Annotated in this window: 50 protein-coding genes, 1 tRNA gene and 1 pseudogene (1 of these 52 running past the window's edge); 34 read left to right on the top strand and 18 right to left on the bottom strand. The window is 71.4% G+C overall.

Annotated elements, in window-relative coordinates; all coding sequences use genetic code 11:
- On the bottom strand, positions 1-3,496 hold the 5' portion of the coding sequence (locus ACIQOE_RS31205; protein ID WP_401414982.1) for a Pls/PosA family non-ribosomal peptide synthetase. The gene continues 374 nt to the left of window position 1, outside the view; 3,496 of the gene's 3,870 nt are visible here — the first part of the coding sequence; the start codon lies at positions 3,494-3,496; its stop codon lies beyond the left edge, outside the window.
- A 378-nt stretch (positions 3,497-3,874) separates the two neighbouring features.
- Complete coding sequence (locus tag ACIQOE_RS31200) at positions 3,875-4,318, bottom strand: ATP-binding protein (protein WP_365573494.1); 444 nt, start codon at positions 4,316-4,318, stop codon at positions 3,875-3,877.
- A gap of 242 nt (positions 4,319-4,560) precedes the next feature.
- Between ACIQOE_RS31200 and ACIQOE_RS31195 the strand changes: the two genes are divergently transcribed.
- The gene (locus tag ACIQOE_RS31195; RefSeq protein WP_351320505.1) at positions 4,561-5,427 is read left to right on the top strand and encodes a helix-turn-helix transcriptional regulator; all 867 of its coding nucleotides are present in this window, start codon (positions 4,561-4,563) and stop codon (positions 5,425-5,427) included.
- Positions 5,428-5,430: 3 nt separating this feature from the next.
- Positions 5,431-5,667: a DUF397 domain-containing protein gene (locus ACIQOE_RS31190; RefSeq protein WP_351320503.1), complete on the top strand. Its 237-nt coding sequence runs from the start codon at positions 5,431-5,433 to the stop codon at positions 5,665-5,667.
- A 53-nt stretch (positions 5,668-5,720) separates the two neighbouring features.
- On the opposite strand, the gene ACIQOE_RS31185 is transcribed toward ACIQOE_RS31190, so the two are convergent.
- Positions 5,721-5,808 (bottom strand) — tRNA-Leu (locus ACIQOE_RS31185).
- A 211-nt stretch (positions 5,809-6,019) separates the two neighbouring features.
- Here ACIQOE_RS31185 and ACIQOE_RS31180 point away from each other — a divergent pair.
- The 3 genes from ACIQOE_RS31180 to ACIQOE_RS31170 all read left to right on the top strand — a co-directional run bounded on the left by ACIQOE_RS31180 (position 6,020) and on the right by ACIQOE_RS31170 (position 8,871).
- Positions 6,020-7,345: a M20/M25/M40 family metallo-hydrolase gene (locus ACIQOE_RS31180; protein ID WP_401414979.1), complete on the top strand. Its 1,326-nt coding sequence runs from the start codon at positions 6,020-6,022 to the stop codon at positions 7,343-7,345.
- Positions 7,346-7,507: 162 nt separating this feature from the next.
- Complete coding sequence (gene chpH, locus ACIQOE_RS31175) at positions 7,508-7,741, top strand: chaplin ChpH (RefSeq protein ID WP_351320499.1); 234 nt, start codon at positions 7,508-7,510, stop codon at positions 7,739-7,741.
- A 134-nt stretch (positions 7,742-7,875) separates the two neighbouring features.
- The gene (locus ACIQOE_RS31170) at positions 7,876-8,871 is read left to right on the top strand and encodes a chaplin (protein ID WP_401414977.1); all 996 of its coding nucleotides are present in this window, start codon (positions 7,876-7,878) and stop codon (positions 8,869-8,871) included.
- Positions 8,872-8,958: 87 nt separating this feature from the next.
- On the opposite strand, the gene ACIQOE_RS31165 is transcribed toward ACIQOE_RS31170, so the two are convergent.
- The gene (locus ACIQOE_RS31165) at positions 8,959-9,147 is read right to left on the bottom strand and encodes a DUF5703 family protein (RefSeq protein ID WP_046732800.1); all 189 of its coding nucleotides are present in this window, start codon (positions 9,145-9,147) and stop codon (positions 8,959-8,961) included.
- Positions 9,148-9,194: 47 nt separating this feature from the next.
- On the opposite strand from ACIQOE_RS31165, the gene ACIQOE_RS31160 reads away from it, so the two are divergent.
- Positions 9,195-9,914 (top strand): hypothetical protein, encoded by a 720-nt coding sequence (locus ACIQOE_RS31160; RefSeq protein WP_351320495.1) that lies wholly within the window; start codon positions 9,195-9,197, stop codon positions 9,912-9,914.
- 113 nt (positions 9,915-10,027) lie between these two features.
- Here the strand turns inward: ACIQOE_RS31160 and ACIQOE_RS31155 are convergent, their stop codons facing one another.
- A complete protein-coding gene (locus ACIQOE_RS31155) occupies positions 10,028-12,280 on the bottom strand; it encodes a helix-hairpin-helix domain-containing protein (RefSeq protein ID WP_401414975.1) in 2,253 nt (750 codons plus the stop codon).
- A complete protein-coding gene (locus ACIQOE_RS31150) occupies positions 12,277-13,260 on the bottom strand; it encodes an aldo/keto reductase (protein ID WP_365562475.1) in 984 nt (327 codons plus the stop codon). The genes ACIQOE_RS31155 and ACIQOE_RS31150 overlap by 4 nt, the downstream gene beginning before the upstream one ends.
- 182 nt (positions 13,261-13,442) lie before the next feature.
- On the opposite strand from ACIQOE_RS31150, the gene ACIQOE_RS31145 reads away from it, so the two are divergent.
- Complete coding sequence (locus tag ACIQOE_RS31145; protein ID WP_351320489.1) at positions 13,443-14,498, top strand: LLM class F420-dependent oxidoreductase; 1,056 nt, start codon at positions 13,443-13,445, stop codon at positions 14,496-14,498.
- A gap of 229 nt (positions 14,499-14,727) precedes the next feature.
- Positions 14,728-15,516, top strand: coding sequence for a ferritin-like domain-containing protein (locus ACIQOE_RS31140; protein ID WP_365562472.1), 789 nt, complete (start codon positions 14,728-14,730; stop codon positions 15,514-15,516).
- A 28-nt stretch (positions 15,517-15,544) separates the two neighbouring features.
- On the opposite strand, the gene corA is transcribed toward ACIQOE_RS31140, so the two are convergent.
- A complete protein-coding gene (corA, locus tag ACIQOE_RS31135; RefSeq protein ID WP_351320485.1) occupies positions 15,545-16,549 on the bottom strand; it encodes a magnesium/cobalt transporter CorA in 1,005 nt (334 codons plus the stop codon).
- A 62-nt stretch (positions 16,550-16,611) separates the two neighbouring features.
- Here corA and ACIQOE_RS31130 point away from each other — a divergent pair, with 62 nt between their 5' ends.
- From ACIQOE_RS31130 to mshC, 4 genes are all read left to right on the top strand, one after another.
- Positions 16,612-17,298, top strand: coding sequence for a histidine phosphatase family protein (locus ACIQOE_RS31130; protein WP_351320483.1), 687 nt, complete (start codon positions 16,612-16,614; stop codon positions 17,296-17,298).
- Positions 17,299-17,406: 108 nt separating this feature from the next.
- Complete coding sequence (locus tag ACIQOE_RS31125) at positions 17,407-17,997, top strand: DUF3090 domain-containing protein (protein WP_351320481.1); 591 nt, start codon at positions 17,407-17,409, stop codon at positions 17,995-17,997.
- The gene (locus tag ACIQOE_RS31120; protein WP_362643610.1) at positions 17,961-18,776 is read left to right on the top strand and encodes an SCO1664 family protein; all 816 of its coding nucleotides are present in this window, start codon (positions 17,961-17,963) and stop codon (positions 18,774-18,776) included. Before ACIQOE_RS31125 ends, ACIQOE_RS31120 begins: the two co-directional genes overlap by 37 nt.
- Before the next feature lie 103 nt (positions 18,777-18,879).
- A complete protein-coding gene (gene mshC / locus ACIQOE_RS31115; RefSeq protein WP_365562467.1) occupies positions 18,880-20,109 on the top strand; it encodes a cysteine--1-D-myo-inosityl 2-amino-2-deoxy-alpha-D-glucopyranoside ligase in 1,230 nt (409 codons plus the stop codon).
- Positions 20,110-20,254: 145 nt separating this feature from the next.
- On the opposite strand, the gene ACIQOE_RS31110 is transcribed toward mshC, so the two are convergent.
- The 7 genes from ACIQOE_RS31110 to ACIQOE_RS31080 form a co-directional block, all read right to left on the bottom strand.
- On the bottom strand, positions 20,255-21,274 hold the full coding sequence (locus tag ACIQOE_RS31110) for a PAC2 family protein (RefSeq protein ID WP_351320475.1): 1,020 nt from the start codon (positions 21,272-21,274) through the stop codon (positions 20,255-20,257).
- A 163-nt stretch (positions 21,275-21,437) separates the two neighbouring features.
- Positions 21,438-22,109, bottom strand: a complete 672-nt coding sequence (locus tag ACIQOE_RS31105) for a FadR/GntR family transcriptional regulator (protein WP_401414970.1) — start codon at positions 22,107-22,109, stop codon at positions 21,438-21,440.
- A gap of 125 nt (positions 22,110-22,234) precedes the next feature.
- On the bottom strand, positions 22,235-22,777 hold the full coding sequence (locus tag ACIQOE_RS31100) for an SMI1/KNR4 family protein (RefSeq protein WP_351320471.1): 543 nt from the start codon (positions 22,775-22,777) through the stop codon (positions 22,235-22,237).
- A 177-nt stretch (positions 22,778-22,954) separates the two neighbouring features.
- A complete protein-coding gene (locus ACIQOE_RS31095) occupies positions 22,955-24,571 on the bottom strand; it encodes a glycerol-3-phosphate dehydrogenase/oxidase (RefSeq protein WP_351320469.1) in 1,617 nt (538 codons plus the stop codon).
- 53 nt (positions 24,572-24,624) lie between these two features.
- Positions 24,625-26,163: a glycerol kinase GlpK gene (gene glpK, locus ACIQOE_RS31090; protein ID WP_351940269.1), complete on the bottom strand. Its 1,539-nt coding sequence runs from the start codon at positions 26,161-26,163 to the stop codon at positions 24,625-24,627.
- A gap of 72 nt (positions 26,164-26,235) precedes the next feature.
- Entirely contained in the window at positions 26,236-27,030 is a 795-nt protein-coding gene (locus tag ACIQOE_RS31085; protein ID WP_351320465.1) for an MIP/aquaporin family protein, read from the bottom strand.
- Positions 27,031-27,350: 320 nt separating this feature from the next.
- Positions 27,351-28,115 carry an IclR family transcriptional regulator gene (locus ACIQOE_RS31080; protein ID WP_351320463.1) on the bottom strand — a complete coding sequence of 255 codons (765 nt, stop codon included), beginning with the start codon at positions 28,113-28,115 and terminating at the stop codon, positions 27,351-27,353.
- 376 nt (positions 28,116-28,491) lie between these two features.
- Here ACIQOE_RS31080 and metH point away from each other — a divergent pair, with 376 nt between their 5' ends.
- The 3 genes from metH to ACIQOE_RS31065 all read left to right on the top strand — a co-directional run bounded on the left by metH (position 28,492) and on the right by ACIQOE_RS31065 (position 34,895).
- Positions 28,492-32,007, top strand: a complete 3,516-nt coding sequence (metH, locus tag ACIQOE_RS31075) for a methionine synthase (protein WP_401414966.1) — start codon at positions 28,492-28,494, stop codon at positions 32,005-32,007.
- A 158-nt stretch (positions 32,008-32,165) separates the two neighbouring features.
- A complete protein-coding gene (locus tag ACIQOE_RS31070; RefSeq protein WP_401414964.1) occupies positions 32,166-32,867 on the top strand; it encodes an HAD family hydrolase in 702 nt (233 codons plus the stop codon).
- A 423-nt stretch (positions 32,868-33,290) separates the two neighbouring features.
- Positions 33,291-34,895 carry an ABC transporter substrate-binding protein gene (locus ACIQOE_RS31065; RefSeq protein WP_351320457.1) on the top strand — a complete coding sequence of 535 codons (1,605 nt, stop codon included), beginning with the start codon at positions 33,291-33,293 and terminating at the stop codon, positions 34,893-34,895.
- Positions 34,896-34,994: 99 nt separating this feature from the next.
- Here ACIQOE_RS31065 and ACIQOE_RS31060 read toward each other — a convergent pair whose 3' ends face one another.
- Together ACIQOE_RS31060 and ACIQOE_RS31055 are read right to left on the bottom strand one after the other, a co-directional pair.
- Positions 34,995-35,666, bottom strand: a complete 672-nt coding sequence (locus tag ACIQOE_RS31060; protein WP_020939010.1) for a response regulator transcription factor — start codon at positions 35,664-35,666, stop codon at positions 34,995-34,997.
- 142 nt (positions 35,667-35,808) lie between these two features.
- Positions 35,809-36,750 carry a RecB family exonuclease gene (locus ACIQOE_RS31055; protein WP_365562457.1) on the bottom strand — a complete coding sequence of 314 codons (942 nt, stop codon included), beginning with the start codon at positions 36,748-36,750 and terminating at the stop codon, positions 35,809-35,811.
- Between the two features lie 140 nt (positions 36,751-36,890).
- On the opposite strand from ACIQOE_RS31055, the gene ACIQOE_RS31050 reads away from it, so the two are divergent.
- From ACIQOE_RS31050 to ACIQOE_RS31040, 3 genes are all read left to right on the top strand, one after another.
- Complete coding sequence (locus ACIQOE_RS31050; RefSeq protein ID WP_401414961.1) at positions 36,891-38,372, top strand: site-2 protease family protein; 1,482 nt, start codon at positions 36,891-36,893, stop codon at positions 38,370-38,372.
- Positions 38,373-38,410: 38 nt separating this feature from the next.
- A complete protein-coding gene (locus ACIQOE_RS31045; protein WP_351320450.1) occupies positions 38,411-39,313 on the top strand; it encodes a tRNA (adenine-N1)-methyltransferase in 903 nt (300 codons plus the stop codon).
- Positions 39,314-39,755: 442 nt separating this feature from the next.
- A complete protein-coding gene (locus tag ACIQOE_RS31040) occupies positions 39,756-40,337 on the top strand; it encodes a hypothetical protein (RefSeq protein WP_401414959.1) in 582 nt (193 codons plus the stop codon).
- 45 nt (positions 40,338-40,382) lie between these two features.
- Here ACIQOE_RS31040 and ACIQOE_RS31035 read toward each other — a convergent pair whose 3' ends face one another.
- Positions 40,383-40,688: a ferredoxin gene (locus tag ACIQOE_RS31035; protein ID WP_351320446.1), complete on the bottom strand. Its 306-nt coding sequence runs from the start codon at positions 40,686-40,688 to the stop codon at positions 40,383-40,385.
- 571 nt (positions 40,689-41,259) lie between these two features.
- Here ACIQOE_RS31035 and arc point away from each other — a divergent pair.
- The 6 genes and pseudogenes from arc (at position 41,260) to prcA (ending at position 47,175) form a co-directional block, all read left to right on the top strand.
- A complete protein-coding gene (arc, locus tag ACIQOE_RS31030) occupies positions 41,260-43,026 on the top strand; it encodes a proteasome ATPase (protein ID WP_351320444.1) in 1,767 nt (588 codons plus the stop codon).
- A gap of 244 nt (positions 43,027-43,270) precedes the next feature.
- Positions 43,271-44,782 carry a depupylase/deamidase Dop gene (gene dop, locus ACIQOE_RS31025; protein WP_351320442.1) on the top strand — a complete coding sequence of 504 codons (1,512 nt, stop codon included), beginning with the start codon at positions 43,271-43,273 and terminating at the stop codon, positions 44,780-44,782.
- Positions 44,783-44,977: 195 nt separating this feature from the next.
- A complete protein-coding gene (locus ACIQOE_RS31020; protein WP_351320440.1) occupies positions 44,978-45,196 on the top strand; it encodes a ubiquitin-like protein Pup in 219 nt (72 codons plus the stop codon).
- A 160-nt stretch (positions 45,197-45,356) separates the two neighbouring features.
- Positions 45,357-45,548, top strand: a pseudogene (locus ACIQOE_RS31015) (endonuclease domain-containing protein); the annotation flags it as partial.
- Complete coding sequence (gene prcB, locus ACIQOE_RS31010) at positions 45,500-46,345, top strand: proteasome subunit beta (protein ID WP_351320438.1); 846 nt, start codon at positions 45,500-45,502, stop codon at positions 46,343-46,345. The pseudogene ACIQOE_RS31015 and the gene prcB, both read left to right, overlap by 49 nt.
- Before the next feature lie 71 nt (positions 46,346-46,416).
- Positions 46,417-47,175, top strand: coding sequence for a proteasome subunit alpha (gene prcA / locus ACIQOE_RS31005; protein ID WP_351320436.1), 759 nt, complete (start codon positions 46,417-46,419; stop codon positions 47,173-47,175).
- A 16-nt stretch (positions 47,176-47,191) separates the two neighbouring features.
- Here prcA and ACIQOE_RS31000 read toward each other — a convergent pair whose 3' ends face one another.
- A complete protein-coding gene (locus tag ACIQOE_RS31000; RefSeq protein WP_362643597.1) occupies positions 47,192-48,268 on the bottom strand; it encodes a LacI family DNA-binding transcriptional regulator in 1,077 nt (358 codons plus the stop codon).
- 88 nt (positions 48,269-48,356) lie between these two features.
- On the opposite strand from ACIQOE_RS31000, the gene ACIQOE_RS30995 reads away from it, so the two are divergent.
- From ACIQOE_RS30995 to tatC, 10 genes are all read left to right on the top strand, one after another.
- A complete protein-coding gene (locus tag ACIQOE_RS30995; RefSeq protein ID WP_401414954.1) occupies positions 48,357-49,616 on the top strand; it encodes an MFS transporter in 1,260 nt (419 codons plus the stop codon).
- Positions 49,617-49,625: 9 nt separating this feature from the next.
- Positions 49,626-50,987, top strand: coding sequence for a Pup--protein ligase (pafA, locus tag ACIQOE_RS30990; protein ID WP_020117715.1), 1,362 nt, complete (start codon positions 49,626-49,628; stop codon positions 50,985-50,987).
- 104 nt (positions 50,988-51,091) lie between these two features.
- Positions 51,092-52,093 (top strand): FKBP-type peptidyl-prolyl cis-trans isomerase, encoded by a 1,002-nt coding sequence (locus ACIQOE_RS30985; protein WP_351320430.1) that lies wholly within the window; start codon positions 51,092-51,094, stop codon positions 52,091-52,093.
- A gap of 75 nt (positions 52,094-52,168) precedes the next feature.
- Positions 52,169-52,540 carry an FKBP-type peptidyl-prolyl cis-trans isomerase gene (locus tag ACIQOE_RS30980; protein WP_351320428.1) on the top strand — a complete coding sequence of 124 codons (372 nt, stop codon included), beginning with the start codon at positions 52,169-52,171 and terminating at the stop codon, positions 52,538-52,540.
- Positions 52,541-52,746: 206 nt separating this feature from the next.
- On the top strand, positions 52,747-53,724 hold the full coding sequence (locus tag ACIQOE_RS30975; RefSeq protein ID WP_362643595.1) for a WYL domain-containing protein: 978 nt from the start codon (positions 52,747-52,749) through the stop codon (positions 53,722-53,724).
- Positions 53,725-53,743: 19 nt separating this feature from the next.
- Positions 53,744-54,724 carry a WYL domain-containing protein gene (locus tag ACIQOE_RS30970; protein ID WP_365562443.1) on the top strand — a complete coding sequence of 327 codons (981 nt, stop codon included), beginning with the start codon at positions 53,744-53,746 and terminating at the stop codon, positions 54,722-54,724.
- Positions 54,725-54,766: 42 nt separating this feature from the next.
- On the top strand, positions 54,767-55,069 hold the full coding sequence (locus ACIQOE_RS30965) for a hypothetical protein (RefSeq protein WP_390634090.1): 303 nt from the start codon (positions 54,767-54,769) through the stop codon (positions 55,067-55,069).
- Between the two features lie 10 nt (positions 55,070-55,079).
- Positions 55,080-55,274: a hypothetical protein gene (locus ACIQOE_RS30960; protein ID WP_351320422.1), complete on the top strand. Its 195-nt coding sequence runs from the start codon at positions 55,080-55,082 to the stop codon at positions 55,272-55,274.
- Between the two features lie 260 nt (positions 55,275-55,534).
- Positions 55,535-55,813, top strand: coding sequence for a Sec-independent protein translocase subunit TatA (tatA, locus tag ACIQOE_RS30955; protein ID WP_351320420.1), 279 nt, complete (start codon positions 55,535-55,537; stop codon positions 55,811-55,813).
- Positions 55,814-55,860: 47 nt separating this feature from the next.
- Positions 55,861-56,805 (top strand): twin-arginine translocase subunit TatC, encoded by a 945-nt coding sequence (gene tatC, locus ACIQOE_RS30950; protein WP_351320418.1) that lies wholly within the window; start codon positions 55,861-55,863, stop codon positions 56,803-56,805.
- Positions 56,806-56,936: the final 131 nt, after the last annotated feature.

Raw genomic sequence — 56,936 nt, 5'->3', positions numbered from 1 at the left:
GCACCGCCAGCACTTCGACGAAGGTGTCCGCCAGCTCGTTGCGCCACACGAACGAGCTCCACAGCGGGTGCTCCCCGCTGCGGTGCCGCCCGACCAGCAGCCACTTGGCCAGCACCGACACCAGACCCGCCGCCGCACCGGCGGCCGTCAGCACCAGCCCCGACAGCAGCGGCGCCCAGCCGCCCAGCGCACACAGCGCGGCGACCGTCAGGACGGCCAGCGCCACCGAGCACAGCACCGGGACGATCCGGCACGCCTCCACCAGACCGCGCGCCCACAGCAGCCGCGCCGGCGGCTCGTAGGTCCGGCTCTGGTCGCCGTCCGACGTGCTGCGCGGCAGCTTCACCGGCGGCAGCCCCAGGTAGGACGTGCCCTTCTTCGCCTTCTTGGGCGTCGCCGACAGCACGCCCACCAGACCGCCGTCCGGCACGCTGCGGCCCGGCGCGGTCATCCCGGAGTTCCCGAGGAATGCCCGCCGCCCGATCTCCGCGCGCCCGATCCGCACGTAGCCGCCACCCAGCTCGTACGGCGCGGTCAGCGTGTCGTCGGCCAGGAACGCGCCCTCGCCGACCGTCGTCAGGCTCGGCAGCGCGAGCACGGTCGAGACCTCGGCGCCCTTGCCGATCCGCATCCCGAGCAGCCGCAGCCACACGGGCGTGACCAGACCGGCGTAGAGCGGGAACAGGGTGTCCCGGGAGCGGTCCATCAGCTGCGAGACCGTCCAGGCCTGCCAGCCGATCCGGCTGTGCGTGGGATGCGTGCCGACCCTCAGGCCCAGGCTGAGCAGCCGTACGGAGACCAGGATCAGCAGCGCGTACGCCAGCCCGAAGGCCAGCGTGGCCGGGACCAGGGCGGCCGCGGCGCCCCGCAGCGCCTCGGCCAGGCCGTCGCCCGGGGCCACGAAACGCCCGGCGACCAGCAGCGCGACGGCGCCCGAGACCACCGGCAGCGCGCTGAGTCCGACGCCCGTCAGGCCGTACATCACCCGCCAGTAGGTGCCGCGCTGCGGCCGCTGCTTGGGCCAGTTGCGCTTGGCCTTGCCCAGCTTGACCGCCGGGGCGCCGGCCCAGCGCTGGCCGGTCGGGACCTGGCCGGTGACCGCCGAGCCCGGTGCCACCTCGGCGCGCTTGCCGACCCGGGCGCCCGGGAAGAGCATGCTGCGCGTGCCGACGACCGCGTGGGCGCCGATCCGGACCGGGCCGATCACCAGCCGGTCACCGTCCAGCCAGTGACCCGACAGGTCCACCTCGGACTCCACGGCCGCACCGCGACCCACCTTGAGCAGGCCGGTGACCGGCGGCAGCGAGTGCAGGTCCGCCTCGGGACCGATCTTGGCACCGAGCGCCCGCGCGTACCGCTCCAGCCAGGAGCCGGTCAGCGCGGTCGCACCGGTGAACTCGGCCAGCCGCTCGGCCGTCCACAGCCGCAGGTGCACGGAGCCGCCGCGCGGGTGGCGGCCGGGCTTCACGCCCCGCAGCAGCAGCCGCGCGCCACCGGCGGCGATCGCGATCCGGCCGGGCGGGGTGTACAGGACCAGGGCGCCGGCGGCGACCAGCCACCAGGGCGCGGTGGGCAGCCAGCCGTAACCGCCCAGGACGTTGCCGAGCGCGGCCAGGACCACCGTCCAGCGCAGCCCCAGCAGGGTGAACAGCGGCAGCAGCACCATCAGCTGCACCAGCTGCGCGGCGCGCGGCACGGGCGCGATCGTTCGCCGCGCGGTGTCCTCCTGCGCGGACTCCTCCAGGTGCCGGGCGAGCTTGCGCAGCACCGGCCGCTGGTAGATGTCGAGGACGGCCGCGCTCGGGTAGCGGGTGCGCAGCCGGGTGGTGAGCTGGGCGGCGGACAGGCTGCCGCCGCCGATCGCGAAGAAGTCGTCGGAGACGCTGCCCACCGGGATGCCGAGGACCTCGGTCCACTGTTCGGCGAGCCACGCCTCGGTGCCGTACAGCTGCTCGGCCCTGCCGCCCGTCTCCAGGCCCTCCAGGGGCCAGGGCAGGGCGTTGCGGTCGACCTTGCCCGAGGTGCGGGTGGGCAGCTCCGGCACGGGTGCGAGCAGCGGGACGAGGGCGGCGGGCAGCTCGGCGCGCAGCTTCTCGACGGCGGCCGCCTGGTCCCAGCCCTCCTGGGTGACGACGTAGCCGACGAGCAGCTGGTTGCCGCTGCGCGCGGTCCGCACGGCCGCCGCGGCGCCCGCGACGCCCGGCAGCGCCTGGAGGGCCGCGTCGACCTCGCCGAGCTCGATACGGCGGCCGCCGAGCTTGATCTGCTCGTCCGCGCGTCCGAGGAACACCAGCCCCTCGCGGTCGGCGCGCACCAGGTCCCCGCTGCGGTACGCCCGCTCCCAGCCCAGCGACTCCAGGGGCGCGTACTTCTCCGCGTCCTTCTCGGCGTCGAGGTAGCGGGCCAGGCCGACGCCGCCGATCACCAGCTGGCCGCTCTCGCCCAGGGACACGGGCCGGCCCGCCTCGTCCACGACGGCGAGTTCCCAGCCGTTCAGCGGCAGCCCGATGCGGATCGGCTCCTCGCCGGTCATCAGGGCCGCGCAGGCCACGACGGTGGCCTCGGTCGGCCCGTAGGTGTTCCAGACCTCGCGGCCCTCGGTGACCAGCCGCTGGGTCAGCTCGGGCGGGCAGGCCTCGCCGCCGAAGATCAGCAGACGGACGTCGTTGAGCGTCTCGGGCTCCCAGAGCGCGGCCAGGGTCGGCACGGTCGAGACGACGGTGATCTCCTGCTCCACCAGCCAGGGGCCGAGGTCGGCGCCGCTGCGGACCTGGGAGCGGGGCACGGGCACCAGGCATGCGCCGTAGCGCCAGGCCAGCCACATCTCCTCGCAGGAGGCGTCGAAGGCCACCGAGAGGCCCGCCATGACCCGGTCACCGGGACCGATCGGGTCCTCGGTCAGGAACAGGGCGGACTCGGCGTCCACGAAGGCGGCGGCGCTGCGGTGGGTGACGGCGACGCCCTTGGGCCTGCCGGTGGAGCCGGAGGTGAAGATGATCCAGGCGTCGTGCTCGACGCCGGGCCGCCGGGCGGCGGTGCGCGCCTCGGGGTCGCGGACGTCGATCGACAGCCCCGCGCCGAGGACGGCGGCGACCCGCGCCTCCCCGAACACCAGCGCGGCCCGCTCGTCCGGGTCCTCGGCGTCCACGGGCACGTAGGCGGCCCCGGCCGCGAGTACGCCGAGCACCGCGACGTACAGGTCGTTGGTCCCGGACGGCACCCGGACGCCCACCCGGTCGCCGAGGCCCACACCGGCCTCGTGGAGGCGCCGACGCAGCCGCTCGACCTCGACCGCGAGGGCGCGGTAGGTGAGCTGGGCGGCGCCGTCGTCCAGCGCGGGCTCGTCGGGGTGGGTCCGTACCGTCGCTTCGAACACGTCCACGAGCGTGCGCGGCGAGGCCGCCGCTCCCGCCGAGAAACGTGCCGTGTCCCCGAACTCCTCGCGGATCTCTTCGTCGAGCAGGCCGAGAGCACTGCTCTCGTCAGTCGCTGCCATCCGGTCCTCGCGTCTCGTTCCCGGAACCTCCGGGGGCGCCGGCGGGTCCCCAGGTCCGCCTGGGGTTGTCCGGCTCCGGCTAGGTAACAAGCCGGAAATATTAGTACGACGCTAGGACCCCGCTCGGCCGACGGCCACCGGGGAGCGGCCGTTCGGGGCGGACCCCTTGATTCTACGGCAGCCCTGACCAGGCCTTCTCCGAACGTGACGAGAGATGGGACACACAGCGTGAGGCCGGTCAACGCAGCGTGAGAACGGCCAACGCGGTGCCACCTGCGCCGAATCCGCCGGCCCGGGTCGGCGCGCGACGACGGCCGGTGCCGTGGCAGGGAGGGGAGTACGCCACGGAACCGGCCGTCGTGGTCGGGGAGGTGCGGCTCAGGCGGCCGTGACCTCGGCCCAGATGGACTTGCCCCAGGGCAGGTTGCCCACGCCCCAGCGGCCCGAGCAGAGCGCGTCCAGGATCAGCAGGCCGCGCCCGCGGTCGCGTTCGACGGAGATGGGCCGCAACCGGAGGCGGTGGTTGAGCGGATCGTGCACCTCGACCCGGGTCCGGGCGCCGTCCGTGTCGATCAGGAGGCGGACCGGGTCGTCCGGATCCGTCTCGTACCGCAGGGAGTTGGTGACCAGCTCGCAGGTGACCAGTGCGACGGCCTCGATGTGGTCACGGGAGGCGTCCGGGGTGTGGTGGTTGATGAAGTCGCTCACGAACTTCCGTGCCGCCCTGGCCGACTGGGGCTCGCTCGCCAATAACAGGACGGGCGACGGGACGACTTGCAGTGCACGGGTTTCGGTCGCGGTGCTCCGCTGGCGTTCGATCATGTAGATCCCCTCACGGGCATGTCCCAACGCAGGCACGGTGGTTCGCCATGCGAGTGCGGTCACTTTCGTATTTCCCGGATTCATGGTGCCTTCACGGCACAGTCGATAGCAATACGTCCCACAGGATGTGAAAAATTGCGCACCTCTGCGAGAGACTTGCGGCACAACCCGCCAGCCGGTGGCGAGGGTCTGGGCGGCACGGCAGACTGTCGGGCAGTTCACCGGAGAGATAGGGGGAACCCGTGAGCACGCCCACGGTGCGCCGGCGACGACTCGGTGCCAAGCTGCGCGAACTGCGCGGCGAACTCACCCTCGACGAGGTCGCGGAGCACTCCGGGGGCACGTTCGTCTCCTCGAAGCTGTCCCGGATGGAGACCGGCAAGACCGCCCCCAAGGCGGCGGACATCCAGGCACTGCTCGACCTGTACTCCGCGCTCGGCCGCGACGTGAGCGACGAGCTGGGCGCGGCCCTGATCACACTCACCAAGGAGGGCGGCCGCCGCGACTGGTGGCACTCGTACCGGGGTGTCCTCACACCGGTGTACGAGGACCTCATCAGCCTGGAGGCCGAGGCGGAGACGGTGTCCACCTGGCAGCTGGGGATGGTTCCCGGCCTGCTCCAGACCGCCGAGTACGCCCGCGAGATCATCCGGGCGACCGCCATGTCCGAGGCGGTCGAGGCACGGGTCGACGCGCTGGTCGAGGTCCGGCTGGCTCGCCAGGCCGTCCTCACCCGCGACAGCGACCCGCTGGCGCTCTGGGCGATCGTCTCCGAACAGGCGCTGCGCTGCACCACCGAGGATCCCGCCCTGATGTACGAGCAGTTGGGGCGCCTGCTTACGATGGGGCGGCGCCCGAACATCAACATCCAGGTGTTGCGCTCGGACGCCCCCCTGCACGCCGGACTGACCGGCACCTTCAGCATCCTGGGCTTCGGTCCGCACGCGGACCTGGACGTCGTCCACCAGGAAGGGCTGACCTCCGCCCTGTACATCGAGGAACGTGATCGGGTCTCCACGCACCGGGCCGCGTGGCAACGCCTCACGTCTGCCGCCGAGTCCGTCGAGGCGTCGGTGGAACTGATCACCCAGATAAGGAAGAACGAATAGCGAATGAAGCACGTTGACGACGCGTCGACTCTGCCGGTGACCTGGTGGAAGTCCTCGGCGTCCGCATCACAGTCCGACTGCGTGGAATGCGGGATCGTCGACGGGACGACGGTGGCCGTCCGCGACAGCAAGCGGCCCCACGGGCCCGCGCTGCTGCTGGGCCGGGCGGCACTCTCCGCGTTCACCTCGGCCGTGCCCCACATCGATCCCGGCAACGGCCGAATAGGCCGCCTCGGCTGACCCGCACCACTCCCGGAAAACCAAGAAACCCCTGCTCAGCAGGGGTTTCTTCGTGGTGTCCGAGGGGGGACTTGAACCCCCACGCCCGATAAAGGGCACTAGCACCTCAAGCTAGCGCGTCTGCCATTCCGCCACCCGGACAAGGTGTCTGTCGCGCGGGGTCTCCCTCGCGGCGACGAAGGAAACATTACCAGGCTTTCGGCGGTGGCCGATCACACCCCGTACCCGGCGCGGACCGGCGTGAACGGCGTGTGACGGACCGGGACCGGTCTTGGGTCCGGAGCGGTGGGAGAGAGAGGATGGCGGCAAGGATGACAGGGACCGGCCGGCAGTGACAGCGGAAGGAAGCAGCGTGAGCGAGACGGACACGGCCAGGAGCGTCACCGGCGAGGACGAGGTCGTGGACCTCTGCCGCGAGCTGATCCGCTTCGACACCAGCAACTACGGCGACCACTCCGGACCCGGCGAGCGCAAGGCCGCCGAGTGGGTGGCCGAGAAACTCGCCGAGGTCGGGCTCGAACCGGAGATCTTCGAGTCGCACCCGGGCCGCGCCTCGACGGTGGCCCGCATCGAGGGCACGGACCCGACCCGGCCCGCGCTGCTGATCCACGGCCACCTCGACGTCGTACCGGCCAACGCCGACGACTGGACCCACCACCCGTTCTCCGGCGAGGTCGCGGACGGATGCGTGTGGGGCCGCGGCGCGGTCGACATGAAGGACATGGACGCGATGACCCTGGCGGTCGTCCGCGACCGCCTGCGCAGCGGCCGCAAGCCGCCCCGCGACATCGTGCTCGCCTTCCTCGCCGACGAGGAGGCGGGCGGCACCTGGGGTGCCCGGCACCTCGTCGACCACCACCCGGACCTCTTCGAGGGCGTCACCGAGGCGATCAGCGAGGTGGGCGGCTTCTCCTTCACGGTGAGCGAGCAGCGCCGGCTCTACCTGATCCAGACGGCCGAGAAGGGCATGCACTGGATGAAGCTGAAGGTGGCCGGCACCGCCGGGCACGGCTCGATGATCCACCGGGACAACGCGATCACCGAGCTGTCCGAGGCCGTGGCCCGGCTCGGCCGGCACCGGTTCCCGGTCCGGGTCACCAAGACCACCCGGGCCTTCCTCGACGAACTCGGCGACGCGCTCGGCACCGAACTGGACCCGGAGGACATGGAGTCGACGCTGGCCCGGCTCGGCGGCATCGCCAAGCTCATCGGCGCGACCCTGAGCAACACCGCCAACCCCACCCAGCTCAACGCCGGCTACAAGGTCAACGTCATCCCGGGCGAGGCCACCGCGCACGTGGACGGCCGGTTCCTGCCGGGCCACGAGGACGAGTTCCTCGCCGACCTCGACCGGATCCTGGGCCCGCACGTGGTCCGCGAGGACGTGCACTCCGACAAGGCGGTGGAGACCTCCTTCGACGGGGCGCTGGTGGAGGCGATGCAGTCCTCGCTGCTCGCCGAGGACCCGACCGCCAAGGCGATCCCCTACATGCTCTCCGGCGGGACCGACGCGAAGTCCTTCGACGACCTCGGCATCCGCGGCTTCGGCTTCGCGCCGCTCAAGCTGCCGCCGGAGCTGGACTTCGCCGGCATGTTCCACGGCGTGGACGAAAGGGTCCCGGTGGACGGCCTGCAGTTCGGCGTACGGGTGCTCGACCGGTTCATCGACGCGTCCTGAAGACATACGCGCGGTGAAGCAGTGGCTCTGGCTAATCGGGCGGCTGTACGAGATCGACTGAGAAGAGTGAATGCGACGATAAGCTCGTATCCCCATTACTCCCTCCTCGTTACAAGTGATGCGATCCGCTACTTGGGATCGCATTGCCAACAAGGAGGAACAATGCTCAAGAAGGTCGTCGCCGCTGCGGCTGCCACTGGTGGTCTGGTTCTCGCGGGTGCGGGCCTGGCCGTCGCCGACTCGGGTGCTCAGGGCGCTGCCGTGGGCTCCCCGGGTGTCATCTCCGGCAACGTGATCCAGGTTCCGGTGCACGTCCCGGTGAACGTCTGCGGCAACACGATCTCGGTGATCGGGCTGCTGAACCCCGCCTTCGGCAACACCTGCCTCAACAAGTGACGCCGACTCCCTGAGGGGCGTCTTTCCGTCGGCCCCGGAGCGCGCGCCACGCGCTCCGGGGCCGACCGGTTTTCCCGCGGATTTTCCGCGCGGAACGCATCGGTTCAGAATCCAAGGCAGGGGGGAATTCAGAAATGCGACAGAGCACTCGCAAGGGTCTTATGACCGTGGCCGCGGCGACCGGGGTGATCGCCGCGGCGAGCGGCTACGCCCACGCCGACTCCGGGGCCGTCGGCTCCGCCACCGACTCGCCCGGCGTGCTGTCCGGCAACACGGTGCAGGCGCCGGTGCACGTTCCGGTGAACGTGTGCGGCAACACCGTGAACGTCGTCGGCGCCCTCAACCCGGCGGTGGGCAACAAGTGCGCCAACCAGGGCGGCGGGGGCGGGACGTCCGGCGGCTACGGCAACTCGGGCGGTCACGGCGGCCAGGGCGGCGCGCACGCCGGCGGTCACACCGGCGGCTCGCCCGGGGTCGGCTCCGGCAACACGGTCCAGGTGCCGATCGACGTCCCGGTCAACGTGTGCGGCAACAGCGTCAACGTGATCGGCATCGGCAACGGCGCCCTCGGCAACGACTGCGCCAACGACGGAGGCTACGGCGACCACGGTGGCAGCCACGGTGGTGGCGGCAACCATGGCGGTGGCGGTGGCCACGGTGGCGGCCACGGCGGTGGTGGCCACGGCGGTGGTGGTCATGGCGGACACGGAGGCCATGGCGGGCACGGTGGCCACGGCGGTTCCGGCGGGCACGGTGGTCATGGCGGTCACGGGGGCCATGGCGGCCACGGTGGCAACCCCGGTCACCCGGGCACTCCGGGTCACCCGGGCACTCCCGGTAACCCTGGTACCCCCGGCAACCCCGGCACGCCTGGAAACCCCGGCACTCCTGGCCACCCTGGCACTCCTGGCACTCCCGGCCACCCCGGAGGCGGGACCGTTCCGACCGGTGGGCACGGGTCGTCCGTGGTCAGCCCGGTGGGCAGCAGCTCGGTGGCCCAGCCCGGCACCGGCGCCGCGCAGCTCGCGCACACCGGCGGCGACCTGCCGCTGGGCCTCGCGCTCCCGGCGGGCGCCGGCGCGCTGCTCGCGGGAGCCGTGCTGTACCGCAAGGCGCGCGCCGCGGCCTAACGCACGGACGGTGACGCCCCGGGCAGCGGTGCGTACATACGGAGCGGGCCCCGTCGATGCGGGGCCCCTTCCGTCATGCGGAGAGTCTCACCATGTGGCACGCACCTGGCGGATGATCCGCCGGCGCAACCGCACCCTGCGGCTGCCGTCGCGCATGAGACTCAGTCGGTCCAACTCCCAGTGTCCGTACTCGGCATGGTCCGTCAGCAGACGCGTCGCCTCCTTGCGGGAGACCCCGCGAGGTACGTACACGTCGACAAATTCGTATTCCGGCATCGCATCTATTGTGCGGGCTGGTGCCCGGTACGGATAGCGTCTGCACTATGTCTGATGCTGCGCAGCCCACCGCTGCCGAGGTACGCGCCGCCGCCGAGGCGGTCAAGACCGCGCTCGACCGCCATCTGGCCGCGGTCGAACGCAGGTCGGGGGAGGACGACCCGGCTGTCTACGAGGCGTTCAACCAGCTTGCCGCGGCCGCCGAGGTCTACGACGAGCTTCTCTACGACCGTTACGACGAGGTCACACCCTTCGAGATCCCCGGTACCGAGGACTCGCTGCCACCGTACGCGGGACCCGAGGAGCCGAACGCGATCAGCGTGCTGATCCGCCGCGACTACGCCGTGGCGGAACCACAGCGGCTGCTGGCACAGGCCGAGCGGGTCGAGGCGGCGGAGTACGGCGACGGTCCGGGCGCGGACCAGGACGCCGCGGGCACCGTCCACGGGGCGCTGGGGATCCTGTTCGGCGAGTTCGAGCCGGACGAGATCGCCTCCCGGCACAAGGAGTTCGGTCTGGAGGAGGCCGACTCCACACTGTGGGTGACCGCGGCGGACGAGCCGGCCGAGCCCGGCGAGTGGCTGGAGGCCCCGTTCGAGGGCGTCGATCCGCAGCGGGTCGTGTGCCGGTTCGACGTCAGCGCGGTCTTCGACGAGGAGGACGGCGACGACGGCGAGGACACCCCGCGCGGCGAGGACTCCGACGAACTGGACGACCTCGACCTCGACGAGGACGAGGACCTGGAGCCGCTGGACGCCGAGCGCTGACCGCGCGGCTCCCGCGCGCGGACGACGGGGCCTCACGAGCCGCAGGGCCATGAGGCGCCGCCGTCCGGCGGGAGGAACGGGCGCCGCGGGCGCCCAGCGGCGTCCGGTCCTGGTCAGGCCTCGGACGCCGGCGGCACCTGGGTGCTGAGCAGGAGCGGCAGGCGGGTCGTCCGGGGCTTCGGCAGGGTCTCGGCCACCGCCCTCGGCAGGGCCTGCTCCACGCCGTGGACCACCGAGAGATGCCGCCCGGCCCGGCTGAACGCCGTGTACACCCAGGGACGGCTCAGCGCCTGGGCCGCGTCGCCGGGGAGCACCACGACCGCGGCCGGCCAGCGTGCCCCGACCGCCTGGTGGGCGGTGAGCGCCCAGCCGTGCCGTACGGCCTGCTCTACCCGCTCCCTCGGGACCACCACGGGCTCGCCCGCGCACGACAGGTGCAGTCCGTCGCCGTCCGCGTCCACCACCTGGCCGGGGACCGTACGACCCGGCGCGGGGGAGTAGGCGACCCGGTCACCGGGATCGAAGCCGCCGAAACGGCCGGGGCCCGGATTGAGCCGCTCCTTCAGGGCGGCGTTGAGGGCGCGGGTGCCGGCCGCGCCGCCGTGGCCCGGCGTGATCACCACCGTCTGCTCGGCGGGGACGCCGATGGCGCGCGGCACGGAGTCGGCGACCAGCTGCACCGTCCGGTGCACCGCCTCGCCCGCGTCCCGCACCGGCACGATCACGATCTCCTTGCCGGGCGCCTCCACCTGGCCCAGCTCACCGGCTCCGATCCCCGAGACCAGTTCGCCGAGCGGGCCGGGGTCGGGCGTGCGCGAGGCGATCTGCGGGCACACCCGGGCCGCCAGCAGGTCGGCGAAGACCCGCCCGGGCCCCGCCGACCACAGCACCGCCGGATCCCCGCTGAGCACCAGCCGGGCCCCGTCCGGCAGCGCCTCCACGATCATCGCGGCGCTCTCCACGTCCAGCTGGGGTGCGTCCAGCACGATCAGCAGGTCGAGGTCGAGGGCGCCCTCGGCGTCCCGGCCGGGCCCCTCGGCACCGGAGAGCAGACCGGCGACCGTACCGACGGGGGCCTCGCGGTCCGCGTCGCCGGCCGCCGCCCCGTCCGCCGGCCGGCGGTGTCCCTCCGGGGCGTGGACGGCGGCGAAGGCCCGCAGGCCGGCGCTCCGGGCGGCGGCCAGCAGCGCCGCCGGTTCGGCACGGGCCGCCTCGCCGCCGGTGTGCAGCACCAGGCCGTGTCCGGCGACCGCCGCCGCCAGCTCTGCCGCACCGCCGGAGGCCGTGGCGGCGGCCGCCTCCCAGGGCTCCGGGGCGTCCTTCGACAGCGAGTTGACCAGTCGGGCCAGTCCGTCGGCGAGGCTCTCCTCGGCCAGCGCGTACCGCTCCAGGCCGACCAGGACCCGGACGGGGCGCTCCTCCTCCTCGTCCTCGGGCTCGGGGGCGTGCGGGTCCAGGGCGTCCTGGAAGACCAGCGCGTCCCCCTCGGCCAGCGCGTCCTGGACGGCCGCCTCCGGGTCGGGCACCGCCCGCTGGGCCAGCGCGGCGACGAGCGCCGGCATCTCCAGCGCGGTGTGCCCGGCCAGGGCCGCCTGCTCCAGCAGCCAGCCGGTCACCGCCCGGCCGCGCCGCTCGTCGTCCGGGCCGCACTCCGCGCCGAGCAGCGCCCGCGCGAACCCGTCCGCCTGGTCCGGCCGCACACCGGAGATCCGCAGCAGCTGCCAGGGATCCTCGCGCAGCAGCGCCTCCGCGCCGTCGCCGAGGGCGGCGGCGGCCTGAGGGGCGAGCGACTCGGGCGCGCCGCCCGCGGCCAGCACCGCCCGTACCGCCGCGACCGTCTCCTCGGCGGGCGCCGCCTCGGCGGGGGCCGGCCGCGGCCGCTGCACCACCGGATCCGGCGCGGACCTCGGGCTCGGGGCGGGCTCCGGGGCCGCGAACACGGTGGCCGCGGGCCTGTCGCCGCTCTCCACCGCCCGGATCGCCGCGAGCAGGTCGGCCGCCTGGCCGCTGAGCCCGGCCCCGCTCGCGATGGGTGCCTTCTTCTCCGCCTTGCGGCGCTCGATCCGTTCCCGCTCGATCCGCTGGGCGGCCAGCTCGGCCTCGGCCTCCGACTGCTTCGCCGCCTCCGCCGCGGCGTCACCGCCGGGTGCGTCACCCGGAGCGGCCGTGCCGCCGGGCCCGCCGTCGCCGCCGTCCGTGCCGCTCGTGGCGTTCGCACGGGGACTCGCGGTCTGTGCGTCGCGCGCTTCGTCCGTGCCGGCGGTGGGGCCGTCGGCCCCCGCCGGCCCCGCGGCCGTCGTGCTTCCGTCGCCCTCGACGGCCTCGTCGGCCCCCGGCGTGGCGCCCAGCCCCGGCTCCGTGCTCACAGCGTGCTCCAGTCGTGATCGGGATAGCGGTGCACGGGCGCCGACACGTCGTCGAGCGCCCGGCAGATCTCGTCAGGAAGACTAAGGGCCTCCACTGACAATGCCGCCGTGAGCTGCTTGGCGTTGCGCGCGCCGATGATCGGCGCGGCGACGCCCGGCCGGTCCCGCACCCAGGCGAGCGCCACCTGGAGCGGCGTCACCGCGAGTCCGTCCGCCGCCGTCTGCACCGCGTCCACGATCCGGGTGGCGGTGTCGTCGAGGTACGGCGCCACGAACGGCGCCAGGTGCTCCGAGGCGCCTCGGGAGTCCGGGGGAGTGGAGTGCCGGTACTTCGCGGTCAGGACGCCCCGGCCCAGCGGGGAGGACGGCAGCAGGCCGATGCCGAGGTCGAGGGCGGCGGGCAGCACCTCGCGCTCGATGCCCCGCTGGAGCAGCGAGTACTCCAGCTGGGTGCTGGCCAGCCGGGTGCGGCTGCCGGGCGCGGCGAGCTGCCAGGTCGCCGCCTTCGCGATCTGCCAGCCGCAGAAGTTGGACACCCCGGCGTACCGCGCGCGGCCGCTGCTCACGGCCAGGTCGAGAGCCTGGAGGGTCTCCTCCAGCGGCGTGTCCGGGTCGTAGGCGTGCACGTGCCAGACGTCGACGTGGTCGGTGCCGAGGCGGGCCAGGGAGGCGTCCAGCGCGGCGAGCAGATGGCCGCGGGAGCCGTTGAAACGGCGGTCGGGGTCGGGGACGCTGCCCGCCTTCGTCGAGATGACCAGGTCCCGGCGGGGCACCAGTCCTTCCATCAGCTGCCCGAGCAGGTACTCGGCCTCCCCGTCGCCGTACACGTCCGCGGTGTCGACGAGGGTGCCGCCGGCTTCCCAGAACGCCTTCAGCATGTCCGCGGCGTCGTGCTCGTCGACGTCGCGGCCCCAGGTGAGGGTGCCGAGCCCGATCCGGGACACGCGCAGGCCGGTACGGCCGAGATGCCTCTGCTCCATGTCCGCGAGATTACTGGCCAGAGCTGGTGCGTTGGGTTGCCTGTGGACAACCGGTTCCCGCCGGAGGGCGGCGCGGCCGGCCGGCTCCGTCCACGGTCGGACCACGACCGGTGTCCCCGGCCGAAAGTCCCACGCTATGGTCTCCCGGACAGGGACGTTACTGATCGGTAAGGGGATCGGCCATGAAGCTCGGGATCAACCTCGGCTACTGGGGTGCCGGGATGGACGGGGACAACCTGGCCGTGGCGCAGGAGGCCGAGCGGCTCGGGTACGCCGTCTGCTGGGCCGCCGAGGCCTACGGCTCCGACGCCGCGACCGTGCTCAGCTGGGTCGCCGCCCAGACCGAGCGCATCGACGTCGGCTCGGCCATCTTCCAGATCCCGGCCCGGCAGCCCGCGATGACCGCGATGACCGCCGCCACGCTCGACTCGCTCTCCAAGGGCCGCTTCCGCCTCGGCCTCGGCGTCTCCGGCCCGCAGGTCTCCGAGGGCTGGTACGGCGTCAAGTTCGACAAGCCGCTCTCCCGGACCCGCGAGTACGTGGAGATCGTGCGCCGGGCGATGAGCCGCGAGCGGCTGTCGTACGAGGGCGAGCACTGGACGCTGCCGCTGCCCGGCGGTCCCGGCAAGCCGATCAAGCTGACCGTGCACCCCGAGCGCGAGCACATCCCGGTCTACATCGCCGCCATCGGTCCGAAGAACCTGGAGCAGACCGGCGAGATCGCCGACGGCGCGCTGCTGATCTTCCCCTCCGCCGACCACCTGGAGGAGACGGCCGTCAAGTACCTGCGCGCGGGGCGGGAGAAGGCCGGCCTCGGACTCGACGGCTTCGACATCTGCCCGACGCTGCCGCTCGCCCTCGGCGACGACAAGGACGTGCAGACCCTCGCCGACACCTTCCGGCCCTACACCGCGCTGTACGTCGGCGGCATGGGCAGCCGCAAGCAGAACTTCTACAACCAGCTCGCCCAGCGCATGGGATACGAGCGGGAGGCCGCCGAGATCCAGGACAAGTACCTGTCCGGGGACAAGAACGGGGCCGCGGCGGCCGTTCCGCACGACCTGATCGACCAGACCACGCTGCTGGGTTCCGTGGACCGGATCGCCGACCGGATGAAGGCCTACGCGGCGGCCGGCGTCACCACGCTGTCCCTCGCGCCCGCCGGGTTCGCCCTGGACGAGCGGCTCGCCTCGCTGCGGGCCGGCGCCGAGGCCCTGGAGCGCGCCGGTCTCGCGTAAGGGCCCCGGCGGGGCGGAAGTCCACGGCCGTGGTGGGGGCTCGGGGGGTCTTCCCCGCCACGGCCGTCACAGAGAACAACGCGCCCGCGCCCAGGCGGTTACGCCCTCGGCGCGACCCCGTCGCTCCTCCTTTCGGCCGAGTCCGTCCGCACAGCTGTTGCAGCCGTCCGGATGCGGCATTTGACTCGTTCTCTGCGGGTCCGGTGAGTCCTCCGAAGGGGTGCCCACGATGCTTTCGGCCAAGAGTCTGTTCCTGGAGATCCTGGACAACGACGAGTCCTTCCGGCTCTTCTGCTCCATCGCGGCCAGCGGAGAGGCCCAGGGCGGCTGGGAGAACGCGCGGATCGCCGCGCTGGTGCCGACGAGCGAACGCGGCCTCGCGCCGAAGATCACCCGCCACGGCGCCGACGAGGACAAGCACGGGCGCATCTTCCGCGCCCTGATGAGGAAGCGCGGGCTCACCGCCGTCCCGGTACCGCCCGACACCGACTACACGATGCTCCTGGAACGGCACGGCATCGGGCTCGCCCACGACAAGCTCAGGGACGACCGGCCGCTCACCGTTACGGACATCGTCACCTACCTCGCCCACAGCCGGGTCACCGAGCAGCGCGCCTCGGAGCAGATGGAGCTGCTGCGCAGGTACTTCGCCGACCACCCGGACCTCGGCCGCGCCGTACGGATGATCTCCGACGACGAGGACAACCACCTCGCCTACTGCCACGAGGAACTGCTGCGGTTCGCCGCCGCCGGGCACGGCCGCACGATCCAGCACACCCTGCGCGCGTGCGCGCTCGCCGAGATCCGCGTCTACCGGGACGTCAGCCTCGCCGTCATGGCCCACATGGGCCGCATCCTCGGCTGGCCGAAGGGCAGGTCCGCGCTGCTCGCCCTCGGCATCCACGCCGTCTACGCCTACGAGCGCGCCGCCGGCTGGCGCCGGATGGTCTCGCTGCGGATGCCGGAGCGCAGGAACGCCCTCGGCGGCCCCGCCACCGCCGCCCCCGAGTTCGCCTGAGCGGCGGCGGGTCCCCGCCCCGCGCGGCTCACATCCAGCCGCGGCGCTTGAACGTCCGGTACAGCACCAGCTCCAGCGCGGCCATCAGCAGGATCACCGCCGGATAGGCCCAGACCCAGTGCAGCTCGGGCATGTGGTCGAAGTTCATCCCGTAGATCCCCGCGATCAGCGTGGGCACGGCCGCCATCGCAGCCCACGCGGAGATCTTCCGCATGTCGTCGTTCTGCCGCACGCTCATCTGCGCGAGATGGGCGCTGAGGACGTCGGACACCAGCCGGTCCAGGCCCTCCACGCCCTCGTTCACGCGCAGGAGATGGTCGTTGACGTCCCGGAAGAACGGGCGGGCGTCCTCGCGCACGAAGGGCACCGCCGCGCCGGCGCCGTACTGGCCCACTCCCGCCAGCTTCGTCATGGGCATCGACAGCGGCACGGTGGCCCGGCGGAACTCCAGGATCTGCCGCTTGAAGGTGTAGATCCGCGACGCGGTGTGCCGGGAGCCGCCGCCGCTCGGCGAGAACACCTCGGCCTCCAGCTCCTCCAGGTCGTTCTGCAGCTCGGTCGAGACCTCCAGGTAGTTGTCGACGACCGCGTCGGAGATCGAGTACAGCACCCCGGTCGGACCGTGCTTGAGCAGCTCGTGCTGCTCCTCCAGGTGGCGCCGGATGTCCCCGAGCGGCGAGGGCGTCCCGTGGCGCACAGTGACCACGAAGGAGTCCCCGATGAAGATCATCAGCTCGCCGGAGGTCACCGTGTCGCTCTTCGGCTCGTACGTGACCGGCTTCAGGACGACGAACAGCGAGTCGTCGTACACCTCCAGCTTGGGCCGCTGGTGGGCGGTCAGGGCGTCCTCGACCGCCAGCGGATGCAGCCCGAACTCATCGGTGACCAGGTCGAACTCGTGCTCCGTCGGCTCGTACAGACCGATCCAGAGGAAACTGTCGCCACGCGCGCGTGCCTCCGCGAGGGCGTCGGAGAAGTCCTGCGGGGTCTCCGTCCGCTCCCCGTCCCGGTAGATGGCACAGTCCACGATCACGGAGCGTATTCTCCCGTCGCCCGGCCGCCGGCGCACGTCGGCGAGCGCCTACCCTGGGCCGCATGCCCACGCTGATCCTCGTAAGGCACGGACGGTCCACCGCCAACACCTCCGGGCTGCTCGCCGGCTGGACGCCCGGCGTCGCCCTCGACGAGCGCGGCACCGCCCAGGCCGCCGCGCTGCCCGGCCGGCTCGCCGGACTGCCGATCTCCGAGGTCGTCGCCAGCCCCCTGCAGCGCTGCCAGGAGACGATCCGCCCGCTGCTGGACGCCCGTCCCGGTCTCACCGCCCACTCCGACGAGCGGATCGGCGAGGCCCACTACGGCGACTGGTCCGGCCGCAAGCTCGCCGAACTCAAGGACGAGCCGCTCATGGACGTGGTGCAGGCGCACCCGTCGGCGGCGGCGTTCCCGGGCGGCGAGTCCATGCGCGCCATGCAGGCCCGCGCCGCCGAGGCCGTACGCGAGTGGAACGCGCGCGTGGAGCGCGACCACGGCGCCGACGCCGTCTACCTGATGTGCTCGCACGGCGACATCATCAAGTCGCTCGTCGCGGACGCGCTCGGACTGCATCTCGACCTCTTCCAGCGGATCTCCGTCGAACCGTGTTCCATCACCGCGATCCGTTACACCCGTCTGCGGCCGTTTCTCGTTCGTCTCGGGGACACCGGGGATTTCGCCTCCCTTGCCCCCCGCGAGGAACCCGCGGGCGAAGACGCACCGGTCGGTGGCGGTGCCGGCGCGCCGTGATCGTCAGCCGCAGTAGGGTGAAGCGGTCCACCCCGTCACCGACCGGCACCCCGCACGGCCGGCCGCCCTTCTGAGCCCACGCACTCTCGATTCCCATGGAGACAGGACGTGTCCCGTCAGGTGTTCCTCTACGATCCGCCGGACCGCTTCGTGGCGGGCACCGTCGGACTGCCCGGACGCCGTACGTTCTTCCTCCAGGCCACGGCCGGCCCCCGGACGACCAGCGTGGCCCTGGAGAAGACCCAGGTCGCCGCACTCGCCGAACGCATGGACGAACTCCTCGACGAGGTCGTCCGGCGCAGCGGCGGCAACGCGGCCGTCCCCGCCGTCGCACCCACCGAGATCGCCGACAGCGCCCCGCTGGACTCTCCCGTCGAGGAGGAGTTCCGCGTCGGCACCATGGCGCTCGCCTGGGACGGTGAGGAAGAGCGCATGATCGTCGAGGCGCAGGCCCTGGTGGAGCTGGACGCCGACTCCGAGGAGGACCTCGCCGAGGCCGAGGAGCGGCTCCTGCAGGACGAGGAGAACGGGCCCCCGATGCTGCGGGTCCGGTTGACCGGCGCGCAGGCCAGGGCCTTCGCCAAGCGCGCCCTGGACGTCGTCAACGCCGGGCGGCCGCCGTGCCCGCTGTGCAGCCTCCCGCTCGACCCGGAAGGACACGTATGTCCGCGCCAGAACGGATACCGCCGCGGAGCGTGACCGCCGCCGACCTGCTCGCCCACGGTGAGCTGAAGGTACGCGGACGCATCCGCGACGCCTCCAACGCGGCCCTGTTCTGCACGGTCGCGTACGACGGCGAGGAAGCGTCCTGCGTCTACAAGCCGGTCGCCGGGGAACGCCCGCTGTGGGACTTCCCCGACGGCACCCTCGCCCAGCGCGAGGTCGCCGCCTACGAGGTCGCCGCGGCCACCGGCTGGGACCTGGTCCCGCCCACCGTGCTGCGCGACGGGCCGTACGGGGAGGGCATGTGCCAGCTCTGGATCGACGTCGACCCCGAGAGCGCCGACCTGCTCGCCCTGGTCGACGCCGAGGAGCCGGAGCCGGGCTGGAAGGCGATCGGGTTCGCCGAGGTCGGCGAAGGGAAGACGGCGCTGCTGGTGCACGCCGACGACGACCGGCTGCGCCGGCTCGCCGTCCTCGACGCCGTGATCAACAACGCCGACCGCAAGGGCGGCCATCTGCTGCCCACCGCCGACGGGCGCCTGTACGGCATCGACCACGGGGTCACCTTCAACGCCGACAACAAGCTGCGCACGCTGCTGTGGGGCTGGGCGGGGGAGCCGCTCACCGCGGAGGCCGTCCAGACCCTCACAGGGCTGCGTGAGGCCCTCGGCGGGGCGCTGGGGACCCGGCTGGCCGAGCTGATCACCGCCGTCGAACTCGACGCCACGCGCGCGCGGGTCGACGCGCTGCTCGCCACCGGCGTCCACCCGGAACCGAGCGGAGAGTGGCCGGCCATCCCGTGGCCGCCCGTGTGACCGGCCCGCAGCACATCGCGAACGCAAGATCAAGAGGGCCTTCCCGGCCATCTGGCCTGGTCCGGTTCGTATACCGAACTCGGGTCCGGTTACGCTCATGTACATGCATGCCTGGCCCGCTTCCGAGGTCCCCGCCCTGCCTGGTCAGGGCCGCGACCTGAGGATCCACGACACCGCGACCGGCGGCCTCGTCACCCTCGACCCCGGTCCCGTCGCCCGAATCTACGTCTGCGGCATCACGCCGTACGACGCCACCCACATGGGGCACGCGGCCACCTACAACGCGTTCGACCTCGTGCAGCGCGTGTGGCTCGACACCAAGCGCCAGGTGCACTACGTCCAGAACGTCACGGACGTCGACGACCCGCTCCTGGAGCGCGCCGAGCGCGACGGCGTCGACTGGGTCGCCCTCGCCGAGCAGGAGACGACCCTCTTCCGCGAGGACATGACCGCCCTGCGGATGCTGCCGCCGCGGCACTACATAGGCGCCGTCGAGGCCATACCCGGCATCGTGCCGCTCGTCGAGCGGCTGCGGGACCTCGGTGCCGCCTACGAGCTCGAAGGCGACATCTACTTCTCCGTCGGGTCCGACCCGCACTTCGGTCAGGTCTCGAACCTCGACGCCGCCGCCATGCGGCTGCTGTCCGCCGAACGCGGCGGCGACCCGGACCGTCCCGGCAAGAAGAACCCGCTCGACCCGATGCTGTGGATGGCCGCCCGCGAGGGCGAACCCAGCTGGGACGGCGGCTCCCTCGGACGCGGCCGGCCGGGCTGGCACATCGAGTGCGTCGCCATCGCCCTCGACCACCTCGGCATGACCTTCGACGTCCAGGGCGGCGGCTCCGACCTCGCCTTCCCGCACCACGAGATGGGCGCCTCGCACGCCCAGGTGCTCACCGGCGAGTTCCCGATGGCCAAGGCGTACGTCCACGCCGGCATGGTCGGGCTCGACGGCGAGAAGATGTCCAAGTCCCGCGGCAACCTGGTCTTCGTCTCCCGGCTGCGCCGCGACGGCGTCGACCCGGCCGCCATCCGCCTCGCCCTGCTCTCCCACCACTACCGCGCCGACTGGGAGTGGACCGACCAGGTCCTGGCCGACGCGGTGGCCCGCCTGGACCGCTGGCGGGCCGCGGTCTCCCGCCCGGACGGCCCGCCGGCCGAGGCCCTGGTGGAGGAGGTCCGCGAGGCCCTGAGCAACGACCTGGACGCCCCTTCCGCACTGGCGGCGGTCGACCGCTGGGCAGCACTCCAGGAGGAGAGCGGCGGCACGGACACGGGCGCGCCGGGAGTCGTCTCCCGGGCGGTGGACGCGCTGCTGGGCGTGGCCCTCTAGGAAGCGCCGCCGGCTCCCCGCGCCCCGCGAGGGGCGCCGGGGGCCCCGGCCGGAGGAATCGCGGGGGGCCGCCGCCGGAGCGCGGACGGCACCCGACCGACAGCAGGGGCGGTACGCGTCACGCGTACCGCCCCTGTCCGTCGTCTCAGTCCTCGGAGGTGTCCTCGCCGTCCGGCCCCGGCTCCACGTCCCCGGAACTTCCGGTGCTCCCGGGCGTGTCGGGCTTCGGCGGCCTGGGCGGCCGGGCCCTGCCGCCCGGACTGTCCCGCAGGTAGGGCGCGCTGTCGGTGCCGTCCGCCGTGGCATGGCCACCGGTCGGCGGATTCACGTCCCGGCGCCGCAGATAGCGCTCGAACTCGCGGGCGATCGCCTCGCCCGACGCCTCCGGCAGCTCGGCGGTGTCCCGGGCCTCCTCCAGCGTCTGCACGTACTCCGCGACCTCGGTGTCCTCGGCGGCCAGCTGGTCCACGCCGACCTGCCAGGCGCGCGCGTCCTCGGGCAGCTCGCCCAGCGGGATCCGCAGGTCGAGCAGGTCCTCCAGACGGTTGAGCAGCGCCAGTGTCGCCTTCGGGTTGGGCGGCTGGGAGACGTAGTGCGGGACGGCCGCCCAGAGCGAGACCGCCGGGACGCCCGCGTGCGTGCAGGCCTCCTGGAGGACGCCGACGATGCCCGTCGGACCCTCGTACTTGGTCTCCTCCAGGTCCATCCGCTGGGCCAGGTCGGAGTCGGAGGTGACCCCGCTGACCGGCACCGGACGCGTGTGCGGCGTGTCGCCCAGCAGGGCGCCCAGGACCACCACCAGTTCCACGCCGAGTTCATGGGCGAAGCCGAGCAGCTCATTGCAGAACGAGCGCCAGCGCATGGACGGCTCGATGCCTCTCACCAGCACCAGGTCGCGCGGTTTGTCGCCGCCGACGCGGACCACCGACAGCCGTGTGGTCGGCCAGGTGATCTTGCGCACGCCCGCGTCCATCCACACCGTGGGACGGTTGACCTGGAAGTCGTAGTAGTCCTCGGCGTCAAGGGCCGCGAACACCTCTCCCTTCCATTCCCGCTCCAGATGCGCGACCGCGGTGGAGGCGGCGTCGCCGGCATCGTTCCAGCCTTCGAACGCGGCCACCATGACTGGGTCGATCAGCTCGGGAACCCCCTCCAGCTCGATCACCCAGCGCCTCCTTCCGACGTACCCTCGCCTACGCCCCAACCTTACGGCGTCCGGCGGGGGCGCCCGCAGCCCCCTTGTACGGGGGAGTGAACGGATCACTGCCCCGTTCACCACCGTCGAACACCCTGATCCGGCGAGGAACCGGTCACGCGCGGTAAGCGCTTCACAGGCTGCTGCGCAGCCACTGCTCCACGCTCGCGATGTGCACGGTCGCCCAGGAACGGGCCGCCTCCGCGTCCCGGTCCCGCAGCGCGGCCAGGATCGCCCGGTGCTCGCGCAGGGTCCGGGCCACCGCGTCCTCCTGGGTCAGCCCGCGCCAGATCCGGGCCCGGGTGGTCGGCCCCGACAGGCCGTCAAGGAGCGAGCAGAGCACCGAGTTCCCGGAGCTCTGCACGATGACCCGGTGGAACTCCAGGTCGCAGGCGACCAGTTCCTCCACCGACGGCGCGCCGCCCAGGGCGTCCAACTGGGCCGCCAGCGCGTCCAGTTGCTGCTCGCCGATCCGGGAGGCGGCCATCGCGGTGGCGGCCGGCTCCAGGATCCGGCGCACCGCCAGGAACTCCAGGACCGTGTCGTCGCGGTGGAAGTCGACGACGAAGCTCATCGCCTCCAGGAGCAGTTGCGGGTCCAGGCTGGTGACGTAGGTGCCGTCGCCCTGCCGTACGTCCAGGATCCGGATCAGCGACAGGGCCCGCACCGCCTCCCGCAGCGAGTTGCGGGACAGGCCCAGTTCCGCGGCGAGTTCGCTCTCCTTCGGCAACCGGTCTCCGGGGCGCAGCGCACCGGAGACGATCATGTCCTTGATCTTCTCGATCGCCTCGTCGGTGACCGCCATACCGGCCTCCTCGCGCCCTGGACATCCGATGACTGCGTCACATTATGCGACCTGGTCAGGCCTCGGGAACCGGGTTCCGCCGCGGATCCGCCGACGTGCGCGGCGGCGCCCCGCGGGACGCGGCCTCACTCGGCGTCGAACCACTCCCGGCCGGCCGCCCAGTGCCGTACCCAGCCGGCGAACCCCGGCGCGGCCGTGGTGGACCCGAACTCCGCGCCGAACGGCATCGCGCCCTCGCCGGTGACCAGCCAGACGTGCCCCCGGTGCGCACCGGTCACCACCAGGTGCCAGTGCATGCCGCAGCCGTCGGTGCCCAGCGATATCGAGCCGTGGTGGGCGACGCGCACGGTCGCGGCGTCCCGCTCACCGGGGTCCTCGCAGGGCTCGTCCTCCCAGATCCAGGCCCGGGTGAGCGGGAACGGCAGGCCGGGCTGCTGGTACTCGGCGGTCCTCGCCAGCTCCCACAGGCCGTACTCCGGCGGCCCCTGGTACGACCCGTCCGTCAGCTCGGCCACGCACGTGCGGTACGGCTCCGGCAGCACCACCCCGTGCCGCGCCTCGAAGGCGTGCACCCCCGCCCAGCCGAGGGCCGGCGCGGCGCCGTCGGCCACGCCGAACGCCTCGCGCAGGGCGGCCAGTTCGGCCGGATCGGCCTGTTCGGTGTTCATGCGCCCATGGAAGCACCCGGCACTGACAGCGGGTGCGCGAAGGGGGCGGCTCCCTAGGGGAGGGGAGCCGCCCCCTCGCTGACCCGGCCCCGGTACGGCGGGGACGGGATCCCGGCGGCCGCCGGACCGGTCAGGAGGTCCGGCGCGCCGCCCGTGTCCTGGCCGTCTCGCGGCGGCTCACTTCTTGTCGAGCAGGTCCTGGACCTTCGCCCTGACGTCGTCCGTGGCCAGGCCGCGGATCGTCAGCGTGGTCCGGCGGCGCAGCACGTCGTCCGTGGTCTCGGCCCACTCGTGGTCGCGGGCCCAGACGACCTGCGCCCAGATCTCCGGGGCGTCCGGGTGGACGCGCTCGGCCAGCTCCGGGTGCTCGTTGGCGATCCGGGCTATGTCGAAGGCCAGCGAACCGTAGTGCGTGGCCAGGTGCTTGGCCGTGTCGGCGGCCATCCGCGGGCCGGGGGCCGGGTTGTCCACCAGCAGGCGGTGGGCGACCGCGCGCGGGTTGGCGACACCGGGCAGCGGCAGCTTCTTCGGCAGCGAGGCGATCGGCTCGAAGTCGTCGCCCAGCGGGTGGCCCGGCAGCGCCTCCAGCTTCTCCATGACGGTGCGGCCGATGTGCCGGAAGGTGGTCCACTTGCCGCCCGCCACGGACAGCATGCCGCCCCGGCCCTCGGTCACCACGGTCTCCCGCTTGGCCTTGGCGGTGTCGCCGGGGCCGCCCGGCAGCACCCGCAGGCCCGCGAAGGCGTAGGTGATCAGGTCACGGCTGAGCTGCTGGTCGCGGACCGAGAACGCGGCCTCGTCCAGGATCTGCGCGGTGTCCTTCTCGGTGACGGAGACGTCCGCCGGGTCGCCCTCGTACTCCTCGTCGGTGGTGCCGAGCAGGAGCATGTCCTCCCAGGGGAGGGCGAAGGTGATCCGGTACTTGTCGATGGGGGTCGCCAGGGCGGCCTTCCACGGAGCCGTCCGCTTCAGGACCAGGTGCGCGCCCTTCGACAGCCGGATGGACGGGGCCGCGTTCGGGTCCTCCATGCGGCGCAGGTGGTCGACCCAGGGGCCGGTCGCGTTGAGCACCAGCCGCGCGTTGACGCCGAACTCCTCGCCGGAGACCGCGTCCTTCAGGTCGGCGCCCGTGACCCGGCCCTTGGTGAAGCGCAGACCGGTGACCTGGGCGTGGTTGAGGACGACCGCGCCCGCCTCGACGGCCGCGCGGACCGTCATCAGCGCCATGCGGGCGTCGTTCATCTGGTCGTCGCCGTACACGGCCACGGCCTTGAGGTTCTCGGTGCGCAGCTCCGGCACGTCCCGCTGGGCCCGGGAGGGCGAGAGCAGGTGGCCGACGCCGTCACCGAACGCGGAGAGCGCGGAGTAGGCGAAGACGCCCGCCCCGAGCTTCGCGGCGCCGTGCGGACCGCCCTTGTACACGGGGAGGTAGAACGTGAGCGGGTTCGCCAGGTGGGGAGCCACCTGGCGGGAGACCGCACGGCGTTCGAAGTGGTTCTCCGCCACCAGCTTCACCGCGCCGGTCTGCAGGTAGCGCAGACCGCCGTGGAGGAGCTTGGAGGAGGCGGAGGAGGTGGCGCCGGCGAAGTCGCCGGCGTCGACCAGGGCCACCCTGAGGCCGGACTGCGCGGCGTGCCAGGCGGTGGAGATGCCCAGGATGCCGCCGCCGATCACAAGAAGGTCGTACGACGCCTTGGTGAGCTGCTCCCGGGTCTCGGCCCGGCTCGGCAGCGAGCCGGAGGCCGGGTGCGTTCCCAGGGCGGGCACGGACTGCAGGGTGGACTGACTGGTCATGTCGGGTTCTTACTCCTCGTCAGAGCTCGATCGTGAGAGCGTGCGCGCTCTCGTCAGCTCTCGTCGTCGATCCAGCCCATGGTCCGGTCGACGGCCTTGAGCCAGTTCTTGTACTCACGGTCGCGGGTCTCCGCGTCCATGCGGGGGGTCCACTCGGCGGCCCGGCGCCAGTTGGCGCGCAGCTCGTCGGTGCTGGACCAGAAGCCGACGGCGAGGCCGGCGGCGTAGGCGGCGCCGAGGCAGGTGGTCTCGGCGACCATCGGGCGCACCACCGGTGCGTCGAGGACGTCGGCGAGCTGCTGCATCAGCAGGTTGTTGGCGGTCATGCCGCCGTCCACCTTCAGGGCCACCAGCTCGTCGCCGGAGTCCTTGACCATGGCGTCCGCGATCTCGCGGGTCTGCCAGGCGGTGGCCTCCAGGACGGCGCGGGCCAGGTGCGCCTTGGTGACGTACCGGGTCAGGCCGGCGATCACACCGCGGGCGTCGGAGCGCCAGTGCGGGGCGAACAGACCGGAGAAGGCCGGCACGAAGTAGGCGCCGCCGTTGTCCTCGACCGAGAGCGCGAGCGTCTCGATCTCGGCCGCGGTGGAGATCAGCCCCATCTGGTCGCGCATCCACTGCACCAGCGAGCCGGTGACGGCGATCGAGCCCTCCAGCGCGTAGACCGTCGGCTCTTCGCCGATCTTGTAGCCGACCGTGGTCAGCAGGCCCGCGTAGGAGTTGATGATCTTGTCACCGGTGTTCATCACCATGAAGGTGCCGGTGCCGTAGGTGGACTTGGTCTCGCCCTCGGAGAAGCAGGTCTGGCCGAACAGGGCCGCCTGCTGGTCGCCGAGCGCGGAGGCGACCGGGATGCCGCCGAGCAGGTCGCCGAGCGGACCGCCGGTGACCTCGCCGTAGACCTCGGCGGAGGAGCGGATCTCGGGCAGGATCCGCAGCGGCACGCCGATGGACTCGGCGATCTTCTCGTCCCACTGCATGGTGTGCAGGTTCATCAGCATGGTGCGGGAGGCGTTGGTCACGTCGGTGAAGTGCTTGCCGCCGTCGACACCGCCGGTCAGGTTCCAGATGACCCAGGTGTCCATGGTGCCGAAGAGGATGTCGCCCGCCTCGGCGCGCTCCTTGAGGCCCTCGACGTTGTCGAGCAGCCAGCGGGCCTTGGGGCCGGCGAAGTAGGAGGCCAGCGGGAGGCCGGTCTCGCGGCGGAAGCGGTCCTGGCCGACGTTGCGGCCCAGCTCGCGGCAGAGGGCGTCGGTCCGGGTGTCCTGCCAGACGATGGCGTTGTAGACCGGCTCACCGGTGTTCTTGTCCCACAGCACGGTGGTCTCGCGCTGGTTGGTGATGCCGATGGCCTTGATGTCGTCGCGGGTGATGCCGGCCTTCTGGACGGCTCCGGCGACGACTTCCTGGACGTTGGTCCAGATCTCGTTGGCGTTGTGTTCGACCCAGCCCGGCTTGGGGAAGATCTGCTCGTGCTCCTTCTGGTCGACCGAGACGATACGGCCGTCCTTGTCGAAGACGATGCAGCGGCTGGAGGTCGTGCCCTGGTCGATCGCGGCGATGAACGGGCCTGCGGTGTGGGCGTCGGTCACTGTGTGCTCCTCGAAGATCCGTGGGGTGGGGCGGTACGTCTGCTGCGTCAGCCGTGGTGCGGAGATCTGCTTCTAAGCAAAGGCGACGTTGTAGATACCCGCGGCTATCGCTCCGCCGATCAGCGGACCGACCACCGGGATCCAGGCGTAGCTCCAGTCGGAGCCGCCCTTGTTGGGCAGGGGGAGCAGTGCGTGCACGATGCGGGGGCCGAGGTCACGGGCCGGGTTGATGGCGTACCCCGTCGGACCGCCGAGCGAGAGACCGATGGAGACGACGACCAGCGCGGTGATCAGACCGCCCAGGACGCCGAGGCCGTCGCCGTTGCCGTTGAGGCCCTGGGTGAGGACCGCCAGGATCAGTACGACGGTGCCGATGATCTCGGTGGCGAGGTTCTGCACCACGTTCCGGATCTCCGGGCCGGTGGAGAAGATGCCGAGGACCGGGCCCGCGCCCTTCTCCTCGGCCTCGACGGCCTTGGCCGCGGTGGCCTGGGCGCCGGGACCGCCGACGATCTCGCGGTCGGTGAGGTGCGCGTGGAACTGGCCGTAGTAGGCGGCCCACACCAGGGCCGCGCCGATCATCGCGCCGAGCAGCTGGCCCGCGAAGTAGACCGGAACGTTGCTCCAGTCGCTGTTCTTGATCGCGAGGGCGACGGTGACGGCCGGGTTGAGATGGGCGCCGGACAGCGGTCCGGAGATGTAGACCGCCGTCATGACGGCGAAGCCCCAACCGAAGGCGATGGCGAGCCAGCCGGCGTTGCGGGCCTTGGAGGCCTTGAGCGTGACGGCGGCGCACACGCCGCCGCCGAGCAGGATGAGTACGGCGGTACCGATGGTCTCGCCGATGAAGATGTCGGAGCTGGACACCCGCGACTCCTTTGTCCTTCGTCCAGGGAAGCCGAACCCCGAGTCCCGTCGGGGTGTTGGCGCCCTCGTGGGTGAGAGCGATTCCGGCCCTTGGCGTTGTCACACTCTAGCGCGTATTGCCGGTAGGTGTTCGACAATGCCGACCGATGGACGGGAGTCTCGCCCCGGTGTTACGCATGCGTCAAGAGTTCTGTTACGGAAAGCGCGATCGTTATTGATCGGTGAATTGGCCTTATGTCCTGTTCTGTCCGCATAAGGGTACGACTGAGGCCGGTCCGCCGACAGGCGGACCGGCCTCGGGGGTGGTCAGGGGCGCGCGGTCAGAACCGTCCGCCGCCCAGGTCCCGCGACACCGCGCGGGCGCAGTCCCGTACCGCGGCGATCAGCTCGGGCCGCAGCTCCCCGTCCTTGCGCAGCCGTTCCACCGCGCCCGTGATGCCCACCGCGCCCACCGGCATCCGCCTGCGGTCGTGGATGGGCGCCGCGATCGACGCCACGCCCTCCCAGGTCTCCTCCACGTCCGCCGCGTACCCCCGCGCGCGCGTGATGTCCAGGACGTGCTCGAAGGCGTCCAGGTCGCAGGTCGTGCGGTCGGTGAAGGGTTTGCGGTCGGCCTCCAGGGCCTCGCTGTGCGCCACCGGGTCGTAGGCCGACAGCACCTTGCCGAGGGCCGTGGAGTGCAGCGGCTGCATCGCCCCGATCTCCAGCACCTGCCGGCTGTCGTCGGGCCGGAACACGTGGTGCACGATCAGCACGCCCTGCTGGTGCAGGACGCCCAGGTGGACGCTCTCCCCGCTGGACCTGGCCAGGTCGTCGGTCCACACCAGCGCCCGTGCCCGCAGCTCGTGCACGTCCAGGTAGGTGGTGCCCAGCCGCAGCAGCTCGGCGCCCAGCTGATAGCGCCCCGAGGCCTCGTCCTGCTCGACGAACCCCTCCAGCTGGAGGGTGCGCAGGATGCCGTGCGCGGTGCCTTTGGCCAGACCCAGTGACGAGGCGATGTCGGACAGGCCGAGCCGTCGCTCGCCGCCCGCCAGCAGTCGCAGCATCGCGGCCGCCCGTTCGAGCGACTGGATGTTCCGTGCCATCGCAGTCCTGCCTCCGTCCCCTACGGCCATCGCCGTAAGACTGCCGTAACCGTCGTTCGGCAATGTCGAACACTACCGGTCGATGTCGACTCTCCGCTAATGGTCGATCGACACCCGTTACACCAGGCGTGGTCCGCGCTTACCCCGCGTGTCGCCCGCGGGGCACCGGCCGAGGACCGGGTTCCCGCGCGCGGCGCGTACGCCGTGGTGGGCGACATACTCGCCCATCCGGCACCTCACCTGCTCCCTCACTCGTCCGCCACATGGACGTCCTGCCCATCCGGGCCGCCACCCGGTTAGGCTGGCGCAGTGCGTCCGCCGGGCCCGGCCCGGTGGACCGCATAGCCGACAGCCGTCGCATCCAAGGGAGCCCTTCATGGCCTCGTCGCCACTGTCCCCTGCCGCCGACAGCCGGACCCGTGTGTCCGCGCTCCGCGAGGCGCTCGCCACCCGGGTGGTGGTCGCCGACGGAGCCATGGGCACCATGCTCCAGGCCCAGGACCCCACCCTGGACGACTTCCAGCAGCTCGAAGGCTGCAACGAGATCCTCAACGTGACCCGCCCCGACATCGTGCGCTCGGTCCACGAGGCCTACTTCGACGCGGGCGTGGACTGCGTCGAGACCAACACCTTCGGCGCCAACCACGCCGCGATGGCCGAGTACGACATCCCCGAGCGCGTCCACGAGCTGTCCGAGGCCGGCGCCCGCATCGCCCGGGAGACCGCCGACGCCTACTTCGCGAAGGACGGCCGCCGGCGCTGGGTGCTCGGCTCCATCGGCCCCGGCACCAAGCTGCCGACCCTCGGCCACATCGGGTACACCACCATCCGCGACGCCTTCCAGCTGAACGCCGAGGGCCTCATCGAGGGCGGCGCCGACGCGCTGATCGTGGAGACCACCCAGGACCTGCTCCAGACCAAGGCCGCCGTGATCGGCGCCCACCGCGCCCGCGAGATCGCCGGCCTGGACGTCCCGATCATCGTCTCCGTGACCGTCGAGACGACCGGCACCATGCTGCTCGGCTCCGAGATCGGCGCCGCGCTCACCGCGCTGGAGCCGCTCGGCATCGACATGATCGGCATGAACTGCGCCACCGGCCCCGCCGAGATGAGCGAGCATCTGCGCTACCTCTCCCGGCACTCCCGCATCAAGCTGTCCTGCATGCCCAACGCCGGCCTGCCCGTCCTCGGCAAGGACGGCGCCAGCTACCCGCTCACCGCCGCCGAGCTGGCCGACGCCCACGAGACCTTCGTACGGGACTACGGCCTCTCCCTGATCGGCGGCTGCTGCGGCACCACGCCCGAGCACCTGCGCCAGGTCGTCGAGCGGGTCCGGGGCGTCACGCCGCCCGAGCGCAGCCCGCGCCCCGAGCCCGGCGCCGCCTCCCTCTACCAGACCGTGCCGTTCCGGCAGGACACCTCGTACCTGGCCATCGGCGAGCGCACCAACGCCAACGGTTCCAAGAAGTTCCGCGAGGCCATGCTCGACGCCCGCTGGGACGACTGCGTGGAGATGGCGCGCGAGCAGATCCGCGAGGGCGCCCACATGCTGGACCTCTGCGTGGACTACGTCGGCCGGGACGGCGTCGCCGACATGCGGGAGCTGGCCGGCCGCTTCGCGACCGCCTCCACCCTGCCGATCGTCCTGGACTCCACCGAGGTCCCGGTCATCCAGGCCGGCCTGGAGAAGCTCGGCGGCCGCGCCGTCATCAACTCCGTCAACTACGAGGACGGCGACGGGCCGGAGTCCCGCTTCGCCAAGGTCACCACCCTGGCGCGCGAGCACGGCGCCGCGCTGATCGCGCTGACCATCGACGAGGAGGGCCAGGCCCGCACTCCGGAGAAGAAGGTCGAGATCGCCGAACGGCTGATCGATGACCTGACCGGGAACTGGGGCATCCTCGAGTCGGACATCCTCATCGACACCCTGACCTTCACCATCTGCACCGGCCAGGAGGAGTCCCGCGGCGACGGCATCGCCACCATCGAGGCGATCCGCGAACTCAAGCGCCGCCACCCGGACGTGCAGACCACGCTCGGCCTGTCCAACATCTCCTTCGGCCTCAACCCGGCGGCCCGCATCCTGCTCAACTCCGTCTTCCTCGACGAGTGCGTCAAGGCGGGCCTGGACTCGGCGATCGTGCACGCGAGCAAGATCCTGCCGATCGCCCGGTTCTCCGAGGAGGAGGTGCGGACCGCCCTCGACCTCGTCTACGACCGCCGCGCCGAGGGCTACGACCCGCTCCAGAAGCTGATGGCCCTCTTCGAGGGCGCCACCGCCAAGTCCCTCAAGGCCGGCAAGGCCGAGGAACTGGCCGCGCTCCCGCTGGACGAGCGCCTCAAGCGACGCATCATCGACGGCGAGAAGAACGGCCTGGAGGCCGACCTCGACGCGGCCCTCCAGGACCGCCCCGCCCTCGACATCGTCAACGAGACCCTGCTGGACGGCATGAAGGTCGTCGGCGAGCTGTTCGGCTCCGGCCAGATGCAGCTGCCGTTCGTCCTCCAGTCCGCCGAGGTCATGAAGTCCGCGGTCGCCTACCTCGAACCGCACATGGAGAAGTCGGACGCCGAGGGCAAGGGCACCATCGTGCTGGCCACCGTGCGCGGCGACGTCCACGACATCGGCAAGAACCTCGTCGACATCATCCTGTCCAACAACGGCTACAACGTCGTCAACCTCGGCATCAAGCAGCCCGTCTCCGCGATCCTGGAGGCCGCCGACGAGCACCGGGCCGACGTCATCGGCATGTCCGGCCTGCTGGTCAAGTCCACGGTGATCATGAAGGAGAACCTGGAGGAGCTGAACCAGCGCGGCCTGGCCGCCAGTTACCCGGTGATCCTGGGCGGCGCCGCCCTCACCCGGGCCTACGTCGAGCAGGACCTGCACGAGATCTACGAGGGCGAGGTCCGCTACGCGCGCGACGCCTTCGAGGGCCTGCGCCTGATGGACGCGCTCATCGGCGTCAAGCGCGGGGTGCCCGGCGCCAGCCTGCCGGAGCTGAAGCAGCGCCGGGTCCGGCCGGCCGCCACCGCCGAGGTCGAGGAACGGCCCGAGGAGGGCCACGTCCGCTCCGACGTCGCCGTCGACAACCCGGTGCCCGCCCCGCCGTTCTGGGACACCCGCGTCATCAAGGGCATCCAGCTCAAGGAGTACGCGAGCTGGCTCGACGAAGGCGCCCTCTTCAAGGGCCAGTGGGGTCTCAAGCAGGCCCGCACCGGCGAGGGACCGACGTACGAGGAACTCGTCGAGACCGACGGCCGGCCCCGGCTGCGCGGCCTGCTGGACCAGCTCCAGACCGAGAACCTGCTGGAAGCCGCCGTGGTCTACGGCTACTTCCGGTGCGTCTCCAAGGACGACGACCTGATCATCCTGGACGAGAGCGGCAACGAGCGGACCCGGTTCACCTTCCCCCGCCAGCGCCGCGGCCGCCGGCTGTGCCTCGCCGACTTCTTCCGTCCCGAGGAGTCGGGCGAGACGGACGTGGTCGGCCTCCAGGTCGTCACCGTCGGCTCCCGCATCGGCGAGCAGACCGCCCGGCTCTTCGAGGCCAACTCCTACCGCGACTACCTCGAACTGCACGGCCTGTCCGTCCAGCTGGCCGAGGCGCTCGCCGAGTACTGGCACGCGCGGGTCCGTTCCGAGCTGGGCTTCGCCGGCGAGGACCCCAGCGAGATGGAGGACATGTTCGCCCTGAAGTACCGGGGCGCGCGGTTCTCGCTCGGCTACGGCGCCTGCCCGAACCTGGAGGACCGGGCCAAGATCGCGGACCTGCTCGGGCCCGAGCGGATCGGCGTCCAGCTGTCCGAGGAGTTCCAGCTGCACCCCGAGCAGTCCACCGACGCCATCGTCATCCACCACCCGGAGGCGAAGTACTTCAACGCGCGCTGAGCGGTACGGCCGCGGGTCATGGGCCCTGCGGGTGCTCGGCGACACCGAGACACGTGCCACAGAGCATATTGATCGGATAAGTCGTACACTGGTCGGTCCACAGCAGGCCGGTTCCCCGCATGGGAACCGGCCTGCTCGTCCCTCAAGGAGGTACGTGGATGACCAGCACGGTCCCCGCGCTCGGAACCCGTACGGCGGAAGGCTCGGCCCTCCAGGCGGTGCTCCTCGACATGGACGGCACCCTGGTGGACACCGAGGGCTTCTGGTGGGACGTCGAGGTCGAGATCTTCGCCGGCCTCGGCCACACCCTCGACGAGTCCTGGCGCCATGTGGTGGTCGGCGGCCCCATGACCCGCAGCGCCGGGTTCCTCATCGAGGCCACCGGCGCCGCCATCACGCTCGCCGACCTCAGCGTGCTCCTCAACGAAGGCTTCGAGCAGCGCATCGGCACCGCGCTGCCGCTGATGCCGGGCGCCAAGCGGCTGCTCGCCGAGCTGCACGAGCAGCAGGTCCCCACCGCCCTGGTCTCGGCCTCGCACCGGCGCATCATCGACCGGGTCCTGACCTCGCTCGGCCCCCACCACTTCACCCTCTCCGTGGCCGGCGACGAGGTCTCCCGCACCAAGCCCTATCCGGACCCGTACCTGCTCGCCGCCGCGGGCCTGGGCGTGGATCCGGCCAGGTGCGCGGTGATCGAGGACACCGCGACCGGGGTCGCCTCCGCCGAGGCCGCCGGCTGCCAGGTGGTCGCCGTCCCGTCCGTGGCACCCATCGCCCCCGCCGAGCGGCGGACCGTGGTCGGCTCCCTGGAAGACGTCGACCTGGCATTTCTCCGCGGGCTGATGACGGAAATGCGCTAGCCGTTCACCCAGCGTGCGAGCGGCATTGGACGAAATCCCCGCTCGGGTCATTCAATGGAATTCGCAACTGTTCAACCGGCTGAATTCCGTCGCCGCCCCTGACTGTCGCGCGTGTGATGTTCCCCACGTGCGCGGGGGTCGACAACGTTGCCCGCGTGTGCCGCTTCCCCCCTGATCGGGGGGAAATCAGGCACCCTTGTGTCCCGATTGGGCAGCGGCTGCACTAATCCTGCCGCCGTCGGGTTTTCGGTCTGTCCGCACCCGGTTCCACTGCGTGATGGAACCTCAACTCAGGGGCCAGTCAGCCCTCCTGCGGGCGCGGACTAATGTCAGCGCGAGAACATCGCCGCTACCCCCGTGATCCGCTTCGACACCCCTGTTTGTCGGATACACGGACTCGATCAGCTCTGGAGAACTTCGAGCATGAACCGCAAGACTTTGGTGCTGCCGGCCGTCATCGGTCTGCTCACTCCGGTTCTCGCCGCGTGCGGTGGATCCGACAGTGGGAGCAACGGCGACGGCGCGATCGTGGTCGGCACCACCGACCGGTTCACCGCCACGAAGGACGCCCCGGCGCCGGTCGACCCCGCCTACTCCTACGACGTCGGCGGCTGGAACATCCTGCGCCAGACGGTCCAGACCCTCATGTCGCAGCCCAAGGGCGACGGCGACCCGGTCCCGGACGCCGCCGAGAGCTGCTCCTTCACCGACAGCGGCAGCGAGCGCTACGCCTGCAAGCTGCGCGAGGGCCTGAAGTTCTCCGACGGTGACGCGATCACCTCCGCGGACGTCAAGTACTCCATGGAGCGTGCCCTGCGCATCAAGGCCGACAGCGGTGTCTTCTCCCTCCTCTCGAACATCGACACGATCGAGACCCAGGGGGACCGCGAGGTCATCTTCCACCTCAAGTCGCCGGACGCCACCTTCCCGTACAAGCTGTCCACTCCGGTCGCGGGCATCGTGAACCCGAAGGACTACGAGAAGGACAAGCTGCGCGACGGCTTCGACGTCGACGGCTCCGGGCCCTACACCTTCAAGGCCGACGTCCAGAACAACGAGATGGTCTCCGCCACCTTCACCAAGAACCCGAATTACAAGGGCAGCGTGACGGTGAACAACGACAAGGTCGTCATGCGGTCGTTCAAGGACGCCGACGCCATGGGCCAGGCGATCGACAAGGGCGACATCGACGTCATGACCCGCACCATGTCGCCGTCCCAGATCAGCAAGCTCGACGCCGGTGACGACTCCAACGTCGAACTCGTCGAGATGTCCGGCCTGGAGATCCGCTACCTCGGCTTCGACACCAACGCGCCGACGGTCAAGACCCAGGCCGTCCGCCAGGCGATGGCCCAGCTCATCGACCGCGCCACGCTCGTCGCCAAGGTGTACGGCTCGCAGGCCGAGCCGCTGTACTCGCTGGTCCCGGCCTCCGTCACCGGCCACTCCAACGCCTTCTTCAACAAGTACGGCGACCCCAGCGTCGACAAGGCCAAGGCCCTGCTGGCCGGTGCCAACATCACCACCCCGGTGAAGCTGACGCTGCACTACACGACCGACCACTACGGCCCGGCCACCAAGGACGAGTTCGAGGTCCTGCGGCAGCAGCTGAACAGCAGCGGACTGTTCGACGTCGACATCAAGGGCACCCCCTGGTCGACGTACCAGACCGCCGAGCGCAAGCAGGCCTACGACGTCTACGGCATGGGCTGGTTCCCCGACTTCCCGGACGCCGACAACTTCCTCGCGCCGTTCCTCGACAAGAACAACTTCCTCGCGTCGCCCTACGCGAACAGCAAGATCATCAACAAGCTGATCCCCGAGTCCCGCCGCACCGCCGACCGGCTCAGCGCCTCCGGCAGCCTCACCGAGATCCAGGACATCGTCGCCGACGAGGTCCCGGTGCTGCCGCTGTGGCAGGGCAAGCAGTACGTCGCCGCCCGCGACGACATCACGGGTGTCGCCTACGCCCTCAACTCCTCCTCCAGCCTGCAGCTGTGGGAGCTGGGCCGCGGCACCGGCAACTGACGACCGCTCACCACGGTCCCGGCCGACGCGAAGGGCGCCCCGCTCGATCGAGCGGGGCGCCCTTCGCGTCGTGGCGCGTCCGGCCGGGCGACGCGCGGCCTACTGGGCGCCGGGACGCACCAGGCCGCTCTCGTACGCGTACACCGCCGCCTGCACGCGGTCCCGCAGCCCCAGCTTGGTCAGCACGTGCCCCACATGCGTCTTCACCGTGGTCTCGCTGACGAACAGGTCGGCGGCAATCTCCGCGTTCGACAGTCCGCGCGCGACCAGCTTCAGCACCTCCACCTCACGGTCCGTGAGGGTGTGCAGGGTGTCCGGCACCGGCTCCTCGCCGGACGGCAGATGCGTGGCGTACTTGTCCAGCAGCCGGCGCGTGATGCTCGGCGCCAGCATCGCCTCACCGCCCGCGACCACCCGGATCGCCTGCACCAGTTCGTTGGCCGGGGCGTCCTTCAGCAGGAAGCCGCTGGCCCCCGCGCGCAGCGCCTCCACCACGTACTCGTCCAGGTCGAAGGTGGTCAGCACCAGCACCTTCGCCGGGCCGTCCCGGCCGGGCCCGGTGATCTGCCGGGTCGCCTCCACGCCGTCCATCCGCGGCATCCGGATGTCCATCAGCACCACGTCGGGCTGGAGGGCGCGCACCTGGTCGAGAGCCTGGAGACCGTCTCCGGCCTCGCCCACGACGGCGATGTCCTGCTCGGCCTCCAGGATCATCCGGAACCCGGTTCGCAGCAGCGGCTGGTCGTCGACCAGTAGGACACGGATGGCCACAGGGCGTCTCCTTCGGTGGGGGATGTCTTCGGGACCGGACCGGCGGACAGGAACACCGCCCGGCGGCCGACGCACCGGACCCCGCTCACCGGTGCCGACGAGGCGCCGCCGAACTCCCGCGGCCCGATCCGCCGGACGGCCCCTAGTCCGCGCCCATTCTGCCCTGCCCGGCGTCCTCGGACCCGGCCGACCTCACCGGCAGCGGGTAGGGCGGGGGAGTGCCGCCGAACTCCGGGCAGTGCGCCTGGTGGTCGCACCAGCCGCACAGCTTCGTCGGACGCGGCCGCCACTCCCCGGTCTCCGTCGCCTGCCGGATCGCCTCCCACAGCGCGAGCAGCTTGCGCTCCACCCGCTCCAGGTCGGCGAGGACCGGGTCGTACGTCAGCACGTCGCCGCTGCCGAGATAGACCAGCTGCAGCCGCCTCGGCACCACGTTCTTCAGCCGCCACACCACCAGCGCGTAGAACTTCATCTGGAACAGCGCGCCCTCGGCGTACTCGGGCCGCGGTGCCTTGCCGGTCTTGTAGTCGACGATCCGCACCTCGCCGGTCGGCGCCACGTCGACCCGGTCGATGATCCCGCGCAGCCGCAGCCCCGACTCCAGCTCGGTCTCGACGAACAGCTCCCGCTCCACCGGCTCCAGCCGGACCGGATCCTCCAGCGTGAACCAGCGCTCGACCAGCCGCTCCGCCTCGCCGAGCCAGCGGGTCAGCCGCTCGCCCTCGGGATCGTCCGCGAACAGCTCACCGACCTCGGGCCGGTTCTCCCGCAGCCGGTCCCACTGCCCCGGGACCAGCGACTTGGCCCGTGGCGCGGTCCGCTCCGCCGCGGGCGCGTCGAAGAGCCGCTCCAGGACCGCGTGCACCAGCGTCCCGCGGGTCGCCGCCTCGCTCGGTTTCTCCGGCAGCCGGTCGATCACCCGGAACCGGTACAGCAGCGGACACTGCATGAAGTCACTGGCCCGCGACGGCGACAGCGACGACGGCGGACCGGCCGCCGCCGACCGCACCGCCGTGACCGGCCCTTCCTCCTGCGTGACGGCCGCGCCCTCGGCCCGCGGGGCGTCCTCGATGCTGCTCTCCATGACCACAGACCATACGGCCCGCCACTGACAGTCACCCAACCCGCGCGACGCCCCGGCCAACACAAGGGGTGCCGGGGCGGAACGTGTCACGACGGCCGCATACCATCGACCGGAGACGACGCATCTAACGAGGGGACACCGTGGACGTGAGCGGCGGGAGCGGGCAGCCCCGGTCGGACGACGCCGAACCGGCCGAGCAGCCCGCAGCTCCTCAGGCCCCGACCGACGACGCGGGCCCGGACCCCACCGACGCCCCGACGCCGCACAGCACCGGGACGCCCGCCGGCCAGGAGCCGGAACCGTCCGCCGAGCCGCCCGGCCCGGAGCACGAGCACGGGCAGACGCCCGGCCCGGAGCACGGGACCCCGCCGCCGCCCCCCGAGTCCCCGGCCCCCACGCCCGCCGCCACGGGCGGCCCCGGCCGGGAGCCCGCCGGCATGGCCAAGGGACAGCCGCCGCGGCGGCCCAGGGAGCCCGGCGGCGGCCTGCTCATGGGCCGGCCCTTCGGCGTCCCCGTGTACGTCGCCCCCAGCTGGTTCGTCGTCGCCGCCCTCATCACCTGGGTCTTCGGCGGCCAGCTCGACCGCGTGCTGCCCGAACTCGGTGCCGCCCGCTACCTCGTCTCCCTCTTCTTCGCCATCGCCTTCTACGCCTCCGTCTTGGTCCACGAACTGGCCCACACGGTCGCCGCGATCCGCTTCAAGCTCCCCGTCCGCCGCATCCAGCTGCAGTTCTTCGGCGGCGTCTCCGAGATCGAGAAGGAGGCCGAGACCCCCGGACGGGAGTTCGTGCTGGCCTTCGTCGGCCCCCTGCTCTCCCTCGTCCTCGCCGGCCTCTTCTACCTCGCCATGCAGCCCGTGGAGCCCGGCACCGTCCCCGGCGTCCTGCTGGCCGGCCTGATGGTCTCCAACCTCATCGTGGCCGCCTTCAACCTGCTGCCCGGCCTGCCCCTGGACGGCGGCCGGATGCTGCGCGCCGTCGTCTGGAAGATCACCGGCAGGCCCATGAGCGGCACCGTCGCCGCCGCCTGGGTCGGCCGCGCCCTCGCCGTCTCCGTGCTCATCGGCCTCCCGCTGCTCAACTACTCGGGCGCCTTCGGCGGCGGCACCGAGAACGCCAACGGCATGGACGCCCTCACCGACGGGCTGCTCGCCGCCGTCCTCGCCGCGATCATCTGGACCGGCGCGGGCAACAGCCTGCGCATGGCACGGCTGCGCGAACACCTCCCGGAGTTGCGCGCCCGCACCCTGACCCGCCGCGCCGTCCCCGTCGAGACCGAGACCCCGCTCTCCGAGGCCCTGCGCCGCGCCAACGCCGCCGGGGCCCGCGCCCTGGTCGTCGTCGACGCCGACGGCACCCCGCTCTCCCTGGTCCGCGAGGCCGCCATCGTCGGCGTGCCCGAGCACCGGCGTCCCTGGGTCGCCGTCAGCGGCCTCGCCCAGGACCTCACCGACGGCATGCGGGTCTCCGCGGAACTGGCCGGGGAGGACCTCCTCGACGTACTGCGCGCCACCCCGGCCACCGAGTACCTGGTGGTCGAGGAGACCGGCGAGATCTACGGCGTCCTGTCCGCCGCGGACGTGGAACGGGCCTTCGTCAGGGCGATGGCCCGGCCGTCCTAGTGGTCGGGCCGCTCCGCAAACCCCGGTAGGCTGTTCACATGTCCGAACCGACCGGTGCCGCCCGCAGGCGCGGGCCCTTCAAGGTCGGGGACCAGGTTCAGCTGACCGACCCCAAGGGCCGCCACTACACGTTCACGCTCGAAGCAGGGAAGAACTTCCACACCCACAAGGGCTCCTTCCCGCACGACGAACTGATCGGTGCTCCCGAGGGCAGCGTTGTCCGCACCACCGGCAACGTGGCCTACCTCGCGCTGCGCCCCCTGCTCCCCGACTACGTCCTGTCCATGCCCCGCGGGGCAGCCGTCGTCTACCCGAAGGACGCGGGGCAGATCCTGTCCTTCGCCGACATCTTCCCCGGCGCGCGCGTCGTCGAAGCCGGTGTCGGCTCCGGCTCGCTCAGCAGCTTCCTGCTGCGCGCCATCGGCGACCAGGGCATGCTGCACAGCTACGAGCGCCGCGAGGACTTCGCCGACATCGCCCGGCAGAACGTGGAGCGCTACTTCGGCGGCCCGCACCCCGCCTGGCAGCTCACCGTCGGCGACCTCCAGGACAACCTCTCGGACGCCGACGTCGACCGGGTCATCCTCGACATGCTCGCCCCGTGGGAGTGCCTGGAGGCCGTCTCCAAGGCGCTCGTGCCCGGCGGCATCCTGTGCTGCTACGTGGCCACCACCACCCAGCTCGCGCGGACGGTCGAGTCCATCCGCGAGATCGGCTGCTTCAACGAGCCGACCTCCTGGGAGACGATGATCCGCAACTGGCACGTGGAAGGCCTCGCCGTGCGCCCGGACCACCGGATGATCGGCCACACCGGCTTCCTGCTCACGGCCCGCCGCCTCGCCGACGGCGTCGAGCCGCCCATGCGCCGCCGCCGCCCCGCCAAGGGCGCGTACGGCGAGGACTACGAGGGCCCCAACGCCGACGGTGGCGCCGGCCGCTGAGCCGTCGTCCCCGGCCGCTCCAACGCGTGAGCGCCGCTGCCGAGTTCCCCGGACCCGTCCGGAACTCGGCAGCGGCGCTTTCGCGTTGAGGGGCCCCCGCACGGCCGTGACCCGGTCCGGCCCCGCCGTCAGGAGGGCCGCCCGCCGCCGCCACCGAGGCGCCGCACGCCGTCCGCCCCGGGACGCACTCGCCGACCCCACGGCTCCCGGCACCCCCACGGCTCCCCGCCCCGCGTCCGCCCCCACTGCCGGGACCGCGAGGGCGGAAGGCCCGCCCCGCGGCCGCTCGTCGCAGGCTCCTTCCCGGCGTCCGGGAGGTTCCCTGGGCGGGGCGGGAGCCGCTCGTCCGCGGAAGGCGACCCCGCCGTTCCGCACCCGCTGTGACGTGTGGCACTATGCAGGCCATCCCCCACCGGCACAGGCCTCACAGGAGACACTCCTAGTGCAGCAATCCGTGGTCCCGGAGCTCGCTCACACCGACACCCGTCCCATGCACTGGCTCGCCACGGCCACTGCCCTGACCGGGGTCATCGCGCTGTCGTCGCTCTTCCATCCGGGCTCGGCCAAAGCCGCCCAGTCCACCGCAGACTCCGAGCCGAAGCCCACCCCCGCGGCCACCGCGCCGCCCAGCACCACCGGCGTGGACTTCCCCCTCGACTGCGGGCCCGTGAAGGAGGTGGTCGTGAAGAAGTCCACCGGCGACCTCGACGGCGACGGGAGGCCGGAAACCGTGGCGGTCGTCCACTGCGACTCGGCCATGGGCACCCCGCCCGACGGCGTCTACGTCCTCACCCAGGCCGCCGGCGCGACCCGGCCCCGGGTCGTCGCCACCCTCGTCGACCCGAAGGAGCGGCGCACGGTGACCGACCTCGCCGTCGCCGGCGGAAAGGTCACCGCGACCCTGCTCGGCTATTCCTCGGACGACGTGCCCAGTTGCTGCCCGGACGTGAAGGCCACCGCGGCCTGGCGGTGGAACGGCCACGCGTTCGTCGGCGGGACCCCCGCGGCCACCAGCAGCGTCTGACCGCGGCACCCGCCCGGGTCCGGGCCACGCGGGGTGGCCGAAACGTCACTCCGCGTCGGGACCGTACACCTCGACCCGGTCCGCGACCCGGCGCACGTGGATGCACTCGCCCGGACACTCCCTGGCCGAATCCACCACGTCCGTCAGCAGGGGCAGCGGCACCGGCACGGTCGCCCCCTGCGCCTGCAGCAGCTCGTCGTCCGCGCCCTTCACGTACGCCAGGCCGTCGATGTCCAGCTCGAACACCTCGGGGGCGTACTGGGCGCAGATCCCGTCACCGGTACACAGATCCTGGTCGATCCAGACCTCGAGCGCCTCCGCGCCGGCCACGGCCTCCTGCTGCACGGTCATCTCTCCTGCCGTCGAAAGCGCCGGGCTGCCGGAACCGGCCGTCACCCGGTCCCGCCCCGGCGGGTGTTGAACTCTCCCCGACCCTACCTCCGCCCGCACCGCCCCCGGCCGGGCCCGCCGACCCGTGCATCCGCCCCGCGCGCACGCTTACGCCGGGCGCCCCCGCGGACCGTTTCCGACCGTTTCCGACCGCGCGCCCGGTGCACTTCGCCCCGCACGAGGGCGGCGCTCGGCCACCGGATCGAACGACTTGAGCCAACCCGCCGCAAGGCTCCGTGACCACCCGCGTCGTGCGCCCGGTTGCTCTGTGTAAGGAAGCCCCGGCCGGGGCACAACCCCTGAACCGGCATCGGAGCGGACAACTCCGGTCAGTCACGAAGGGTTTTGACCGCTCCCCGCCCGGAACATGCAGCTTCCACATCGCGTTGAGTGGGTATCCACCGGGCACGGGGGAGAAGCAACGGGTGACCGACGACACACCTTGACAGTCTTTGTGATCTAGGGGTTTCAATCGACACCCACCCAGGTAGGGTCTGGAAGCGTCCAGCTCCCCTTGGAGGAGGTGAGGACCGTGGCAGCCCACGACGACGACATGAACCGCGGCATCCGCCCGGGACGAGGGTCCGACGACCCGGCCGGGCAGATCGCTTATCTTGAGCAGGAGATCGCCGTCCTGCGACGCAAGCTCGCCGACTCTCCGCGACACACGAGGATTCTCGAAGAGCGGATCGTCGAGCTGCAGACGAACCTGGCCGGCGTGTCCGCCCAGAACGAACGACTGGCGAACACCCTCCGCGAGGCCCGCGACCAGATCGTGGCCCTCAAGGAGGAGGTCGACCGGCTCGCGCAGCCGCCGGCCGGCTTCGGTGTCTTCCTGCAGTCCAACGAGGACGGCACCGCCGACATCTTCACCGGCGGCCGCAAGCTGCGGGTGAACGTCAGCCCGAGCGTCGACCTGGACGACCTCAGGCGCGGCCAGGAAGTCATGCTCAACGAAGCGCTCAACGTGGTCGAGGCCATGGAGTACGAGCGCGTCGGCGACATCGTCACCCTCAAGGAGATCCTGGAGGACGGCGAGCGCGCCCTCGTGCTGGGCCACACCGACGAGGAGCGGGTGGTGCGGCTCGCCGAGCCGCTGCTGGACGTCACCATCCGCCCCGGCGACGCCCTGCTGCTCGAACCCCGTTCCGGCTACGTCTACGAGATCGTTCCCAAGAGCGAGGTCGAGGAGCTCGTCCTCGAAGAGGTCCCCGACATCGGCTACGAGCAGATCGGCGGTCTCGGCGGCCAGATCGAGGCCATCCGCGACGCGGTCGAGCTGCCGTACCTCTACCCGGACCTGTTCAAGGAGCACGAACTGCGCCCGCCCAAGGGCGTCCTGCTCTACGGACCTCCCGGATGCGGCAAGACGCTCATCGCCAAGGCCGTCGCCAACTCGCTGGCCAAGAAGGTCGCCGAGGTCACCGGCCAGGCCGCCGGCAAGAGCTTCTTCCTCAACATCAAGGGCCCCGAGCTCCTGAACAAGTACGTCGGCGAGACCGAGCGGCAGATCCGCCTGGTCTTCCAGCGTGCGCGGGAGAAGGCCAGCGAGGGCACGCCCGTCATCGTCTTCTTCGACGAGATGGAGTCGCTCTTCCGGACCCGTGGCTCCGGTGTCAGCTCGGACGTGGAGAACACCATCGTCCCGCAGCTGCTCGCCGAGATCGACGGTGTCGAGGGCCTGCAGAACGTGGTCGTGATCGGCGCCTCGAACCGCGAGGACATGATCGACCCCGCCATCCTGCGCCCCGGCCGTCTCGACGTGAAGATCAAGATCGAGCGTCCGGACGCCGAGGCGGCCAAGGACATCTTCGGCAAGTACCTGACCGAGCGCCTCCCGCTGCACTCCGACGACCTCGGCGAGCACGGCGGCAGCAAGGGCACCACCGTCGCCAGCATGATCCAGACGGCGGTGGAACACATGTACGCCGAATCCGAGGAGAACCGCTTCCTGGAAGTCACCTACGCCAACGGCGACAAGGAAGTCCTCTACTTCAAGGACTTCAATTCCGGCGCGATGATCGAAAACATCGTCGGCCGCGCCAAGAAGATGGCGATCAAGGACTTCCTGGAGCACAAGCAGAAGGGTCTGCGCGTCTCCCACCTCCTCCAGGCCTGCGTGGACGAGTTCAAGGAGAACGAGGACCTGCCGAACACCACCAACCCGGACGACTGGGCCCGGATCTCCGGAAAGAAGGGTGAACGGATCGTCTACATCCGCACCCTCATCACCGGAAAGCAGGGCGCGGACACCGGTCGCTCCATCGACACGGTGGCGAACACCGGGCAGTACCTGTAAAACGCAGGGCGGCTGCGGGTGCCCCCACCGGGTACCCGCAGCCGACTGTTTTTCCGGCCGGGTCCGGAACCGAGGCGAGCAAGGCAATGACGCAAATGATCTCCCCACCAGCGCAAAGGCGTTCTAGGCTCTTTCCTACCGCCGAGTCGCGCAGTGCGGGGACGGGCACCGCACACGCACCGGAGCGCCAGCGGTACGCGAGCGGAGCCCACGACCGAGGGCTCCGCCGGGCAAGGAGGGCCGCATGACCGTACGGCGAGTAATGGGCATCGAGACGGAGTACGGCATCTCCGTCCCCGGCCATCCCAATGCCAATGCCATGCTCACCTCGTCCCAGATCGTCAACGCCTACGCGGCGGCGATGCACCGGGCCCGGCGGGCCCGCTGGGACTTCGAGGAGGAGAACCCGCTGCGGGACGCCCGGGGATTCGACCTCGCCCGCGAGGCCGCCGACTCCAGCCAGCTCACCGACGAGGACATCGGCCTCGCCAACGTCATCCTCACCAACGGCGCCCGCCTCTACGTGGACCACGCCCACCCCGAGTACAGCGCACCCGAGGTCACCAACCCCCGCGACGCCGTCCTGTGGGACAAGGCCGGCGAGCGCATCATGGCCGAGGCCGCCGAGCGGGCCGCCCAGCTCCCCGGCGCCCAGCCCATCCACCTCTACAAGAACAACACCGACAACAAGGGCGCCTCCTACGGCACGCACGAGAACTACCTGATGAAGCGGGAGACCCCCTTCTCGGACATCGTGCGCCACCTCACGCCCTTCTTCGTCTCCCGCCAGGTCGTCACCGGCGCCGGCCGCGTCGGCATCGGCCAGGACGGCCACGAGCACGGCTTCCAGCTCAGCCAGCGCGCCGACTACTTCGAGGTCGAGGTCGGCCTGGAGACGACCCTCAAGCGGCCCATCATCAACACCCGCGACGAGCCGCACGCGGACGCCGAGAAGTACCGGCGGCTGCACGTGATCATCGGTGACGCGAACCTCTCGGAGATCTCGACCTACCTGAAGCTCGGCACCACGGCCCTGGTGCTGTCGATGATCGAGGACGGGTTCATCGCGGTCGACCTCGCCGTCGACCAGCCGGTGCGGACCCTCCACCAGGTCTCCCACGACCCGGGCCTCAAGCGTCTGATCACGCTCCGCAGCGGGCGCACACTCACCGCGGTACAGCTCCAGATGGAGTACTACGAGCTGTCCCGCAAATACGTCGAGGAGCGCTACGGCGCGGACGCCGACGACCAGACCCGGGACGTCCTGCAGCGCTGGGAGGACACGCTCAACCGGCTGGAGAACGACCCCATGAGTCTCGCCGGCGAGCTGGACTGGGTGGCCAAGAAGGAGCTCATGGAGGGCTACCGGCGCCGCGACGACCTGGACTGGGACGCCGCCAAGCTCCACCTCCTCGACCTCCAGTACGCCGACGTACGGGCCGAGAAGGGCCTCTACAACCGCCTCGCGGCCCGCGGACGCATCAAGCGGCTGCTCACGGAGGCGGAGGTCGAGAAGGCCCGCACGAGCCCGCCGGAGGACACCCGCGCCTACTTCCGCGGTCGCTGCCTGGAGCAGTACGCGGACGACGTCGCCGCCGCGAGCTGGGACTCGGTCATCTTCGACCTGCCCGGCCGGGACAGCCTCCAGCGCGTCCCAACCCTGGAACCGCTACGCGGAACGCGAAATCACGTCAAGGAGCTGCTGGACCGCTGCCGCACCGCGGAAGACCTGGTCAGGGTCCTGTCCGGCAACTGACCGGGAATCCGGACCGTACCGGGCGACCGGGGTCAAAATCCCGCCGCCCGGGAATCATCGAGGTGGCCCCCGTACGTTGGAGAAACTGCGGGGCCGATGTCGGACCCGGCTTGTAGGGTCTGATCATCACCGATCGGCAGGAATGCCGACCTGGCGACCATGTCGGGCGAACGCGAACTGAGCGGGGTGAGGGTTATGGCAACCAAGGACACCGGCGGCGGTCAGCAGAAGGCGACGCGCTCCACCGAGGAGGCCGAGGAGCAGGCGGCGGAGTCGCAGGCATCCGAGGACCTCAAGGAGCGCCACGAGAAGCTGAGCGACGACGTGGACTCGGTCCTTGACGAGATCGACGACGTCCTCGAAGAGAACGCGGAGGACTTCGTGCGTTCCTTCGTCCAAAAGGGCGGGCAGTAGACCCCTTTTCCCTTCGAATCGAAGGTGGACGGGAATCGCAAGTGTCGGGGGCGTCGACCGTGACGGAGTGTTGCGCGTGGCCCGGGCGGACCGAGCCGCGCGCAGCCTTCGTATCAGGGGCCGCGGCAGTGCCGGCCCCCTCCGCGAGATCCGACCGACTGCACCGCCCGCGCACGTGGATCACTGCCGCAAGGCGGGTAGGGTCCGAGGCGTACCGCGCTTCAACTGCAATTCGGCCATCGGCAAGTTGGGAGACGATCCCGACGCTGTTCGTCGGGCAGCCGCCAACCTGGAAGGAACTCCGTGGAAGCCAACACTCGTAGTACCGGGCGTCTGCCAGCTGCCTTCCTGACGCCCGGATCCTCTTCGTTCATGGACTTTCTCTCCGACCACCAGCCGGAGTTGCTGCCCGGCAAGCGGCAGCTTCCGCCCACGCAGGGCGTGATCGAGGCGCCGCACGGGACCACGATCGTGGCGGTGACCTTCCCCGGCGGCGTGGTGCTCGCCGGCGACCGCCGCGCCACCATGGGCAACGTGATCGCCCAGCGCGACATCGAGAAGGTCTTCCCCGCGGACGAGTACTCGGCGGTGGGCATCGCCGGCACCGCCGGCCTCGCCGTGGAGATGGTCAAGCTCTTCCAGCTGGAGCTGGAGCACTTCGAGAAGGTCGAGGGCGCGCAGCTGTCGCTGGAGGGCAAGGCGAACCGGCTGTCCACGATGATCCGTTCCAACCTCGGCATGGCCATGCAGGGCCTGGCGGTCGTCCCGCTGTTCGCCGGGTACGACGTGGACCGCGGCAAGGGGCGGATCTTCTCCTACGACGTCACGGGCGGCCGCTCCGAGGAGCACAACTTCTCCGCGACGGGCTCGGGCTCGATCTTCGCCCGCGGGGCGATGAAGAAGCTGTTCCGCGACGACCTGAGCGAGGAGCAGGCGACCACCCTGGTGGTGCAGGCCCTGTACGACGCGGCAGACGACGACTCGGCGACCGGTGGTCCCGATGTCGCCCGCCGGATCTACCCGATCATCACCGTGATCACCGAGGACGGGTTCCGCCGGCTCACCGACGACGAGTCCTCCGAGCTCGCCCGTGCGGTGCTGGCGCGCCGCCTCGAGGAGCCGGACGGCCCGCGCGCGGCGCTGCTCTGAGGCGCCCGGCGCTTGTTGTGAAGGTGATCCCAGTGACTTCGACGGAACCCTAAGGAAGGGGACGGATACCGGTGTCGACGCCGTTCTATGTCTCACCTCAGCAGGCCATGGCGGACCGTGCGGAGTACGCCCGTAAGGGCATCGCGCGCGGTCGCAGCCTGGTGGTGCTCCAGTACGCCGACGGCATCGTGTTCGTCGGTGAGAACCCCTCCCGCGCGCTGCACAAGTTCAGCGAGATCTACGACCGCATCGGCTTCGCGGCCGCCGGCAAGTACAACGAGTACGAGAACCTGCGGATCGGCGGCGTCCGCTACGCGGACCTGCGCGGGTACACCTACGACCGGGACGACGTGACGGCCCGCGGTCTCGCCAACGTGTACGCGCAGACCCTGGGCACGATCTTCTCCAGCGCGGCCGAGAAGCCCTACGAGGTGGAGCTGGTGGTCGCCGAGGTCGGGGACACCCCCGAGGGCGACCAGATCTACCGGCTGCCGCACGACGGATCGATCGTCGACGAGCACGGTTCGGTGGCGGTCGGCGGCAACGCGGAGCAGATCAGCAGCTACCTGGACCGCGAGCACCGGGAGGGCATGACCCTCGCGGAGGCGCTCAAGCTGGCGGTGACGGCGCTGTCCCGGGAGTCCAACGGCACGCAGCGCGAGATCCCGGCGGAGCGCCTGGAGGTCGCGGTGCTGGACCGTACGCGTCCCCAGCAGCGCAAGTTCAAGCGGATCGGCGGCCCGCAGCTCGCCCGGCTGCTGGAGGCGGAGGGTCCGGCCACGGCCGCTGCCGCCGACGAGGCGGAGGAGTCCGGCGGAGACGTCGAGTAGCCCCGCGCCACCCCGTTCAGCGCGCCCCGCCCGGCAGGTCGTCCGGGCGGGGCGCGGGCATGTCCGCGGCCGGTGCCTCCGCGCGCGGCGGAGGGGCCGTGGAGCCGCGTACGACCAGTTCCACGGGGATGTCCCCGGCGTCCGGTGTGCGGCCCTCCAGGACGGCCAGGAGGGCGTGCATGCCGCGCTCGCCGAACAGCTCCGCGTCCAGCCGTACGGTCGTCAGCTCGGGGTCGATGGCCGTGGCGAGCGCCAGGTCGTCGAGGCCGGTGACGGAGACGTCGTCGGGAACGCGCAGGCCCAGGCGCCGCAGGGCCTTGTAGGCGCCGGCGGCGAGCTTGTCGTCGTCGCACACGAGGGCGGTGGGACGGGGGCCGGGCGCGGCCAGGGCGGCCTCGGTGGCGGCCAGGGCGCCGTCGATGGAGATCGGGGCGCGGACGGTGCGGACGAAGGCGCCGGGCACCCGTGCGGTGCTCGCGGCCAGTTCGCGGGCGCGCACCTCGAAGGTCCAGGAGGCGACGTCGGCGGCCAGGTGGAGGAAGCGGCGGTGGCCGAGGCCCAGCAGGTGCGCGGCGGCCTGGCGCACGCCGTCGGCGATGTCCAGGTTGACGGTGGCCGCTCCGAGGCTGCCGTCCGGGTCGCTGTCGAGCATCACCAGCGGGAGCTGGTCGCCGCGGATGACGGAGAGTGCGTCGGCGGCCATGGAGGAGGCGATGACGCCGTCGAGGGCCGCCTGGGCGGAGGCGAAGGGGTCGCGGGCGGGGCCGATGCCCTCGGGGGAGGGGTAGAGCACCACGCCGAAGCCGTGCTCGGCGGCCACCCGGGCGGCGCCGGTGTACACGCCGGCGAAGAACTCCGTGGTCAGCGCCGGGACGACGAGCAGGACGGTGCGGGTGCGTCCGAGGCGGAGGTTGCGGGCGGCGAGGTTGGGGCGGTAGCCGAGGTCGCGCGCGGCCTCCCTGACGCGTTCCGCGGTCGCCTCGGAGACCCGGCCGCGCCACTTGTCGCCGAGGACGAGGGACACGGCCGCCTGGGAGACGCCGGCGGCCTGGGCGACGTCGCGGCTCGTCGGGCGCGTACTGCTGCGTGCCACCGGGCGCGGGCTCCTTCGTCTGGACGTGTGAACTGCGCACATGGTACGTATGGAAGCGGAAGTTATACGTAACACTTGGAGGCGGGCCATGGCCGCGGGGTACCTGGAGATCCTCAGGGCGAGACACGCGGTCCGCCTGCTGACGGGCACCCTGGTGGGCCGGCTGCCGAACGCCACCGCCGCGCTCGCCATCGTGCTGTTCGTGCGCGCCGAGGGCGGCACGTACAGCCTGGCGGGCGGGCTGGCGGCCGCGTACGGCGTGGCCAACGCGGTGGGCCAGCCGGTGCTGGGCCGGTGGGTGGACGTGCACGGACAGCCGCGCGTCCAGCTGCCCGCGGCGCTCGCGTCGGCGCTGGCCATGGCGGGCTTCGCCTTCTGCGGCACCGACCCGCTGCCGCTCGCCTACGCGTGCGTGGCCGCGGCGGGCCTGTGCACGCCGCCGCTGGAGGGCGGTCTGCGCGCGCTGTGGCCGAGCGTGCTCGGCAAGGAGGAGCAGGTGCACACCGCCTACGCCATGGACGCGGTGGCGCAGGAAGTGATGTTCACGGTGGGGCCGTTGCTGGTGACGCTGTGCGTGTCGCTGTGGTCGGCGGAGGCGGCGCTGCTGGTGGTGAACGCGGTGGGCGTGCTCGGGGCGCTCTCCGTGGTCGTCTCCGCGCCCTCGCGGGCCTGGCGTTCGGCGCCGCGCGAGGCGCACTGGCTGGGCGCGCTGCGCTCGCCGGGGCTGCTGGCGCTCCTCGGCGCGTTCCTGTTCGTCGGCATCGCGCTCGGGTCCATCACGGTGGCGTCGGTCCCGTACGCGGACGACCACGGCGGCGACGGGGTGTACGGCTGGATGATGGCGGGGCTCGGGCTCGGTGCGCTGATCGGCGGGTCGGTGTACGGGTCCCGGCAGTGGCGGGGCGAGCCGGCCGTGCGACTGCGGGCGCTGGTGGCGCTTCTGGCGGTGTGTTACCTGCCGCTGATGCTGATGCCGTCAGCCGTGGCCATGGTGTTGCTCACCGTGGTGGCCGGGGTGTTCCTGGCGCCGGCGATCGCCTGCGCGTTCGTCCTGGTGGACCGGCACGCGCCGCGCGGGACGGTCACCGAGGCTTTCTCCTGGCTTGTGACGACGTTCACGGTGGGGTCGTCGGTCGGAACGGGCCTGGCGGGCCCGGTCGTCGAGGCGGGCGGGGCGCGGTGGGGCTTCGCGGTGCCGGCGGTGGCGGGAGGCGTCTCCCTGCTGGTCCTGGCGGCCACGGGACGTGTCCTCGCAGCTCCCGGCGGGGGCACGGTGGTTGCGGCTTCATCGGAAAATGATCCAAATCGTGCTGTCGAACCCCGTTTCAGCTCGGGGGATCGGGCGTAATGTTCAGTCATGGACCGCCGCATTTTCGGGCTGGAGAACGAGTACGGCGTCACGTGCACGTTCAGGGGACAGCGCCGCCTGTCGCCTGACGAGGTGGCGCGGTACCTCTTCCGCCGTGTCGTGTCATGGGGCCGTAGCAGCAATGTCTTTCTTCGAAACGGCGCCCGGCTCTATCTCGACGTGGGATCACATCCGGAATACGCGACACCCGAATGTGACAACGTGACCGAACTGGTCACCCACGACAAGGCCGGCGAGCGCATTCTCGAAGGACTGTTGGTGGACGCCGAACGACGCCTGCACGAGGAAGGAATCGCGGGCGACGTCTACCTCTTCAAGAACAACACCGACTCGGCGGGCAACTCCTACGGTTGCCACGAGAACTATCTGGTGGCGCGGCACGGGGAGTTCTCCCGCCTCGCGGACATCCTCATCCCGTTCCTGGTGACCCGGCAGCTGCTGTGCGGCGCCGGCAAGGTGCTGCAGACCCCGCGCGGTGCGGTGTACTGCGTCAGCCAGCGGGCGGAGCACATCTGGGAGGGCGTCTCCTCCGCGACGACCCGCTCCCGGCCGATCATCAACACCCGGGACGAGCCGCACGCGGACGCCGAGCGCTACCGCCGCCTGCACGTCATCGTGGGCGACTCGAACATGTCCGAGACGACCATGCTGCTCAAGGTCGGCGCCACCGACCTGGTGCTGCGCATGATCGAGGCGGGCACGGTGATGCGCGACCTGACCCTGGAGAACCCGATCCGGGCCATCCGCGAGGTCAGCCACGACATCACCGGACGGCGCAAGGTGCGCCTGGCCAGCGGCCGCGAGGCCTCCGCCCTGGAGGTGCAGCGGGAGTACTACGAGAAGGCCGTGGACTTCGTCGAGCGCCGGGGCATCCGCACCGGGACGGTCGACCAGGTCCTGGAGCTGTGGGGCCGCACCCTGGACGCGATCGAGGCCGAGGACCTGGACCGGATCGGCACCGAGATCGACTGGGTGATGAAGTACAAGCTCATCGAGCGGTACCGGGCCAAGCACAACATGACCATGTCCCATCCGCGAGTGGCGCAGATAGACCTCGCCTATCACGACATCCACCGTCGTCGGGGTCTGTATTACCTGCTGGAGCGAAAGGGCCAAGCCGCTCGGATCTGCAACGACTTGAAGATCTTCGAAGGCAAGTCGGTACCGCCGCAGACGACTCGGGCGCGGCTGCGCGGCGACTTCATCCGGCGGGCACAGGAACAGCGCCGGGACTTCACGGTCGACTGGGTGCATCTGAAGCTCAATGACCAGGCCCAGCGGACGGTGTTGTGCAAGGACCCGTTCCGTTCGGTCGACGACCGGGTGGAGAAGCTCATCGCCGGTATGTGAGCGAACGCCACACGGGCGCCGTACGTTTTCCGTACGGCGCCCGTGTCACGTCGTAGAGTTGCGCGCACGCATCCGCAAGATCGACCGATGATGAGGCTGTTTCCGTGCGCCGACGCTCTCTCCTCCTTGCCGCCGTACCCGCAGGACTGGTCACGCTCGCCGCGTGCGGCGACGACAAGTCCGCTTCCAGCAAGGCCAGCGCGGCGCCGTCGGCTTCCGCCTCCTCGGTGCCACCGCCGAAGATCGTGGACGGCCCGCTGCCGGCGATCACGGCCGGTGCGAAGTTCGGCGAGAAGCCCACGGTGGCCAAGGGTTCCGGCGACCCGTCGAAGGACCTCGCGGTCAAGACGGTGATCGCGGGCAGCGGCCGCACGGTCGCGGAGAACGACTTCATCCAGGCCAACTACCTCGGGCAGATCTGGTCCACGGCCAAGGTCTTCGACCAGTCCTACGACCGGACGCCGCTGCTCATGCAGCTCGCCCAGGGCAGCATCATCGACGGCTGGCGGTACGCCCTCGCCGGCAAGAAGGCCGGCAGCCGGGTCCTGATGGCCGTGCCGCCGACCTGGGGCTACGGCACGGCGGGCAACGCGCAGGCCGGCATCAAGGGCACCGACACGCTGGTGTTCGTGGTGGACGTGATCAACTCGTTCAACTCCAAGAGCTCCAGCACCGGCAAGGAGGTCGCGCAGAGCGACGCCGCGCTGCCCAAGGTCGGCACCAACACCGACGGCAAGGCCCCGTCGATCGACATCCCCAAGACCGACCCGCCCAAGACGCTGGTGTCGAACTACGTCCTGGAGGGCGACGGCCCGGCGGTGACGGCCTCGCAGACGGTCCTGTGCCAGTTCAAGGGCGAGGTCTGGGACAGCGGCAAGGCCTTCGAGCAGACGTACGAGAGCGGACGGCTGGCCCAGTTCGCGATCGAACAGATGCAGGAGGTCGTCAAGGGTCTGGCGCAGGGCATCACCGGGAAGAAGATCGGCAGCCGGCTGCTGATCGTCGTACCGCCGGACCTCGCCTACGGCGACAACCCGCCGAGCGGCGGTGTGGTGAAGAAGGGGTCGACGCTGGTCTTCACGGTCGATCTCCTGGCGGCGATGTAGTCGCGTCGGCGTCACCCCGGGCGGGGATGAAAGACTGTCCGGGTTCCGTGTCGTACACAAGCAGGAGCGTTAGACGTGAGCATCGACAAGCCCGAGATCGACTTCCCCGAGGGCGCGCCTCCGGCCGACCTGGAGATCAAGGACCTCTGGGAGGGCGACGGCGAGGTGGCCGAGGCCGGCCAGACCGTCACCGTGCACTACGTGGGTGTCGCCTTCAGCACGGGCGAGGAGTTCGACGCCAGCTGGAACCGCGGCGCGCCGTTCCGCTTCCCGCTGGGCGGCGGCCGGGTCATCGCGGGCTGGGACCGGGGCGTGCAGGGCATGAAGGTCGGCGGCCGGCGTCAGCTGACCATCCCGGCGCACCTCGCCTACGGCGACCAGAGCCCGACCCCGGCGATCAAGCCCGGCGAGACGCTGATCTTCGTCGTGGACCTGCTGGCGGTCTGATCCCCGCCCAGGCCGGCGCCCGCCGCGGCGCCGACCGTCCCGGTCGGAAACCGGCCGGACGAGGGCCCGCGCCGTGTGCGCGGGCCCTTGCTGTTTGTCGTGTCCTGTCCGTTTCGGCCCTCATTGTTGGCACTGGCTTTTGCCGTGCCACTCCGGGGCGGTACGGTCATCGGTCAGGAGCACCATAGGGAAGGCGAAGGGCGTCGATGGCCATTGCCAAGGCCGAGCGGCTGATGAACCTGGCGCTGTGCCTGCTGGGGACCAGGCGGCCGCTCAGCAAGCGTGAGCTGCGGGACTCCATCGAGGCCTACGTCGAGGCGTCCGGGCCGGGGAAGGGCGCGGCGGGCAGCGACGACTCCTTCAACCGGATGTTCGAGCGGGACAAGGACGACCTGCGCGAGCTGGGCCTGGTGATCGAGACCGTCGAGAACCTGGACGGCGAGGTCGGCTACCTCGCCCGCCGCGACAGCAACCGCCTGCCCCCGATCACGCTGGACGCCGAGGAGGCCGCCGCCCTGGGGCTGGCCGCCAAGGTCTGGCAGCAGGCCCGCCTCGCCGGCGCGGCCAGCGGCGCCCTGCAGAAGCTGCGCGCGGCCGGGCTGCCCGAGGACGTCGACCCGTACGAGGCGCACGGCGCGCTGGAGCCGCGCATCCCGGTGCACGAGGCCGCCTTCGAGCCGCTGATGCTGGCCTGCCGTGACCGCCGCCCGGTCCTCTTCGACTACCGCAAGGCCAACGCCGCCCGCCCCGAGCCCCGGCACGTGGAGCCGTGGGCCCTGGAGTGCTGGCGCGGCCACTGGTACCTGGCGGGCTGGGACCGGGACCGGGGCGCCGAGCGGGTGTTCCGGCTGTCCCGGATCACCGGCCGGGTCCGTTCCCGCGGCACCCGGTTCACCGTGCCCGTCCCGGACGTGGTCACGGTCCGCGAGACCGTCGCGAGCTGGGCCGGCGAGATCGCCGACCGCTCGGCGCTGATCCGGCTGCGCTCCGACGCCGGCTACCCGCTGCGGGCGAAGGCCACGGCGGTGCGGGAACTCGGAGACGGCTGGGACGAGTTGGAGATTCCGTACGGGCACGGCCTGGACGCCTGGCTGGTGGAGTTCGGGCCGGACGTGGTGGTCCTGGAACCGGCCGAGCTGCGTGCGGACGTGGTGGACCGGCTGCGTGCCGTGGCCAAGGGCTGAGGGGGAGCGGAGCAAGACAGTGGCAGGCAAACCGGTCAGGCCCGTGAACGCCATCGACCAGACCCGGCGGATGCTCTCCCTGGTGACCTATCTGCGCGAGCGCCCCGGCGCCCGGATCGCGGACGTGGCCCGTGCCTTCGGCATCACCGAGGACGAGCTGGTCTCCGACCTCGACGTGCTGCCCATGTGCGGCACCAGCTTCCGGGGCGGCGACCTGCTGGACATCGACACCGACGGCGAGCGCATCTGGTGGCACAACGCCGCCGCGCTCGGCGAGGAGGCCGCCGAGCCCCTGAGGCTGGCCGCCGACGAGGCGACCGCGCTGCTGGTGGCCGCCCGTGCGGTGGCCACCCTGCCCGGACTGCGCGAGAGCGACCGGCAGGCGCTGCTGCGGGCCACCGCCAAGGTGGAGACCGCGGCCGGCGAGGCCGGTGACGCCAGCGCCCGGCTGTCGGTGACCTTCGAGTCCGAGGGCGGGGTCTTCGCCGACGTGGACCGGGCCATCTCCGAGCGCCGCCGGCTGTGGATCCGCTACTACTCGCCGGCCCGCGACGAGGTCACCGAGCGCGAGATCGACCCGATCCGCCTGGTCAGCGTCGGCCACACCTACGTGGAGGCCTGGTGCCGCCGCTCCGAGGCCCGGCGCACCTTCCGTCTCGACCGGGTCGCCGAGATCAAGATCCTCGACGAGCCGTCGGCGCCTCCCGAGATCGAGCTGCGCGACCTGTCCGAGGCCCTGGTGCAGCCGGCCGCCGAGGACCCCGAGGTGGTCGTCGAGGTCGGTCCGGGCGGGCGCTGGGTCGCCGAGTACTACCCGCACGACAGCGCGGATGAGCTTCCCGACGGCGGGCTGCGTATCACCCTGCGCACCCCCGATCCGGCCTCCCTGCGCCGGCTGGCGCTCCGGCTCGGCGGTGACGGCCGGATCGTGTCACCGCCGGAGCTGGCCGACAGCGCCCGCGGGGCGGCCCGCGCGGCCCTGGCGGCGTACGACCACTGAGGTGCTCCGGCGGGGGACGATCAAGAAGGAGGGGCGAGGGATTTGGACGAGTCTTCGGGTTCCGGTGTCGCGGGTACGAGGGACGTGACGGTCGCGGCCGCGTTCGCCGGGATGAGAAGAGTGGTCCCCGTGATGTTCCGGGCCGGCTGCCCGGACTGCCGGGGCAGTTTCGAGCTCGCCGCGGGCGCCCTGCGCCTGGCCATCGGAGCCACCAGCAAGACGACGTTCTACTCCTTCACCTGCCCCGACTGCGACACGCTGGTCCGCAAGCCGGCGGGCGAGCGGATCGTCGAGCTGCTCACCGGCGGCGGGGTCAGGACCCTGCGGCTGCACCCCACCGTCTAGGCTCGGCCGCATGTTCTGGCCGATGTTCGCGGTAGCAGTGGGTTTCGTGGGTCTCGCCGTGCTCGGCGTGCTCGCCGTCCGGGTCTTCCTGGAGGCGCGCCGCCTCGGCGTACAGGTCTCGGACTCCGCGCAGCGGATCAGCCGTGCCGCGGAGGACCTGGAGCGGGCGGCGGCCGGTGCCGCCCGCACCGCCGACACCCTCTGAGACCTGCGGTGCGACCGGTGTGAGGAGTGCGCCACAAGCGGTTTGTGTCACTTCGCCCTGTCACGCCGACCACCACGGCAGGTACGCTGACGCACGCGGGGCGGATAACGAGGCCCGTACCGCGGACCGGGCGTACGCACGGGGATTGCCTGACGTTTACCCCTGAGCGTTACGATCGCTGTCAGCGCGATTACTCGGACACATGTCTGACTGATCGGACAGCACCCCACCCAGCCGCCTCGGTGAGAAGGTAAAGACTTATGTTCGGAAGGCTCGGCGCTCCCGAGATCATTCTCATCCTTGTCGTCGTCATCCTGCTGTTCGGCGCGAAGAAGCTTCCGGACATGGCCCGCTCGCTCGGCAAGTCCGCGCGCATCCTCAAGAGCGAGGCCAAGGCGATGAAGGAAGACGGCAACTCCTCCTCCTCCGCCCAGGCGCCTGCCACCGGCGACCAGGCCCAGCGCACCATCCAGGCGGCCCCCGGCGACGTGACCAGCTCCCGTCCGGTCAACGAGCCGTCGGACACCACCCAGCGCTGACGCAAGGCCGGTGACTCCCGGCCTGCCGCACGAGATGAGGACGTGGGTTGCCCAAGTCTGCCCGCAAACAGGAGAGGGATCCCGAGGGGCGGATGCCTCTCGGAGATCACCTTCGTGAGCTCCGCAACCGGCTCGCGAAGGCCATGCTGGCCATCGTCGTCGTGACGGTCGTCGCCGCCTTCTTCTACAACGACATCATCAACTTCCTCACCCGGCCGGTCCTCGACTCGGTCGGCTGTGAGCAGGCCTTCGGGGAGCTGGCCAGGTCCACGTCGGACTCGCACCCCTGCGCGCAGATCACCATCAACGGTCTGCTCGCGCCCTTCACGCTGGCCCTCCAGGTCTCGCTGATGGCGGGCGTGGTCTTCGCCTCGCCGGTCTGGCTGTACCAGCTGTGGGCCTTCGTCGCGCCCGGTCTGCACCGGAACGAGAAGAAGTACGCCTACGCGTTCGTCGCCACCGGCGTCCCGCTCTTCTTCGGCGGCGCGTTCTTCGCCTACAAGGTCCTGCCGACCACCGCGAAGGTGCTCCTCCAGTTCACCCCGCACAAGGTGAGCAACCTGCTGCCACTGGACGACCTGCTCCAGCTGGTCACCCGCATGGTGATCGTCTTCGGCCTCTCCTTCGAGCTGCCGCTGCTGCTGGTCATGCTCAACCTCACCGGCATCGTCACCGGCGCGCGGATGCTCGGCTGGTGGCGGGCGATGATCCTCGGGATCACGGTCTTCGCGGCCGTCGCCACCCCGAGCACCGACCCGCTCTCGATGCTGGCGCTGGCCGGGCCGATCTGGGTGCTGTACTTCGGCGCGGTCCTCTTCTCGCTGCTCAACGACCGTCGCAAGCGCCGCCGCGAGGCCGAGGGCCCGGACGACGACGAGGCCTCCGACCTGGACCTCACGCCCGACGACATCGGTGAGGTCGAGACCGTCTCCGCCAGCCGTACGCGGCCCGAGGCCCCGGAGCGGGTCAACGGATACGACGACGTGACCTGACCGGTCGGATCCGGCCGTCGAGAGGTGGCCCCCCCCGACGCGCGGGGGCCCCCCCAGTGGACGCCCCGCCCGGCGGCCCCGTAATATATTACGGGGTTTTGATGGGGCCCGGGGACGGCCAAACACAAACA

This window comes from Streptomyces sp. NPDC091282 (genome assembly GCF_044757385.1).
Classification (GTDB): domain Bacteria; phylum Actinomycetota; class Actinomycetes; order Streptomycetales; family Streptomycetaceae; genus Streptomyces; species Streptomyces gramineus.
The sequence above is the reverse complement of the archived record's forward strand: the minus strand, read 5'-3'. Positions and strand labels throughout refer to the sequence as shown.

What these genes read in the sequence shown, in the direction of transcription:
- ACIQOE_RS31200 (WP_365573494.1), bottom strand. Translation starts at nt 4,318, where the DNA reads ATGATCGAACGCCAGCGGAGCACCGCGACCGAAACCCGTGCACTGCAA.
- ACIQOE_RS31190 (WP_351320503.1), top strand. Translation starts at nt 5,431, where the DNA reads ATGAAGCACGTTGACGACGCGTCGACTCTGCCGGTGACCTGGTGGAAG.
- chpH (WP_351320499.1), top strand. Translation starts at nt 7,508, where the DNA reads ATGCTCAAGAAGGTCGTCGCCGCTGCGGCTGCCACTGGTGGTCTGGTT.
- ACIQOE_RS31170 (WP_401414977.1), top strand. Translation starts at nt 7,876, where the DNA reads ATGCGACAGAGCACTCGCAAGGGTCTTATGACCGTGGCCGCGGCGACC.
- ACIQOE_RS31165 (WP_046732800.1), bottom strand. Translation starts at nt 9,147, where the DNA reads ATGCCGGAATACGAATTTGTCGACGTGTACGTACCTCGCGGGGTCTCC.
- ACIQOE_RS31160 (WP_351320495.1), top strand. Translation starts at nt 9,195, where the DNA reads ATGTCTGATGCTGCGCAGCCCACCGCTGCCGAGGTACGCGCCGCCGCC.
- ACIQOE_RS31150 (WP_365562475.1), bottom strand. Translation starts at nt 13,260, where the DNA reads ATGGAGCAGAGGCATCTCGGCCGTACCGGCCTGCGCGTGTCCCGGATC.
- ACIQOE_RS31145 (WP_351320489.1), top strand. Translation starts at nt 13,443, where the DNA reads ATGAAGCTCGGGATCAACCTCGGCTACTGGGGTGCCGGGATGGACGGG.
- ACIQOE_RS31140 (WP_365562472.1), top strand. Translation starts at nt 14,728, where the DNA reads ATGCTTTCGGCCAAGAGTCTGTTCCTGGAGATCCTGGACAACGACGAG.
- ACIQOE_RS31130 (WP_351320483.1), top strand. Translation starts at nt 16,612, where the DNA reads ATGCCCACGCTGATCCTCGTAAGGCACGGACGGTCCACCGCCAACACC.
- ACIQOE_RS31120 (WP_362643610.1), top strand. Translation starts at nt 17,961, where the DNA reads ATGTCCGCGCCAGAACGGATACCGCCGCGGAGCGTGACCGCCGCCGAC.
- mshC (WP_365562467.1), top strand. Translation starts at nt 18,880, where the DNA reads ATGCATGCCTGGCCCGCTTCCGAGGTCCCCGCCCTGCCTGGTCAGGGC.
- ACIQOE_RS31105 (WP_401414970.1), bottom strand. Translation starts at nt 22,109, where the DNA reads ATGGCGGTCACCGACGAGGCGATCGAGAAGATCAAGGACATGATCGTC.
- ACIQOE_RS31100 (WP_351320471.1), bottom strand. Translation starts at nt 22,777, where the DNA reads ATGAACACCGAACAGGCCGATCCGGCCGAACTGGCCGCCCTGCGCGAG.
- ACIQOE_RS31095 (WP_351320469.1), bottom strand. Translation starts at nt 24,571, where the DNA reads ATGACCAGTCAGTCCACCCTGCAGTCCGTGCCCGCCCTGGGAACGCAC.
- ACIQOE_RS31080 (WP_351320463.1), bottom strand. Translation starts at nt 28,115, where the DNA reads ATGGCACGGAACATCCAGTCGCTCGAACGGGCGGCCGCGATGCTGCGA.
- metH (WP_401414966.1), top strand. Translation starts at nt 28,492, where the DNA reads ATGGCCTCGTCGCCACTGTCCCCTGCCGCCGACAGCCGGACCCGTGTG.
- ACIQOE_RS31070 (WP_401414964.1), top strand. Translation starts at nt 32,166, where the DNA reads ATGACCAGCACGGTCCCCGCGCTCGGAACCCGTACGGCGGAAGGCTCG.
- ACIQOE_RS31065 (WP_351320457.1), top strand. Translation starts at nt 33,291, where the DNA reads ATGAACCGCAAGACTTTGGTGCTGCCGGCCGTCATCGGTCTGCTCACT.
- ACIQOE_RS31055 (WP_365562457.1), bottom strand. Translation starts at nt 36,750, where the DNA reads ATGGAGAGCAGCATCGAGGACGCCCCGCGGGCCGAGGGCGCGGCCGTC.
- ACIQOE_RS31045 (WP_351320450.1), top strand. Translation starts at nt 38,411, where the DNA reads ATGTCCGAACCGACCGGTGCCGCCCGCAGGCGCGGGCCCTTCAAGGTC.
- ACIQOE_RS31035 (WP_351320446.1), bottom strand. Translation starts at nt 40,688, where the DNA reads ATGACCGTGCAGCAGGAGGCCGTGGCCGGCGCGGAGGCGCTCGAGGTC.
- dop (WP_351320442.1), top strand. Translation starts at nt 43,271, where the DNA reads ATGACCGTACGGCGAGTAATGGGCATCGAGACGGAGTACGGCATCTCC.
- ACIQOE_RS31020 (WP_351320440.1), top strand. Translation starts at nt 44,978, where the DNA reads ATGGCAACCAAGGACACCGGCGGCGGTCAGCAGAAGGCGACGCGCTCC.
- ACIQOE_RS30995 (WP_401414954.1), top strand. Translation starts at nt 48,357, where the DNA reads ATGGCCGCGGGGTACCTGGAGATCCTCAGGGCGAGACACGCGGTCCGC.
- pafA (WP_020117715.1), top strand. Translation starts at nt 49,626, where the DNA reads ATGGACCGCCGCATTTTCGGGCTGGAGAACGAGTACGGCGTCACGTGC.
- ACIQOE_RS30975 (WP_362643595.1), top strand. Translation starts at nt 52,747, where the DNA reads ATGGCCATTGCCAAGGCCGAGCGGCTGATGAACCTGGCGCTGTGCCTG.
- ACIQOE_RS30960 (WP_351320422.1), top strand. Translation starts at nt 55,080, where the DNA reads ATGTTCTGGCCGATGTTCGCGGTAGCAGTGGGTTTCGTGGGTCTCGCC.
- tatA (WP_351320420.1), top strand. Translation starts at nt 55,535, where the DNA reads ATGTTCGGAAGGCTCGGCGCTCCCGAGATCATTCTCATCCTTGTCGTC.